Origin of the sequence: [Muricauda] lutisoli (nom. illeg.) (assembly GCF_017313105.1) — a bacterium.
In the GTDB taxonomy this organism is placed as follows: Bacteria; Bacteroidota; Bacteroidia; order Flavobacteriales; family Flavobacteriaceae; genus Flagellimonas; species Flagellimonas lutisoli.
On sequence record NZ_JAFLND010000001.1, the window covers coordinates 1566614 to 1618507 of the forward strand.

Sequence of the window (51894 nt, forward strand, 5' to 3'; positions counted from 1 at the left end):
TAAGGCGGTCGTAAAAAATACAGTGCGGTTAACGCCACCCGACACCGATGAAGTGCGTGAGATCGTACTTGAAGTAAAAGATTCGCAATTTGAATGCGAAGTGGACCAAAGCTTTGGCGTATTGACCGAATCCACGGGAGAATTTGGAAACGAGCTTCACCATAGGTTATATAGTATAGCTGATTTGCCCAAGCATGCCAACGGAAACCCACAACTAACTATGTTAGTAAAACGCTGCTCCTATGTGGATGAATTCAGCGGTGAAAAATACGAGGGTATTTCTTCCAACTATTTATGTGATAGAAAAAAAGGTGATGAAATTACCGTTACAGGTCCATTTCAAATACCCTTTAGGGTACCCGAGGACAAGACAGCCAATCTTATACTCATTGGTATGGGTACTGGAATTGCACCATTCAGGGCTTTTATTAAGCATATATATAAAAATGTAAAGGATTGGAAAGGAAAAATCCGGTTGTTCTACGGTGCGCGTAGTGGCTTGGAGCTGCTTTACCTCAACGATAAGGATGGTGACCTTACCAATTATTACGATGAGGAAACATTCGAAGCTTTTCATGCATTGAGTCCAAGGCCATATTGGGCCGATCCCATTGAATTGGAGAAGGCCCTCGAAGGACAGACCAAAGAACTGAAAGAATTGCTTTCCATGTCCAATACATACATCTACGTTGCCGGATATGAAAAAATCCTTGACAAACTCAACAAGGCATTTTCCAAAATCTTAGGTTCGGAAGAGGCATGGCGACTCCGAAAAGCTGAATTGATTGCCGGTAGAAAGTGGGCCGAAATTATTTTTTGACCTGCACCGGGAAAAAGAAGAACCGTAATTGTAAACAAATTCGTGAATCATTATGTCTATCGTTATCGCAGTGGCCGCACTTGGAGGGTTAACCTTACTTCTTGCAATTATGCTGATCGTTGCAAACAAAAAGCTATTTGTATATGAGGACCCACGTATAGATAAAGTGGAGGACATGTTGCCCCATGCCAATTGCGGAGCTTGTGGCTTTCCTGGCTGTAGGCCCTTTGCAGAGGCATTGGTTCACGGGCGTGCCTTACCCGGAAAATGTACGGTAAGCACAGATGAAGGCCGACAAGCCATTGCTGATTTTCTTGGGGTCGATATGGGTGCGGAAGAAAAAAAAGTCGCTCGTCTTGCTTGTGCCGGTGGGACCAATGTGGCCATAAACCGGGCCCAATATGTGGGTATTGAAAGTTGCCAAGCCGCAGCTTTGGTATCCGGTGGTGGCAAAGGTTGTTTTTGGGGGTGTCTTGGCCATGGCGATTGTGAGGTTGTCTGCGATTTTGATGCCATTACCATGAACGAACATGGATTACCCATTGTGGACCAGGATAAATGTACGGCCTGTGGCGACTGCGTGGAAGCTTGCCCCAAAGATTTATTTTCCCTTCAACCTATAAGCCATCATCTTTGGGTAGCTTGTAAAAATCTTGAACACGGCGAAGCTGTTCTCGAAGATTGTCAAGTAGGATGTACCGCCTGTGGAAAGTGTGCCATGGATGCCCCGGGCGATCTAATAACAATCAAGAATAATTTACCAGTGGTGAATTACACTAAAAATCATAATACCCAAGTACCGATTCAGCGATGTCCTACCGGAGCCATTGTTTGGTTCAATGATGATGGGGAGCCCATCAAAGGGAAAGAAAGCAAGAAAATTATCCGTAAGGGCAGTAGATCTTTGGGAAATACTTAGTCTGCTTGAAAAGGAAAAAACAACGCCTGATCTGAAGTTGCTAAAGTTTAAAAACCTAAGTATATTATAGGTAATGATCATCATTGATCTAATTTCAAAATAAAAGACATATGAGCTATTATTTTAGTACAACATTAAAGGAGAAAAATTTCGAAAAAGCTATCGAAAAGGTAACTGTCGAATTGAAAAATGAGGGATTTGGAATACTTACTGAAATAAACATTAACCAAACCCTAAAGGACAAACTAGGTGTAGATTTTAAAAAATACAGAATCCTTGGGGCCTGTAACCCACCTTATGCTCATGAAGCATTGACCCAAGAAGAAAAAATCGGGCTCTTTTTGCCCTGTAATGTGGTTGTCCTGGAAAATGACAATGGCGAAATTGAGGTGGCCGCGGTGGACCCTGTTGCTTCGATGATGGCGGTAAAAAATGAGAAGTTGGCCCCCGTTGCCCAAGAAATACAACAAAAGCTTAAAAATGTGATCGAAAAACTTTCTTGAAAACCAGAAAGAAATTCTGTTCAAACAAAACGGCCAAGCGGCAAACCAAAGTTGAACATGCTTTATTGTAAAAGCCTTTGGTCAACAAAAATTACGGTAGGTAAAGTCTGTTGTTAAACTTCATATTTCAACAGTCTCAAAGCATTTAATACCACCAACACAGTGGACCCTTCATGGCCGACCACTGCAGGACCTATGGCAACCGTTCCGGTGATGGTCAATGGAACCAAAACAGCCACCATCCCCAAACTGATCACCAAATTTTGTTTGATTATTCGTTTTGCTTTTCGACTTAGCCCGATGGCAAATGGAAGAACGTTCAATTTATCCGACATCAAAGCGATGTCCGCTGTTTCCAATGCAACATCCGAACCTGCTGCTCCCATAGCTATCCCCACAGTGCTTTTTGCCATAGCAGGGGCATCGTTGACACCATCTCCGACCATTGCCACACTGCCTTCTTCTTTGGTCATTTTCTCAATGGCCTTCACTTTATCTTCTGGAAGTAGACTTCCCATTGGGTCCGTAATACCCAGATTTTTGGCAATTGCATCCGCAACCCTTTGATTATCCCCCGTTAGCATGATTATTCGTTTGATGCCTGTTTTCCTCAAGGAAGAAAGCACGGTGATAGCATCCGGACGGGCAACATCCATTACCGAGATGATGCCTAGATATTCCTTTCCCTTATGAACGATCATCGCAGTATGCCCCCCGGATTCCAATTCGAACATTTTTTGGTCTATCTCTTTGGGTACCGAGTTCCCCGTCAACTCCTCGAAAAGTCTTCGATTACCCACATGAACCACATCTCCATCCCAATCGGCCTTGATACCCCTTGCAACCAAGGCCTGTAAGTTCTCGGCCATAGGGATATCCTCACCTCCCAATTCCTTTTTTCCACCTTCAACAATGGCAATGGCCAAGGGATGGTCACTTAGTGCTTCTACCGCAATTGCAGCCGACAAGAGGTGTGTTTTGTCGGTTCTTCCAAATGGTATGGCATGGGTAAGTACAGGCCTACCTTCGGTAAGAGTCCCTGTTTTGTCAAAAGCAATGGCGCTCAGTCCACCCAAATCTTCAAGGGGACGGCCACCTTTAATGAGCACTCCCTGGCGTGCAGCCCTAGCTATCCCAGCCAATACTGCACTTGGAGTGGAAATGGCCAAGGCACACGGTGATGCGGCAATCAATACGGACATGGCCCTATAAAAACTCTCCTTAAACGTTTCCTCAACAATTAAAAATGCAAACAATAAGAATAGCACCAGAGCTAAAACAGAGGGCACATAATATTTCTCAAATTTATCGGCCAAGTGTTGGGTCGGGGACTTTTGCGTTTCAGCTTCTTTTACCAATGTGATCAAACGGGAAAGGGTACTGTCCTTAGCTTCTTTCAACACTTTAACTTCGAGTACGCCGTTTCCGTTGATCGTACCTGAGAAGACCCTGTGTTCGGGCAAAAGTTTATTAATGTCCGTGGTACTTTGCCAATTGGGGCTTGCCCGCTTGTCCACAGGCACACTTTCGCCTGTTATGGATGCTTGGTTCACAGGGCTTGTTCCTTTTGAAACCACACCATCGGCAGCAATTTTTGAATTTGGCCTGACCACTATTATATCACCGACCCTTAATTTCTCGATAGGAACTTCTATCAGTTTGCCATTCCTTTTTACCATGGCCAACGGGGGTGCCAGATCGGAAAGTGCGGCAATGGACTTTTGAGCCCGACTCATGGCGTATTGTTCCAAGGCATTCCCCAGGCTGAACAAAAAGAGTAATAAGGCGGCTTCGCCCCATTTGCCCAAAAAAGCGGCGCCAACGGCTGCAAAAATCATAAGGAAGTCTATTTCAAACTTGCCCCTGAGCAGGTCTTTAACAGCATTGGACGTGGTAAAAATACTTCCGAAGACTGCCCCAACAACAAAAAGATACGTGGAATAATCTTCCGGTATGGACGCTATAAATGAAAAAATAAGTCCCACTCCCCAAAATAAACCGCTTACAATGGCGAAATAGAGGTCTGCGTTGTTCTGTCTAAAATGAAAAGGATAAGGACCATCGTCATTCTTATGAGGCGCATCATTCTGTATGTGAACAATCTTTAAGCCCATCCTTCTGATTTTTTTAATGATCAAAGATGGGTCCGTCTGATTTTCATCCCATTCCAATCGTATTTTGCCGGAAGCAGATACGGCCACTTGATGAACACCCTGCTGTTTTTCAAGTATCTGTTCAATCCTTCTGGCATTCCTGGAGTGATGGATTTTTTCAAGTTCAATGATTATTTTATTCATGACAGACCAATAAACATGCATCCATTGCAATTAAACAAAATTGACAAGTTATGCTATGATTAACTATGATTTTCAGCATAATTTCACACCTTTTTATCTAAAAATGGATGTTTGGTGGTTACATCCAGATTCAATTGAAGGATATTCCTCCGAAAAACATTTTCTTCAGCCCAATTTAAGGTTGTTGGACGTTCCCGATCATCCTCAACGTATTGAAGGTGAAAGGGCAGCCAAGTTATTTATGCCTTTATGGCTTGGGTATTACGATTCTTTTAAAAACTCCAACGAAGCCTGAAAAACAAATTATGGCCTAAAGACCTGTATGCTTGGAACTCAAAAAAGGATTGGGCAATTACATCCATTTCCCAATTGGTGGCAAGGGAATAGGTAAAGGTAGGTATGGCTATTATCGATTGGTTGGTGGGGGAATACACCGTACTGAACGCCCCAGAAAAGATCGGGGAGAATTCCTTTACCAATTGCAGATAACCAGAGAACTCAAATGGCATTAAATTTTTCGCCGTAATTCCACTTAAGGCCAAGTTTTCAATACCTCCGCCCAAATTGGAAGCACTGCCACTGTAGAGTACCGACCCATACAGATAAAGTCCATTTTTTAATCCATAATCAAGGGATATAGAGGCGCTCCAAACATTTTCGGCATCCAAATAATTTGTTCGGGGAACAAAATAGGATACTTCGCCCTTAAACCCCATGTTTCCAATGTTTCCGGACCACCCTGTTCCCAGTACCCAATCGTTTTTATAGATTCCGGCAATCCATTGAAAATCATAAGACCATTTATTGAAACCATATAATAGAGCAATAATATGATCCTCCTCAAACCTACCCTTTTTGGCGGCCAATTCCACTTTACTAAAATCACCCGTATAGTATTGGATGCGTACGGCATCACTACCAGGCCGTTCTTCATAATCAAAATCGAGAAAATTATAGGTGTTGAAAATATCGTTTGGGTTCCATATCAGGTTTCGTCCCCAATTTATACGCTGCCTACCTAAGGTAATATCCCAATTGCCCTTGCTGTACCTTAGGGAGGCCCTATCGATAGATGTAACAAACAGCATATGCCCACTTTCCCCATAATTCCAGGTCATATCGCCCCATCCGTTGTCCATTCCCATCAATTCGGAAAACCCGGGGAAATTTGACACCGCATCTCCATAAAATATCCGATTTCTGAATTCCAGTCGCATAGAGATGCTTTCTGAAGCCGTATACCCAAAATTCAGCCTGTTATGGATCAAAGTTGTCCATTGTAATTGGTCTAAATTATCCACAAATTGCAATTGATGCAGGTTTTTGACATAACCGTTGAGAACCAGTTTATGCTCCTTCTCCTGCCCTGCCCCAAAAAAAGGAAAGAGCAAAACAAAAATGGACCATATGACCTTTGAAGGTTTCATAATGATCACGCAGGCGTTTGATCGACATCGGAATCTACCTTACCATCGACCAATGTAATCACTCTTCTGGCCTTCTCTATCACTCTTTGGTCGTGGGTTGAAAACAAGAAGGTGATTTTTTCTTCTTTGTTCAATTTTGCCATGATGTCCAATAAATTACTTGCTGATTTTGAATCCAGATTGGCCGTTGGTTCGTCTGCCAATATTATTTTGGGTTTGGAGGCCAAAGCACGTGCCACGGCGACCCTTTGTTGTTGCCCACCCGAAAGCTCACCGGGCCTACTGTCGATCTTTTCTTCCAAGTCAACTTCACGAAGCAGTTCCAGTACTCTTTTTTCCCTATCTTTTTTTGAGACCTTTTGTAATTGGAGTACAAAACCGATGTTTTCCCGAGAAGTGAGTACGGGTATAAGGTTAAAGGACTGAAATACAAAACCAATATTTTGAAGCCTGAAATCTATTAACTTGTTCTCTGGAAGCTTGGTAATTTCCACACCATCCACAAAAACAGTTCCCGAAGTGGGTTCGTCAAGGCCGCCGATCATGTTCAACAATGTGGATTTCCCCGAACCAGAGGGCCCCACCAGGGCAACAAATTCCCCTTCTTCAATGTGAAGGTGCACATCTTGTAATGCCCTTACAGGAACCGCCGTCTCTTTATATATCTTACTGACGTTATGCGCGTCTATGATTGTTTTTCCCATGGTGCTAAATTTTTCGAATTGATTCTGCAGGATTTAATTGCAAAGCTCTATAGGCAGGATATATAGCCGACAACAGTGCGGTTATCAAACACATGATAGCCACGATCCAATAGTTCTGGCTGTCCAACGCTGGGTAGATAATGGAACTGAAACCATAGCTGGCCAATCCTTCTGAGAATATGGCAATGTTGATGCCGTACGTTCCCAGCACAAGAACGCTCAACCAACCGACCAGAAGTCCGACAGGACATCCTATCAATGTCAGGAAAAGAGTTTCCAACATGATCATCAAAAAGATCTTTCTCTTATTGAGCCCAATGGCCATAAGCATGCCCAATTCCCTTATCCGTTCCAGTACGGACATGAGCATGGTGTTCACAATACCGAAGGTTAGCGCTAAAAGAATAATACCAGAGATGATGTAGGTATATAGGTTGAAGGATTCTATCACCAGTTCCAAATCGGGGGCGAGATCTTTCCAATCTTCTACCTTTTGGTTGGGCATTAGCTGGCGAACATAGGTGATGTAACTGTCCAGTGCAGACTCATCCTTCAACAAAATGGCCAATTCGTTACTTTGCGAATGCTGAAGACCTAAGAGGTTGTCCAAGGATTGTTTTTGGACATAAACATTCACTTCATCGAGGGAAAGGTTCCTGGATCTATATATCCCTCCCACCCGAAAGGCACCCGAAACTATACTGGCATGAATATCCGTAAAGGTCACTACTACCTTGCTCCGTAATTTGATCTTGAGTTTTTTGGCCAACTTCTCACCGATAAAGATTTCATTGTCCTTTCCAGAAGCAAAATAGTCTCCCTCTATCAAATTTTGGTTCAGGCCAATCTGTTTTATTTCCGTCTTTGGGGAGATCCCATAAATGGTTACTCCGGAAACGGTAGTAGGCGATGTGATCATCCCTTTGACAATGGTGCGCATGCTTGCGGATTGAACCATGTCATCTTTTTTCAACATTGAAAGAATGGAATCGGAATTTTTTATGACATATTTGGATTCCTGTTGATCGGCAAATCCAGGATGGTGTACCTGAATGTGGGACAACTGCCTGTTCACGGATTCATCAATATTGTTTTTGTAAAGTCCCCAAGCAAAGGCCAGAATAAAAATACTGGCCCACAAACCGACCACAATAGAGCCGATCACTACAAAACTCCTGGTTTTGTTGCGCCAAATGTTCCGCCATGCTATTTGAACCAACATAATCAACTATTTATCGCGTCTACAGGTCTAAGCCTTAATACTTTAAATCCTGGATAAAGGGACAACAGGGTGGCCAATACCAGAACAATCAGGGTCTGGTAAATGAAGATTCGGATGTTGCCCGAAAAATAAATGATGGGCTCAAAACCATAATCTTCATAAACCTCCCTTAAGGATCCACTGAATTGAACTGGGTATTCGGTGAGCAAATGAACAATCAAAATACCCCCTAACACCCCCATCAAACAGCCCATCAATGAAATCATGATCGATTCCAACTGTATCACATAGGCCAAAAGGTGTTTCTTCATACCGATGGCAATCAGAATCCCGAATTCCCTATTCCTTTCAAAGGTCATCATCAATAAAGTGCCGAACAATCCAAAGGATATGATGATATAGAGAATTCCGATTACGATATAATGCCCCGAACTGTCCGCCTCAATGAACTGATCCATCTCAGGCATCATTTGTTTCCAGGTCATCACTTCATAAGCCTCCGTGTCAATAACATTTTCAATTGCTTCTTTGGAACTTTCCAAATCGGAGGTTTTACCGAGCATAATGGACAGAGAGGTCAACCTATTTTCGGCGCCGTGCAGATATTGTGATGTTTTTAAGGGCATATAGATAACATTGCTGTTCAGCTCGGGAGACCCCAGTTTTAAAATGCCAACAATATTGAATTTACCAGCTGCACTGCTTGCATGGTATCCTTGTCCGATCAATACAAGGGTGTCGTTCACTTTGGCATTGAGCTGCTCTGCCAACCCACTCCCAATTAGTATTTGGTCCGCACTGTTACTTTCAAAGTATATACCTTCAACAACCTTTTCATTCAGTTGGTTTACTTTTTCTTCACTCGTCGGATCTATCCCCAACACCATAACTCCTTTGGTTTTATCAGCAAAAGATGATAGAGCAAATGTTTCTAATCGAGGCATTAGTCCAGTAACTCTGGGGTTGTCCAGCAATCTTTTGGAAAACTCTTCATCGGCCTCAAAAGAATTTTCTATCGATTGTTCATCCCAGTAGCCTTTCTTATGTATTTGGAGATAACCCGATGAGTAGCTGACCACATTGTGGATCATGTTCTCATAAACCCCATCGGTAACCGAGCGAAAGGTTATGGCCAATAGCACGGCAAAAAAAACGGAGGCAACGGTGATCATCGTTCTCCGACCGTTGCGCCATATATTCAACCATGCCAATTTTAAGAACATCATTTTAGTTGCATCATGTTTCGTGTAGTAAAAAAACTATCGGGAATCTCCTCATCGTAAAGGAGATGGTTGTACTTGATCACGGTTTTATAACCTTCCTTGTCCGTCGGAATCATTTCAATCCGTGTAGTCACTTTTCTTGAACCAAAGACTTTGATGTCACTTGAATTCATGATGTTGACCAATTGTCCATCTTCATCATAAAATTCAGCTTTGAGCTGAAGAAAATCTTGCGTATCGATCCATACGATCACCTTTTCCCAAACAATGGCCGCTGAGGGCTTAGGTATCAATTCAATCTTGTAGCATTCCTTACCTTGGATAAGTTCCCTGCCCAAATGTCTGTGGTCATAATCTTTTACCGATGAGGCTTCCTTCACCAAATCGTCATTGGTAAAGTCCGTACCCATCCAACTCTGCGACATCATCGAGGGCGGTAATTTAATGGTGCGTTCAATGGCAGGTATCCAGTTCCATACCTCCTTGTCCCTTTTTAGAAAAATCATGCCTTTTTCCTTGGCCGGTGCCTGCACAAGGATCAAGGTATAAACATCCCCTTTGGTCCATGCCTTCAGTTCCATTTCCCTTTGCCAAGAAGGACGTATGATCTGGATGGTAATATCCGCTTGGGAAGTATTTCCCCTTATGTTATCATCGGCCTTTTTAACAATTTCCCTCGCGGTTAATTCCTGTGTGGGCATTGTAGCGGCAAGAAGCAACATACTTAGTCCAAAGGCCAAATAGCCAACCAATATTGATGCTTTTTTCATAGTTTGAAACTAGCTCAATAAATGGCTTTGGACAATGATATAAGTCAAGTGTTGCCTTGGGTGAAAAGTTTTGGATTAGCTATACTCTACAACTGAGAATATGGAAGAGGTTTTAAAAATACCCGGATTATGTTGTTCATGGCATTTGCATATTCTTCCATGTTGGAGATTCGCTTCCATTCCGGATGTGGACCAAACTTGCCCCATGCTTCCGTGTGGGCCTGCTTGTCTTTGAAGGCCAGCATATACGTTAGGCACGGCATATGGTTCCCGGCAATGTTCGACCCAAAAAACACCGTAGGAAGGCCAACATCCTCAAAAATACCAAATTCACTGTCATTAAACATTTTCACCTTTCTGCGCAGGGCGTCCTCATTGTAACTTTCGTAAGTTCTAAGCTCAAAGAAGTTTGCACTATCCGCCGGTTTCTGTAGGTTTGGAAAACCTGTGGTGGATTGAATAAGATCCGTTGTAATTCTACTATACGGAATCAAGTTTTCGGATATTTTAAGATAAGGACTTGCATCCTCGATATATTTTTCATCCTCATTCAATAATTCGCCGCTTTTTTGAAACGCTACAATGTCATTATAAGGGATCAGTACATAAAGTTTTTTTGGCAAAGTTTCCCCCACTTCTTCAAATACCCCGATATTCTTTACACCTTGACGGTTCATGGCTGGAATAAATGCCTCTTTAAAATAATCATGAAGTACTTGTTCCGGTCTGCCAAACTCCAATTCGTAGGTTCTCAATTCATATACTTGTTCCTGTCCTGCCAATTGAAAGTTCAGAATCAAAATAAAAAGTATGGAAAAAACTCGTTTTATAATTTTCATTGTTCAGTTATCTTGTTGAATAGTAAATAATTATACTGATATGCTATTCTAGTTATGCTTTTCCAGAAAGGATGTTTTCGATAGTGCTCAATTCCTCTTTATCAAATCCAGGTTTTTGTAGAGCTTGTAACGAGTCCTCCAATTGTTCGGGCCTACTTACACCCAAAAGTACGGATGTAACCCGTGGATCTCGCTTTACCCAGGAAAGGGCCATTTGGGCCAAGGACTGGCCTCTTTCTTTGGCCACTTTATTCAATTTTGATACCATCTCCAGTTTTTGGGGGGTGATCTGGTCGGCTTCCAAAGCACCGTTCCCACGTCCAGAGGCAGCTCTTGATGATTCTGGAATTCCGTGAAGATATTTGTCGGTCAACAAACCTTGCTCCAAGGGCGAAAAAACAATGCTTCCAACGCCTTCTTGCCCCAGTACATCCAACAACCCATCTTCAATCCATCTATCGAACATGGAGTAACGGGGTTGATGAATCAAACATGGAGTTCCCATTTCCTTCAGCATTTTTATGGCCGCCTTGGTCTCTTTGGCGTCATAGCTGGATATGCCAACATAAAGTGCTTTCCCTTGGCGAACTATCAAATCCAGCGCTCCCATGGTTTCTTCTAGAGGTGTGGACGGGTCCGGACGGTGGTGGTAGTATATATCAACATAATCCAGCCCCATTCGTTTTAAACTTTGGTCCAAACTGGAAACCAAATACTTTTTGGAGCCAAAATCACCATAAGGACCCTCCCACATCTTCCATCCTGCTTTGGTGCTCACAATTATTTCATCCCGGTATTGGGCCAAATCCGATTTTAGTATTTTACCAAAAGTGGTTTCGGCCGACCCGGGCGGGGGACCATAATTGTTCGCGAGGTCAAAATGGGTGATACCTGCATCGAATGCCTTGTGCACAATGGTACGAGCAGTATCAAAATCATCCATTTCACCAAAATTGTGCCATAGCCCAAGTGAAAAAGCAGGTAGCAACAAACCGCTATCGCCACAGCGATTGTAGGTCATTTCATTATATCTATTCTTGTTCGGTTGGTAATCCATAAACGATTAAATTAAGATTCGACTTCATGTATCGTCCATAAACACGACAATTTTATGTCTTGGAGACTTAGAGTGTCATACACCGATATGTTGGGGTAGGTCCAATTACATATAGTATATTACTGCAAAATCTTTGATACATTGCCAAAACAAATCTATCGGGTTTTTACATCCTTTTCATTGAACTAGGACAAGAAATCACCGGTACAGCCTCGACACCCATTTATGAAGAATGAATTGAAAAACTATTTGGAACGTTTCATTAGCTTATCAGATAAAGAATCTGAGATGGCACTAGAGTTTTTTGAATATCGGAAGTATCCAAAAAATTCGCTGATTCTGCGTTCTGGGGACATCTGTAATTTTGAAGCATACATAAAACGAGGATGTGCCCGGGAATTTTTTACAGACCATAAGGGAAACGAACATACGGTTGAATTTGCCATTGAAGATTGGTGGATAAGTGAAATCCATAGTTTTGAAAATAAGCTGCCCAGCCAAGTAAGTATCGAGACGTTGGAGGAAACCGAAATGCTAGTGCTATCCTTGGAGTCCAAAAAACAACTTTTGGAAGCAATTCCCTCCTTGGAGCATATGTTCCGAATTATGATGCAACGCCACGTGCACGCCCTAAAAAAACGATTGCTTCAAAACATGTCAAGAAATGCCATGGACCGATATCAAATGTTCCTGGAGCTATATCCTACCGTTGTTCAACGTGTTCCGCAATATCATATCGCATCCTATTTGGGGATTTCCCAAGAATTTTTGAGCAAATTGAGAAAGCGGAACATGGATTTGTAAATAAAATGGCAACTACTGGCGATACGGGGTTATAAAGTTCCGAAAGTGATATTTCAGGAATTGGAATAATGGAAATAGTTTTTTAATAATCAGGGGACGTTTGAAACAAACCCATATCACTGCAAATCCTGGCCTAAAGATTTTTATAAACCTCTTCAAAAGGTACTCTGCAACGTTCACCCCAAATGCCCGAACCTTCTTTTCTTATGCCTACGGATATCACCATATTGATCTCCGCTCCCCTCGGTAATTTCAAAAGCCTCTTGACCAATTTGCTGTCAAAGCCCTCCAATGGACATGTATCATATCCCTCATTCGCCATTGCAATCATAAATGTCTGTGCGGCCAATGCACATGATTTGTGAACTACGACCCGCATATCATTTTCAGACACTTGTCTGGTAATAGGACGAAAAATACCTATGACTTTGGTCAACAAAACCCGGAACAAACCAACAATCCCAAAAAACCTAGTGTACAATAGCGGCATTATTTTGCCATAATACAGTTCTCTATCCTTGATTCGTTTTTCCTGCCGTTCGATAGGACTGTTCCGTTGGATGTTTCCCTTTTCAAATTCCAGAACAAATTTTGAACGTTTTTTATATAGATCCTGCCTTGTTACAAAAACAACGGCCTCAGCTGCAGTTGAAACTGCAGTTTGTCCCAAACAGGCTTTGGCAAGGTTTGCCAAAGTTTCAGGTTCAGTGATATGGTAAAATTCCCATAACTGCATATTGGAACTATTGGGTGCCAATGTTGCGAGTTCAAGACCATGTTTTACTTTTAGGGTATCAATCTTTTTTGTTTTATCGTATACACGTACGGAACGTCTATGATTTAAAACAGCTTCCAAATCCATATCTATCTTATTTTAAGTAAGTCCTTTATCCGACCACGTCTAATTTAGCGACTTATTTAGGTATGTCGGTTTTTACTTAAATACAATTTTTAAAGGAAATGGATTTTCCTAGGTATAGAATTTCATAATTTGTATTAAGCTTTAAATGTCAATAATCAAATCCCGACCCGATTGGCACACAATAATGGAATCATTGACAAGGCAGTATAAAGTATTGAATAAAAAACGATGGCCAACAAAGCCGTTGGGTGCATTGTAACAAAAACATTGATTCTTCGTCTTCCTCAAACAAACAAACGAACCAATCAAAAAACAAAATGCTTACAAATTCATCAGAACGTAAAGAAGCTTGGAAAACCATTTTTCTATTTCTTGCACTCGTCGTTGCGCTTACTTCACCGTTCCATTATGCCATAGTAAATCTGTATCCTTCAAGGATATATGTCGGGGCTATTATGTGGTGTCCTGCAATAGCTGCTTTTATCACACTAAAAATTAAAGGACGCAAAATCTCATCGCTAAATTGGAATTGGGGAGATTGGAAATACATCCGATGGTCTTACTTTATTCCTGCCCTATATGGTATAATCACCTACTTACTAATCTGGGTTTTCGGGTTTGGAGGTTTAGCAAATAGAGAAATAATAACAGAATGGGGAAAAGAACTTGGGTTGTTTGGGATAGGTACTTTAAATCCAACCTCAATAACAATCATAGCCATCATCTTGTTGGGGACTGTAGAAGTGATAAGAGCTTCTGCAACCACATTAGGAGAGGAAATTGGATGGAGGGGCTTTTTTATCCATGAATTAAGAAAGGTTCTTTCTTTTACCGGTGTATCTGTATTTAGTGGACTTGTATGGGCCGCTTGGCATTGGCCGCTACTCGTTTACTATAGCAACAATGTGCTATTGGAATTTATCACATTCTTTATAGTGATTATTTCGATGTCATTTATTATGGCCTACTACACTTTTAAATCTAAAAGTCTATGGCCAGCAGTAATTTTCCATGCAGTAAGCAATGTGTACATTCAAAAGATCATGCCTTCTTTAACCATGAAAATTGAGGGAACCGAACATTGGCTTGGCGAAAACGGAATTATGTTTGCCATTGTTACCAGTATTTTCGGGATTTATTTTTGGAGAAAAGCTATTAAAGAAAAAATATAGACCAAACGGCCAGAGCGCCCAATATCCTTTGTAAATGCAAAGGTAAGTGCTACCCCCAACCACTTATAACCGAACCCATCACCAAGGTTCAACTAAACGATATAAAAATGTTCAAAATAAAAACTTACACAATAGTCATCCTTGGCATTTTCATTTCAACTCTTATTGGATCCTCTAAGGCTTTCTCCCAATCGAAAAAAAACAGTATTCAAAATCCGATTGAATACTTCAATAAAAGAACGGAAGCTTTAAGTTTAGTTAAAAACAAAAAATGGCAAGAGGCGATTCCTGTTTTGGAAAGTCTTACGCTACAATATTCAAATGACGCTGATCTATTTTATGTATTGGGACTGTCCTATTATGAGACCGGACAGTTTAAAAATGCAATTATCGAATTAAAAAAAACGCTTGAATCCGGAGGTACCATATTAACGGATATTCCGACGGGGTCGGCACCTTCAAATGATATCATGATCAAAATTGCGAAAGCCTATGCTGAAGATGGAGATAAAGAGAATGCCTTATTATGGTTGCAAAAAGGATTTGCATCCCGTTATGACGAAAAACCATTCTTAAAGGGAGATCCTGCTTTCAAGTCCTTCAACGAGAATCAAGAATTTCAACAAATCTTTGGCTATCGAAGTCAATTAGGTTTGAGAAGAGGAGAATCGTGGGTTAGTGATATAGATTATTTAGAGGAGCGAATACTGGAATTGCACTACACCCCATTTCACTCCATGTCCAAAACTGATTTTGACAAAAAAATATTGGGATTAAAATCAGAAATAGACTCATTATCAGATGAGCAAATCGTTGTGGAGCTAATGAAAATATTTGGGGGGCTTGGCAATGGCCACAATTTAATTATACCAACATCCCCCAACAAAGGCGCCTTAAGGAAACTTCCTGTTCAGTTCTATCAGTTTAATGATGGACTATTTATCGTTGGTGCGGAGAAAGGCTTTGAAAAATGGATTGGTTATGAAGTGGAATCGATTGGAAACACTACTGCTGAAGATGCCCTGCAAAAAACAAATGCCGTAAATGCCAGGGATAACGATATGCAAACACTTTGGTTGGGTCCATATTATTTAGGGCTACCGTATGTGTTACAAGGGTTGGGGATTATTGGGAACACCAATCAAGTCACCATTGCTTTGAAAGATAGCAACGATAAGTCACAAAAGGTAATAATGAATCCAGTTTCTTGGAATTTTTCCGGCTTCCCAAAAATGCCAAAACTAAGAGACAGGGAACAACCATTATTCTTGTCGAAAATAGAAGACCCATATTGGTTTAAATTGATTCCAGAAAACAAAAGCATCTATGTTCAGTTTAATGCCGTTACACAGAAAGAAACACAGTCTTTAGAAGCTTTTACTATCGAATTGCGTAGTCAGGCATCTAAAAACGACATACAACATTTAATTTTGGATTTGAGACATAATCACGGAGGAAATGGTTCTATATTACCACCTATGCTAAAAACCATTATCAATTTTGAACTTATGAATCCAGGTGGAAATGTCTTTGTGTTAATGGGACGTGAAACTTTTTCCGCTGCGCAAAACTTACTAACCGATATTACAAAATACACCAATGCAATTCTTGTTGGTGAACCCAGCGGTTCAAAACCAAATCACATAGGGGAAGCAGGATGGTTTAAGTTGCCATACTCAGGGTTAATGGGACTTATTTCCACTCAATTCCATCAAACATCAAAAGCAGAGGACAATCGTAAATGGATTGCGCCCCATATTCCGGTAAACCTATCATCAACCGATTATTTTAATGGAAACGACACGGCTTTGCATATAGTAATGGAAGTGATACAAACTACGGAAAACAGAAAATAAAGTTGGGCATAACAGTTTCCATAAAACCATAGCACCCTTGAGGATGCTGCACTTCATATACTAATTACAACCAAAGTTCAAATAAACGATTGTAAACCAATACACTAAATCTTTTTCTCCGGTTTAATGGGACATCCTAATTGCTCAAAAACCCTATCTTTAAGGAAACCAGCCTCTAATGATACAATTCTTTAGAAAAATCCGTCAAAATCTACTTTCAGAGCGCAAAACTGGAAAATATCTTAAGTATGCCATCGGTGAGATTGTTCTGGTTGTTATTGGCATTTTAATTGCACTTCAAATCAACAATTGGAATGAAGATAAAAAAGATTTGCAACGTGCACACCGTGTATTAACCAATCTAAGTGAAGAGATCAGACAGGATTCAACTTATTTTGAGAACGTATACAATGCTGAGAAGGACATTTTTCTACATGGGGCTGAGCAATTGTTCAAATTACACTCGAACGAACTAAATTCTACAGAAATCGATTCTATTGGTACCTCTTTTAGGTTAGCATGCTTTACGCCCGCTATTAAGTCCTTGAACAATGCATATAATGAGCTAATGGCCTCAAACCTATTATCTCATTTGAATTCAGAAAGTTTAAAATATAATTTAAAGGAGTATTACAGTCAAATTGACTTTTTGATAAGTTATTCTGAACAATCGCACCAATTAAGCAATGACTTAATTTATGAATTAGCTCAATATTATGAGGTGGTTCCGGTTAAGCTTGGAAGCGCTAGAGAAATATCGAAATTCTCAGGTGCTGCAGAAAGTGATTTTACTACAAAGTATGATCTGGAACCTTTTAGGAACAACAGAAGTTTAAACCCTAAGTTATATGATATGATTGATATTCATAAAGATAGATTGGGTGGGTTGGAAATCTTACGGGAATTATCGATAAAAATTCAAGAAGGTATTCTACTTGAATTGAAAAAGAGACAAAAAACACAATAGCATTACTGCATGTTTAAATGATATGATAACTGGGAATGACCAAAATCCGAAACAATCCAGTTAATTGAAGATGAGGAAACTGAACGTTTTACAAATCACTTATAGCCCATTTTAAAGTGGAGTCATCCTTCCACTGGTGAGATACAGAATCGATAGATTTTGTGTAGCCTTCCATAAAAAGGAATAAATCTTGCATTTTAAATCAGCCTTGCACCATCATAATAATTTATCGCAATGATGACGAAGATCATTTGATTTTGATTAGTTGTGACCTAGATTAGGTAAACGATAAATTATGCGGAAAAATGGAAACTATAGTATATGCCACCGATTATTCAAAGCGTTCCGTTGCTGCCCTAAAGTTCGCCCTGGAAATTTCCAAAGCTTTGGCAATGCGCTTGGTATTGACCCACGTTTATGAATTACCGGCCGTGTTGGGCACCGAATTAATTGAGGTCTTCCCCAATTTATCCAAAGACTCCCTAAACCATGAACATAAAAAACTGAAAGAGTTTTATGAACTACATATTGGTGGTTCCGTTAATGAAAACATGATTCGATTTGAGCCTATCGAACACACTTCGATTACCAACGGAATCATAACAAAAATACATGAACACCGAGCCTTTATGGTTTTTGTGGGAACAAGAGGCGAAAGCAAGCTTCGAGACGTTGTTATGGGAGGCACTGCAATAGGCCTTTTGGAAAATTCGCCCTGCCCTGTTTGGACAGTTCCCGAAGACTCCATATTCACTTCACTGGATTCAATTGTTTACGCCACCGATTTTGAGAAAGAAGACATCAATGCCATTCATGCCTTAGCAGAATTGGCCAAGATTTTTAAGGCAAAAATAAAAGTTGTGCACATTTCAAACGATAAGGACAAAGGCGATGATTCCAGAATAGAATGGTTCAAAGGGCTCCTTAGCGAAAAAGTACTATATGAGCATATAGATTATGACCGGATTCTCTCCAATAACATTTGTGATCGGTTGACTACCTATATCAAAGAAACAAATGCAGATGTGCTGGTCATGCTGAAACGAAACAACAAAAAGGGATTAAGAGGATGGTTGCATACCGATTTGGTAAAAAAAATGCAATCTTATGAATGTGTTCCACTGTTGATGCTGAACCAAAAAATGGAACCAATGCGAAGCATGAAAAAGTCCATGATGTCCGGCTTATGATTAAAAACATCATTAAGGGTTATACAATCCGTGGGACATCAATCCTGAATTTCCAAAAAAGTACATTGCCAAATTTGCTGGACCATATGTAAATTGGTTCAGTTCAAGTAGACCTGATTTAATTATTAGAGCGATCACTTCATCATAACTTTTCGAATTGTTCAAAAGGCTATCCTAATTCCATAAAAATCATATCTTTAGAGAAACCAGCTTCTGATGATCAAGTTCCTTCAGAAAATCCCCTAAGACTATCAGTTTGGTAAGTACTTGTAAAACTTTATTGAGAAGTAAAAATCGGGGAAGCCGAAAACCGATCAGAGTAGGCAGCATATAACAATCAAAATCATGACAACCGAAAAAAACATTCAAGTAATTGACGCTTTGTACAATGCCTTTTCAACGGGCGATATGCCAACTGTACTGGGTTTAATGCATCCTGAAATCGAATGGAACGAAGCCGAAAGTAATTCCCTTGCCAGCGGCAATCCCTATATCGGTCCAGATGCGGTTTTAGAAGGCGTATTTTCAGTTCTCGGAGCTAATCATGAATACTTTGGGTTACAAGATGTAAAAATCCACGGCATGGATGATAATATGGTTTTGGCTACTTTACGATATGATGCCAAAGTCAAAGCAACAGGAAAAACTTACAATGCACAAGCCGCACATCTCTGGACGCTTGATCATGAAGGGAAAATTACTGCTTTTCAACAATTTGTGGATACTAAGAAGTTGGCAGACTCTGAAAAGTAATCCCAATGAAAAACGATCGGATATATCGATGTTATTCCAAACGGGCTGTGTTCAGTCACATTTTACATACATAGTAACGATTGGCAGTAGGCTGAAAAATAACGAAGCGCAACAATGCTTTTTAAGTAACTGCTTCTTCTCTCCCACTTTGGAAATCCCACAGGAACTTCCAACTTGATACCTAGTTATATAAAACCAAGCAACTGTTCACATGGCCAAGACCCTCACAAAACTCAAACAAACCAGGTCCTGTACCATTGAAATGTCATAAATATTATTCCTTGGGATATCATGTTGGTGAGGGTAATGATCAATATAATTTTTAAAATGCTCCAGAACGACTTCGTCTGATAAAATTGAAGGATCGCCAGCATATACCATATACTGATCAACAAACCAATTATTGTACCTAGAGTTGTGAGTAATGAGGGAAGAATCATAAACAAGGCCAAGGCCAAAATATAGTAGAGCATGGTTTGTCCACTCAAATAAGCAGTAAAAGTCAGGTTTTCGACATAATTGGTTTCACGATCTTTAAAAAATAACCAGATAAGGAAACCATGAATAGGCCACATTAGAAGTATGAATACATTAAAATACCTAAAAGCAAATTGTAAAAGTTCCTTGTCATCCGATTCTATTTTAGAATAATCCAGGGCTATAATCTCAAACTGTGCAATGAAATATAGTGCAATAGCCACCGTGATCAGCAAATAGTTGAACGGATTAAAATAACTCTTGCACCGACCTGAAATATATTCCCGAGCCACCTTACCCGGTCTGTAAGCCAGATGCTTTATCAAGTGAAGTATTCCTTGGTCTGTATTGGTGAAAGAAATCCACAGGTCCTTAAACAATTGTTTGAAGTTTAAACGGCCCAAGCCCATTTTCTGGCCACAATACGGACAATATGAATACGTTTCCTCAACACTATTATTGCAATTTTTACATTTCATCCTGTCATATCATGAGGTTATTTCAGAGGTCGTTTTTGTGTCATAACCCTAAGATATGAAATGTCTCACTTCCAAGCTTTTAGGTAAAGCAAAGAATTATATGGAAAAGCCTGTGGATTATCCTACTATTCATTTACTTTTAGCTAAATTAGTTACTATAGCAATGCAGGAAAGCATACAAACACCGTCACAAAAGTTCAAATAAACAACCTTGGAACCGAAGCACTCACATCAACTGATCATTGACAATGTAAGCCGATTCATTGACTTGACCGAGCTTGAAAAACGGAAATATATTTCTTTGCTCACCGAAGTGAAAGTAAAAAAGAAGGAATTTTTAATGCAAGCCGGTGAAATAGCCAAGTATGAATATTTTATCACGGAAGGTTGTTTGAAAGTCTACACATTGGATGAGGATGGGGCACCCCATATCTCGATGTTTGCCGTGGAGGATTATTGGACAGGGGACATGGCCAGTTTTATGAGAAAAGAACCATCGCATTATTTTATCAAGGCTACGGAGGATTCAGAGCTGTTGGGCATTTCGAGGGCCAACTACAACCTACTTTTTCAGGAGATACCCAAATTCGAACGTTTTTATCGTATCCTGTATCAAAAATCGCTCATAAGCTACATCAGGCGTTCCAATCATGGTATATCCCTTACGGCAGAAGAACGTTACATCGAATTCAAAAGGAAATATCCTAACATTGTCAATAGAATTACCCAGAAAGATTTGGCAGCCTACATTGGCATTACCCCGGAATTCATGAGTAAAATCATCTCCAAAGTCAATAGAATGTAAAAGTCTTAAACTACTTCATTTTTTTTCGTGTCTCCCCATTGGAATTTTGGGGCATGGAAAAAATAGTAATCATCATTTCGGTATTTATTCTTAGGGTTGCGAACAACTTAAATGCGCAATTTACACAACTTGAACTCTTTTCTGGTTTTGATAAAAGAGACTTCAGTAACTTTAAATGTACAATTACAGTACTATTTTTAGTCTGCTCAATAAACAGTGGAGCACAAGAAAAGGAAACAGATAATTTTCCACCTCCTGAAAATCCAAAGGAAATTGTGGCCATTAAAACTACGGGGGTTATAACCATTGATGGCAAGTTGAATGAAGCAGATTGGGAAAATGCGCCAATTACATCCGAATTTTTTAAAATTGAACCTGTACAATCCAAAAGTTTCAAGTACAGGACAGAAGTAAGGATCCTGTATGACGATAAAAACCTATATATCGGTGCGTTTTGTAAAGATTCTTTGGGAGTTAAAGGGATTCGGGTTCAAGATTTAAGGCGTGATTTTTCTTATACGGAGAACGACATTTTCGGTATCCAAATTGATGCCCAAAATACCAAACAATATGCAGTATCATTTCAAACTACCCCTTACGGCAATCAACGAGATCTGCAAAGTTTCAACGATGCCTATGTGGATGCTGATTGGAACGCTCTTTGGACGGTGAGAACAAAACGTACTGAACAAGGGTATTATGCCGAATTTGCTATACCTTTTAAGTCTTTAAGGTATGATGAACCAGAAAAAGGAGAGCCCGTAAATTGGGGGGTTACATTTTCTCGATTAGCGCGGAGGGATTACGAGTTGACGGTCTTCCCCAACATCCCTCAAGCGTTCTCTCAATTTAGAATGACCTATGCAGCTAAACTTACAGGATTGGAAGTACCCCCTCCTTCAGCAAACTTACGTATTGAACCTTATACGTTATATGAATTTGACGAATCCACGAATGGCACGCATGTGGTCGATTCACAAAATAATGTAAAAGTTGGTGGCGATGTAAAATGGGTAGTTTCACCAAATACAGTGGTCGATTTAACCATCAATACTGATTTTGCCCAAGCTGATGTGGACAGAGCCGTAAATAATTTAGAACGGTTCAATATTTTTTTCCCGGAACGCAGACAGTTTTTTCTTGAAAATTCAGGGATTTGGGCAGGTGTCTCAGATTATGATGTCATTCCTTTTTTCAGTAGGCGAATAGGTCTGGACGGAGGCTTTGATGCCACACCAGCTCCTATTGATGTTGGAGCACGTTTTACCAATAGGGATGAAAACAAAACTTTAGCAGGATTATATGTCCATCAAGGGGATACTGAGGAATCGGCTGCTGCCAACTTTGGAGTGTTTCGTTATCTTCAAAACTATGGCAATGAAAATAATATAGGTTTGATGGTGACACACCGTTTAGATGAAAAAAAACCCTCACTATCTTTAAATGAAAGTAACAACACGACAGTTACCATAGATGGTCTTATACGACCAAAAAATGAGTGGACGGTATCATATCTTGCATCCGCATCCAAAGACGAAGCTACCGACACATGGGGTTATGCCGGCACATTTTCTGCAGTATATAACACCAATAAAATGTTTTGGCGCTGGAAATCCAATTTTGTAAGTAGTGATTACAACCCAGCGATGGGCTTTGTTTACCAAAACAATGTCATAAAACACAATCTAAGCAATTATGTTATATTACGCCCCAAGGCCATGCCATGGGTGCGTCGTTGGGAGTCAGGCTTTTTTGCAAATTATTATCATGACTTCAAAGACCCAAAGAAATTTCAACAGGCCAGCGTTTACCTATTTCCCTTTTACGTCTTTTTCAAGGACAATAGCTTTTTGGAATATGCCATAACCCCGACCTGGCAGAATATCAACTTTGATTTTGCACCATTAGGGCTTTCCATTGCTCAAGATCGATACTTTTACACGAGACAATTTATCAACTATAATTCCGATAGATCTAAAAAATTGTCCCTATCTGGAAAGTTTGAATGGGGCAAGTTCTACAATGGGAAAAGGCAATCCATAACAGTGGGAACTCGATTCGCCCCAATTCCACATTTTTCCCTTTCGTTGGATTATGAACATAATAATCTACAAAATATAGGGATTGAGGATAAAATGTTAAAAACCGATTTATATACAGGTAGTCTAAGATTAGCACTAAATCCCAGAGTTCAATTATCGACTTTTTATCAATACAATTCCTTTACGGATCAAGGAAGATGGAACGCTCGATTCAGTTGGGAATACAGACCAAACTCCTTCATTTATTTGGTCTATAACAACACGCGGGACACCACCTTTGATCCAGTACAGGGCAATAGGCAATTTATCGGAAAGATAACCCTTCTAAAGCAGTTTTAGGATTTCCTTTTTAGCAGAAGTAAACCCGTTTACAGCCTTCAATAAAAGTACCCTAATAATATCTAGAATCACTCAAAAGATTTGGCTGGCTACATTGGCATTACCCCCGGAATTCATGAATAAGATCATCTCCAAAGTCAATCGAAGGTAAAAGTCTTAAACTACTTCATTTTTTTTCATGTGTCCCTATCGGAATTTTGGAGCATGGAAAAAGTAGTAATCATTTCAGTATTTATTCTTGGGGTTGCGAACAACTTGAATGCGCAATTCACGCAAGTTGAACTCTTTACAGGGTTGGATAAGACGGACTTCACACTCTATTCAAACTATCCGATCAATGAAAAAAACACGCTGAGCATTGCTACCCTTGCTTTCTTTCAAAAATTCAATAAAGAAGCGAACACGGGTTTTGATGAGGCAGGGGTGCAACCAACATTGTTCTGGAACATTAACAAGAGTGTTGCTGTTGGTCCATCTATTTATTACAACAGTTTTGCCGGTTATGCGGAACGCCTTTCCGCAAGGCTCATATTAAAAAATTCACGGGCGTTATTTGTAATTATTCCCACGGTTGGACATTCTGAGCAAAAGAAAGCCGGCTATGCCGAAGCTTTTGTACAGTTTCAGTTCAACTCACCTGTAAATGACAAAGTTTCCCTTTGGTTGAACGGACAGTTTTTAACTATCTGGGACAAATTTAAAACGCACTCCAGAAGCTTTCAGCAGTTGCGTGCAGGAGTGTCGTTCAATGGGCACCAACTCGGTATCGGTGTTGACCTTGACCAGTATGGGCCCGATCCAATTGAAAAATCATCTCTCGGTATGTATTACCGAAAAACTTTATAAACAATTTTTAAATCTTAAACATTATGAAAAATTTAGTAAGAGTTTCACATTGGGCAGCATATGCATATTTAATCTATGCCTTTGGATATGCAAGTCTTTTTAAAGTTTTCCAAAAACAAAGTATGATGGAAAACATGAGCAATTTTGGTTTCGGAAAAATATGGACCTTATTCATTGGTTATGGTGAATTGTTGGGAGTAATTGGTTTGCTTGTTGGGTTTTGGATGCATAAAGTTAAAAACCTATCGACTTTATGGTTATTGCCATTCGCAATTGGTGCATTGATAACGCATTTCGCACATAATGACTATGAATACTTTTATACAGCTCTATATTGTTGTATTGCTTGTATGGTTCTACTGGTTACAGATAAAAATTTCAAAGTAATATTATAGTGGTTACATCTCCGAAGTTTTAATGTCCCCAGGGTTTTAAGTGAATTGGCTCGGTGATCAAGCTAGTGAATGTAACGAATATTCCCTTCTGATCACCGGTCTTTCCTTAACCATGGAAATATATGACATGGAAAAATGGTCGACCGATAGTTTAATCTCAAAAAAAACAATAATCATGAAAAAAATAATCACAATTGCAGGAAGCAACAGCCAAAAATCCATCAATAAAAGTTTATTGACCTATACCACTGGTTTATTGGAGAATGTAGAAATTATTTCCATTGACCTCAACAATTATTTATTGCCCATTTATGGCGTTGATTTTGAAGCCGAAAACAGTATACCGACTGCCATTAAGAGGCTCGATGAATTATTTGATACTGCCGATGGTTTTATGGTATCACTGGCAGAACATAATGGGTCCTATGCAGCGGTATTCAAAAATACTTTGGATTGGTTATCCCGTGTAAATATGAAGGTCTGGAGGGAAAAACCCATGCTGTTGATGGCAACCTCACCTGGCGGCAGAGGTGGAGCATCTGTATTACAGGCCGCAAGTGGCTACTTCCCGTTTATGGGGGCCAGGATTACGGATACTTTTTCGTTGCCTTCTTTCTATGATAATTTCAATAATGGGGAAATTAATGATCATAATTTGAAAGAAGACATTCATTCCAAGGTCTATAGATTTCAAACCTCAATTGAATCATAAAAAAATCGCCTGCGATCTGTCTTTGAATGGAAAACTTTTGATGTAACAAAAAAGTCCTCCATTCGTGTTCTTTATTCAATTCAAAACAATCAAAAAATGAAAAAACTTATTTTAAGTATCGCATTTATTTTACCTGTCATGCTTTTTTCTCAAACCAACGACGTTAAGAAAAAAGTCTTGATGGTAGTCAGCAGCTATGGAAAAGATATGGGGGCCGCAAGACCAGGCTACGAGTTTGACGAGTTCTCCCAAGCCTATTTAATTTTTAAAAACAATGATTTGGCCATAGATGTAGCAAGCCCAAAAGGCGGTAAGGTAGAAGCGGACAAATACAACAAGGACAAACCTTACAACAAAATACTTTTAGAGGACAAATACGCCCTCAATTTATTGGAACATACCAAAGCTACGGCCGATATAAATGCAGTGGACTATGATGCCATCTATATTGTGGGTGGAAAAGGTGCCATGTTCGATTTGCCTTACGATCCTTCACTTCAAGATATCGTATTGAATTTGTACCATAGGGACAATACCGTTATTTCCTCGGTTTGTCATGGACCTGCAGCCTTCGTTAATGTCAAAAACGGTGATGAATACATTATAAATGACGTAGAATTAACAAGTTTTTGCAATATAGAAGAGGAGCTTTTTGGAAAAAAATGGGTTAAAGAGTTTCCTTTCAGTCTGGAAACTAAATTGGAATCAAGGGGAGCCATTTTCAAGCAAACGGACTTCATGCTGTCCAAAGTTGTTGTATCGGGAAAGTTTGTTACCGGTCAAAATCCATTTTCAACAACAAGATCTGCTGAAGCTGTCGTATCATCTTTGGGACTTACACCAGTCAAAAGAGAATTGTACAACGATGAAAGAAGTGCCTATTTGATGCAGGAGTTATTGGATAAAACAAAGACCATTGCATGGGCCGAAGAGGAACTGGCCAAAAACAAAGCCAAATATGACATGCCATTGATAGCAGCCTACGGATATTATAAAATTTTAGCTTCCACCGAAAACAAAGATGAGTTATTGAAAGGAGTTGCTTTGGTTGAGTTGACCTCGCCACACTTTTTCAATGAAAACCTACAGCTGTTATTGGCCAAAACCTATATATCCTTGGATAGAAACGAGAAGGCCAGAAGTATTTTGAATGATTTGACCGCTAAAAATTTACTAAAGGAACAAGCTGAAAAACTGCTTGAAACTATAAGCTGAAAACCAATATTTTCTTCAGCTTTGTATTGATAGACAGGATTTTAAACTGAAAGCGAATTCTGAAATACAAGTGTGGGATTATTGTTTTAAACTGTAAGTTTAGGAATGAAACCATGATCCCATTCCTTTTATCCTTTAAGGCATTTTTAAAAACATATTAAAGTTCTTATTGACGAAAGCGTTGGGAAAATAAAAAGAGGAAATTACACCCCATTTTGTAATAGTAGGTTCCTGTTGTTTCCATAAACATAAGGAGTTTTTGAGAAAGCCACGTATCGTAAAAATGAAATGGTTTAAACCCTAATTCAGTAAAAATGAAAAAAGAATTCTTAGCATTATTGATAGTATTATTTTTCATTTCTTGTACCAATACCAGAAATGAAAAGGGAAGCATATTGATTGTAGTTTCAAATACAGAGGACATGGGAGACCCTGAAAAACACTTTGCAGGGAACAACCTTTGGGAAGTAGCTCCTCCTTATCACATTTTCGTTTCCCATGGATACCAAGTGGATTTTGTTTCGCCTACAGGTGGAAAAGTACCTTTTTCCATGGATCCTATTGGAATAAGTAGTTATGCCATTAAGTATGAAAACTTCAATGGTAATGTTGAAAATTCGTTAACACCCGATTTGGTAGATTACAAAAACTACAAAGCCGTTTTTATTGGCGGTGGCTATGGACCCTTATTTGATGTTGCCAACAATGAAAATGTATTAGCAATAATCGCTGATATTTATGAAAATGGAGGAATAGTCGGGGGTTGCGGACATGGTCCTGGTGCCTTTGCAAATGTCAAACTTGCCAATGGTGATTATATGGTTAAGGATAAAAAAGTGACCGGGTTTCCAAATTCTACTGAAGTGACCAAAAGTTGGGCCAAGGAAGGAAGTTTATTGCCTGTGATGCTGGAGGATCAATTAAGAGCGAATGGAGCCCTATTTCAAACCAAAAGTGATTTGAACGATAAACATGACGTAGTAATTGACAAAAGAATTGTAACGACCATGTTTCTTCCCTCTTCAGCTATTGTGGCAAAAGAAATGATAAATGAAATTGAAAAAAACCAATAGCCAACAAAGAGCTGAATCAAAAGAAAGCTCAAATAAACGATTCCAATTACCTTAAATGAATTTGATAGAAAAATTAAAAATTCCCCTGACCTTTCTGTAGCGACTGGTAATGAAAGATTGATTTTAAGTGACCCAATAATTGAATCATTTTTGGTTATGCACAGCCTAGTAAATGCATTCTGAATTATCCGATTTCACATAATAAGATTTATAATTCTTTGCCTTTTTATCTGTACAGCCACATAGATCCAATAACTCAATGGATTTAAAATCGATGGGAGCGGTCTCCGCCTGAATTGAAATATAACCTTCCCCTACAGGTTTGCCCTCCTCATACGCACTTTCCAGATAACCTTCAACCATGCCACCACCAATAGTTGGCTTAGCATATTCCAACACAACTTTGTTGTCCAAGATATGTTGCATTATCGAATCACCTAGAACCAGTGCTTCAATGGTCACCCACCCATCACCGGGATAGGTCTTTGAAGTAGAGGAAATGCAATGGTCCACAATCAACGAATCATTGATGACCACATTGGTCCCAGGTGTACATAAATTACCATTGGTTCGATCATGTACACCATCACCGCCAAGGAGTTGTAATTCCAAGGAAATGGGGAAATCTTGATCAACTCCCATAGTTTTAGGATCTTGGCAATGCAGCATTAAACCATTGTTGCGAATGGCCCATTCGGGTCCTCCCGACATTTGCTCTCCAACAAAACGATAGGTCGCTTTTAGCTTGTAATATGAAAACTTCTTTTTGTAGAACAAATGACCAAAGGTGCCATTAAAGGTATCTTTTTCCTGATACCTGACGCTTAAAAGGCTGTCTTTGAAAACAAAGGAGCCATTGTAATTTTCTCCAAGGGGGTAGCCTGTGAATTTAGGTGTCCAATCTTGATAATTGGTTCCATCAAATAATGCGACCCATTCTTCCTTATCGGAATTACTTTTTTCAGGGGTACAGTTTGAGAAGAAAACAAGAGCTAAAACTGAAGCAATTAATGTTAGCTGTTTTAAGCTAGATAAGGTATCGATTGGTTTAGGTTTCATCATTATCAAGGTTTTGGAATATAAAGAATCTCTTTACATATTAAAGGTCTCCTAAAATTTATCCATGAGAGCCAATTTACCCCAATTTTTTTTCCACGAGTAATGATTCCAGTCTTTTTGGGTCCTACAAATGAAATTTGGGACCAAATATTGATATTATGGTGGTAAACAGTCAAAGACTATATTCTATTTATTAAAAAAACCAATCGGCCCTATTATAAATCAGAATTTTTATATCTTATTTTCCAATAGGAAAATAAGTATTTTGTAAATTTGAATTAATTTTCAGGAACATCCTGAAATCTTGTCACAGTATAGGTCCAGTATATCTACAGGAAAGGTTCAACCCCACTTTAGTTGAATTCTTTTTGTTGGTTAACCAAAAGCGTAAAGATGTTCAAAGTGACTTTTTTATATATCCAATTTTGATAGAAAAACATATCTTTTCAAATCGCCTCAAAACCGACTTAACGGTCACATCCCCTGGAAGAATTAATATCATAGGCGAACACACGGATTACAACAACGGTTATGTATTACCTGCTGCAATCGATAAAACCATTACTTTTAAATTAGGAAAGAACGGCACCGAAAAAACCTGTAGGGTCTATAGTGAGGGGTATGGAGATATGCTTGAATTTGAATTGGATTCCATCACCAAGAAACAAGATGGATGGGAAAACTATATATTAGGGGTCCTTCATGAAATATCACTGCGCACCGACAAATTAAAAGGCTTTGATTGCATTATTGAAAGCCATCTTCCTACAGGATCGGGGGTGAGTTCCTCCGCAGCCCTGGAATGTGGTCTTGCTTATGGATTGAATGCGTTATTTGAACTTGGGCTGGAAAAATGGGATATCATTAAATTATCCCAAACTGCAGAACACGATTTCGTCGGTACCAAATGTGGTATCATGGATCAATTTGCATCGGTGATGGGAAAAAAAGACAATGTAATGTTATTGGATTGCATGACCTTGGATTTTAAATATATCCCAATAGATATTGCGCCTTACCGTTTACTGTTATTGAACACCAATATTGCACACAATCTAGTTTCGAGTGAGTATAATATTCGAAGAAGGCAATGTGAAAAAGGGTTGGGCATACTTCAAAAAAAATTTGGTTATGGAATTACGTTTAGGAGCATGACCAAATCATTGATTGATCAATGTAAAAAAGAACTGGGAAAAACCATTTACAACAGATGCAGTTATGTCATAGAAGAAAATGCCAGGGTTTTAAAAGCTGTTGAGGCATTGCAAAAAAAAGACCTTGAAAAGTTTGGGCAATTATTGTACGAAACACATGAGGGGTTACGATATAAATATCAGGTAAGCTGTCCTGAACTTGATTTCTTAGTTGATTTTTCAAAAGACTGGAATGAAATACTTGGAGCTCGCATGGTAGGTGGTGGTTTTGGTGGATGCACCCTAAACATAGTACATGAGAATGCCCTTGAAAGTTTTATTGACAAAATCAGTAAGGCTTATAAAAAGCAATTTTCGTTGGAACTGACATATTTCACAACTGTTCCCAGCAATGGCACAGCAATCTTGTAAAAGCAATCCAATAGCGATTCTTCCAAGAACTTTTTATTGGCAGGTTATTAAATCTATCCACCGCATATTTTAAACCCTTTTGCGTTTTTTGAAATAAATCAGGAGCAATGTCAACAGCGCTACAAGTCCGATACTTATAAAATATACAAAGTAATCGGGATCATCCGGACGCTCCACTAGAGTTACCAAAGTGTTAATGGGCGCATTTACTATCAATTGTTCCTTTCCGCCCGTCCATGTCACAATTATGGAATCCACCTCTGTGTTTGCACCCAATCCAAAATGTGCTATCGTCGAGTTTTGAGATATATGGCTGGAGCCGCCCCCGTCAATTTCACGTATCATCCGATTTCCTCCACTTACAACAGCTACCCTTGAACCGATACCATTTTTTTCTGCGGAGATACCGTTTAATGCCACCTTAAGATAATTACCTTTGGGAGTATCGTTCCGCAATAGTTTTGTGGTGGATTCCACAGGATACTCATAAATGGGCTTTTGGTTCACGACAAGTATGTCCAAATCCCCGTCGTTATCGTAATCAAAAACAACAGATCCCCTTCCCACTCCATAGTCATTTGATTTGGTCATACGCCCTTTATCCGTAAAAACCCCTTGATTATTTTCAAAATAAAAATTGCCCATAGGGACACAATTGGGGTTCAAATCTCCGTTGGACACATATAGGTCCAAATCCCCGTCCAGATCAAAATCTGCAAAATTGGCTCCCCAACTTATAGCCAACGAGTATGTACCCAATTCCTTGGAACGATCAACAAACACACCATCTGGACCTTGATTGACCATAAATTGGTTGAATTTGATGTTCGTGACATAATAGTCCATATCACCATCATTGTCATAATCACCCACAGCCGACCCCATTGCATTGATCTTAAGGTCCATTTCCTTTTCCTTACCCACATCTTCAAACCGGTTTTTGGGATATTGATTTTCATATAGTAGGTTAGGTACGGCTTTATATCCAAAATCTTGATTGACGAGAAGGTCTTGATCCCCATCATTGTCAAAGTCTGTAAAAACACCCCCAAAACCAAAACCCTTGTGGTCAAGATTATATTCCTCGTAAACATTTTCAAATCTTTTTCCTTCTCTATTGATCAGAAGATATCCTTTCGCAGTTTGGTTGGCACTTACAATGGTTGCATCCTTGATTATGCCGAGTTTCCCTTCAAAGTTTTGAAAGTAGTTGCCTATGTAAAGATCGGGATAACCATCCGCATTGAAATCCCCAAAACTAGGTCCGGTACTAAATGAATTTAGGTCTTGTAGACCGAACGCTTCAGTAGCATCCGTAAACGTTGAATCACCATTGTTCAGGAACAATAAGTTTTTTGCCCTCGGGATTTTTTGGCTTCCATCGGTAGTGTTGATCGTTGTAATAAAGAGGTCCCGATGGCCATCACGATTCACATCGGCACTAACAGCCCCTTGGGTCACGTAGTTTTTACTAATGTCCAGCCCCGACCTATCATAAATATCTAGAAATGTTCCATCACCATTATTAATGTAAAGAGCATCTTTGGACATACCACTGGTAATGAAAATATCTTCAAAACCATCGTTGTTCACATCGAACACTGTGGCCCCACCACCAAAAGTCCCCTCATACACTAGAAACACATGTTCTATCCCAGCATCCTTGGTAACATCCGTAAACCTTGTTTGCCCGGAGACTCCTACTACCATAAAAAAGAATACAATGGAAAATATATTACTGTTTATTTGATTCATTTCGCGGTCTTTTGCTTTTTCCATTCCAATGCAATAACATTGCTGGCAATAGTCTTGCCCATTTCTAGTCCAACCTCATTGTCTTGAGGAGTATGGATTCCACCGTAGAATCTCGAATCTGCAGTCTCTTGTGCAAACGCCCAGAATGTATCGAATGTCCGCACCACAAAATCCGTATCCCTCACCTCATCACGTTCTCGCCCCTCATGGGCCCTGTCCGTAAACACAAACTGTTCACCAAATGTATTTTCAAGTACTGTTGCCGCGGATGCCGCTTGGATGGCATGACCCGAAGGGAAAGCTGGAAAGGGAGGGTCTGGCCAAAAAGACTCCCATTCAGCATCTATAAATTTTGGTATATAAGTGTTTGCTCGCTCTGAAAAGAAATGGTATTTCCACTCCCAACATTTTATGAAAGCATCCGCCACGGCCATGGCCGTTTTGGCAAAAACTTCTGAAGCCATGATCAAATCTGGGTTTTTCTCTCCCACAACGAGGGTCGCTATATAGTAGGAATGCCCCGGGGGCGTAAAAGTAACATCCGGGTCATCTCCCCACCAAATAGCAGCTTCCTTTTCCTTTCGGGTCAAGGTCTGTTCTTTTGTGTACACCTCCATAAATTGATTATAATATGGAGAACCGGGAACGGTATCGTATGGGATCATATAAGGCTCCGGAATTTCCCGATTGGCTTTAACAAAAGTCCTGTTTTCCCCCCAATGTGGATGTAATGGATAATGACTAAAGGATTGGGCATACAGGGGGGGCTTCCATGAGCCTGGGAAATCGGGATGCACCATGTTCTTATCAAAATTTTTCAGATAACCACGGTGACCCCCATCTGTTTTTGACCATTCAAAAATAGCATTGGCAACGCGTTCACCATATTTTATGGAACGATCCACAAGATCTTGGGACAATGTATCTGAGAAATGTTCAAAAATTACCTGTTCAAGAGAATCAATCTTTAGTTTATTTTCATCGGATGTTTGCTGATAAATACTCTTGATAATTCGTGATTGGGCCGCATTCATGGACAAGACCCAATTGTAGTCTTGTTTTAGATCGGGCTTTGGTAAAGAATCCAGTCCGTTTAATTGACCTACCATGGAATTGTGATCAGGGAAACCATGAACAACCGACTCATACATGGTCAATGCAATATATGCATAGGCCCTAGACGCAAATGTTGGTGAGTTTGAGGGGGTGTATCGGGTAATATGATTGGTCATATCCGCCCATTTCAAAACCACTTCTGTTTCTGAAACCCTACTATTATCCGTTGAACATCCCGATATCAAAATAAATATGGCAACGATATCTATAAACCAAGAAACATGTCGGCTACCCATGGCAACATTATTATTTTTTGAACTCATATGCTTTTAAATCCTTTCCTGAAATACCGAGCAATAGTGTATGACCTATAAGAACCGAACTTCTAACATCGCCCGTGATATGTAAACCGGATTCTGTCTGTGGAACATAACTGAAAGACCCTTGGCCATCACCCAAAAGAAGTGTTCCATAATTGGCATCAAATTTTCCAAGTCTTAGCTTGAAATACCCATTGTTGCCCAACAACAATATATCAAGGTTTCCATCATGGTCAAAGTCTTCGATAACTGACCTGTACACACATGAGTACTGTGCTTGTTCAGGCAGCTCAGCCATTGAAAACATACCACTCGGGGAACTCAATAACAAAGAAGTGCGCAAATGGTCTACGGTCAATTTCGTAGAGTTTACCAACTCTTCGGGCGTAAAAATATCCTTCATAGTGGCATCTGCAAAACTCTCATAGGTGGTAAACCGTGAGCGAAGATTTGCGAGTTGACCCAATAGTTCATTTCGGGTAACGTAGGGATAAGCCTTTCCTTGAATGTAAAAATTGAGTATGGGGTCAATTGATCCGTTTTTATCATAATCTGCATAATATAATTGCGCAGGTTCCTCTTCCGATGCCTTGAATTGTGAGTTGGTCCCAAGGTTGCCCAGCATAAGGTCGGGCAAGCCGTCCCCATTAAAATCACCAACATCTATTGAGTTCCACAGACCATAGTATTTTTTGTCAATATACTTATCCGATTCTTCCGTAAGTACCCCAGATCTGTTCATGTAAATACTAATGGGCATCCATTCGCCGACAACCACTAGGTCTTTGTCGCCATTCTTATCAATATCCAACCAAACGGCATCGGATATCATACCGGAGTTTTTCAACTCGGGACACACCTTTTGCGTAACATCCGTAAAATGGGCGTTACCGTCATTTTCCAAAATATAGCTTCTTGGACTTTCCGGATACCTTCCAGGAACTACCCTACCTCCCACAAAAATATCCAGGTCACCATCCCCATCAATATCACCAACACTCACGGTCCCGCTTTGAGTTGGCATTTTGGGTAGGTTTCCTTGTGCATCGGTAAACTCCCCTTTTCCATTTCCTAGATACAAACGATCTTGTAACATTGGATCGGAACCACTGAAATTATGGTATCCTCCACTGGCCACATAAATATCGAGAAATCCGTCCCCGTTGGCATCAAAAATGGCCGCATCACTATCGTGGAACCCGATTTGCTTCGAAAAAACATCCACTGGATTTTTCTGGAAGCCTCCATCGGTCCTTTGCATGAAAACTTGTGCAGGTTCTCCTTTGGATCCCCCGATAAATATATCGTCCAGGCCATCATTGTTAATATCTCCTTTGGCCATTACCGGTGTCTTATGGGAAAATTGTGAAATAAGTAGGGCCTGACGTTTAAAATCATTCACATCGTTTGATGTATCGGTAAACTTTAAAGGAGGTTTCATCTCGGTCAACAAGGTTTGTTTATCGGTGAAATCCTTAGTTCGCCGAATGGCATTTCCCTCTTTAAGAACCATTAATCCATCAGCTTCCACTTCAAGGATCGTTTCCTCGCCCCCACTATTCCAGCGTACTTTAACGGAATCGACTTTCTTGTTATGTCCCAAACCAAAATGAAGAATTGGGGATATGGTAGATAGGTAACCCCTTGTAGGCATTTGAACCAAGGTCTGTTGTAAAGAATCCTGATAGAGAGTGACCTTTGTGCCTATCCCTTGGGTATTCCCCTTATTACCCTCCAACTTTATTTGTATAAAGTGCGTGTCTTTGGACTCTGTGTTATTTACATATAGGGAAGCGGGTTTATTTATGTTGTTGACCACCAAATCCAAATCCCCATCATTGTCCAGATCGGCATAGGCAGCTCCATTGCTATTGGCAGGCTCATCAAGTCCAAATTGGCGGGTCGCATTGGTAAAATCATTGGTCCCATTATGGCTAAAAAGGTAATTACTAAGTTTGGAAGAAGGCATTTTTTCAATAAGTTCCAGAACATCCTTCCTTTTGAGCCTACCTTTGGATTGTACAAAATTGTCCATGTAGTCAATAAAGTCCAAATTGGTGTAATCACGAAGGTACCCATTGGTCACAAAAAGATCCTTCCAACCATTATTGTCATAGTCCGCCCAAAGGGCTGCCCAACTCCAATCGGTATTTGAAATCCCGGCCAATTGTCCAATTTCACTGAAACTTCCATTCCCATTATTGACCTGGAGCATATTGCGCATGTATTGATAATGAAAACCACTTCGGACATTCAGATAGAACTTATCATAATTGTCCGGTGACAGCAGTAGCTTTTGCCGCCGATTGTCCTCTGGCAACATATCAAGGGTGAATATATCCTCTAAGCCATCATTATTTATATCCGCAATATCATTTCCCATGGAGAAATGACTCGTATGGCCCAATTGTTCCTTTAACCTGTTTACAAAGGTTCCGTCCTTTTGGTTGATATAAAGGTAATCCGGTACAGCATAATCATTGGACACATAAAAGTCGGACCAACCATCATCGTTAAAATCCCCTATGCCGATGCCCAATCCGTAAGTAAGAGCAGAACCACTTATGCCCGCCTCCACCGTTACATCCGAGAAATGACCCTTATTTTGCTGAAACAGCCTTATTCCCTGTAAAGGATCGTCCATTTCCAAAAACCTTTTGGTATTGGAAACGTTTAGAACAGGCAATGATTTTGGGTTATGGTTCAAAAGAATCATATCAAGATCACCATCGCGGTCGTAATCAAAAAAATACCCTTGGTTACTAAATGCATTGCTGTCCAGACCATATTGTTTCGCCCGTTCTTCAAAAATGGGCACTCCGTTGGGGTCATTTCCCATATTGATGAACAATTGGTTCGTTCTCTTTTCAGGGGGCAATGCTCCCGAATAACAAAGGTAAAGGTCCATTCTTCCATCACCATTGACATCAGCAGCTGTAATTCCTGTTTTCCATGGCCCGTTCCTTCCCGCTACATGCGCCTGGTCGGTAATATCGCTGAATTTCATCCCACCCATGTTCAGATAGCATTTATTTGGCCCTGCATTGGATGTAAAATAAAGGTCTACCAAACCATCGCTATTGAGGTCCGTTGCTGCCACACCTGCCCCATTGTACAGATACTCGTACATCAAAACATTCAGGTTTGGGCCTTCCTGTAAAGTGTTCTGAAAAGTGATACCTGAAGACTCAGGAGGAACGGATTGGAATATCGTAGGGCTATTTACGGTGGGCCCATCTCCACTATTATTGCATCCTACAATACAGGTCAACAACAGTACGCATAACAAACAATACTTCATGGTATCAATTTTGTTTCTAAGTCCTTAAAGCAAGAGTCCTACCTTTAAAGGTAGGACTCTATCGTAATTAAAACTAACAAACTCTAACCGTTTGGACTAATTCTTTACCCATACAATTAATAACCAGGGTTTTGAACCAACAATTCGTTACGGTTAATTTCGTCTCTACTAATGGGCATAAAATACATTTTATCTTCCCATGTCCTTGTTTCGTTCTCCGTATTGTCCACTACATTGTAAGTATAATCATAAACCTCTGGGTCATATCTATAAGGTACGTGTGGCGTAGCGCCTGTTTTCAGTGTGGCGGTCACCTTGATTACTTTGATTCCCCTACCCAAAGTTTCCGGAGCTATCAACCATCTACGGGCATCAAAATACCGTTGTTCCTCATACGCCAACTCAATTCTTCGCTCATTTCGGTAGAGTTCCACAAGTTCGCTTCCGGTAGCCGAAACCGCGGGCATACCTGCTCTATATCTAATTCTGTTCAACCATAGTGTGGCCTCGGCCTCATCACCGGTTTCCAAACACGCTTCTATATAATTCAAAGCAATCTCAGTGTAACGGATAAATGGCCATGGAACCAATTGTGCACTGGACATATTGTCTGGTACAGATGGATCGGGGTCGATAAATTTACGCACATAATATCCAGTTCTGGAACCATTCCAGTTCTCTATAACCGAATTTCTTGTGTCAACACCAGCTATAGTGCCACCGGCACCATCATCATAGGTTCCGGTCTGTATTTGGTCATAAGGATCAATGGATACAACATCACTTGGACGAGGTTTCCAATCGGCACCATCGTATAGGATGGTCGCATAGAATCTTGGGTCTCTGTCCGTGTAAGGTGCAGCTGCGTGCTCCGGGTTTTCCCAGTCAAACTTGGAACCGTCCATCATTTCATAATCATCGACCAATTGTTGAATCGGGGTGTTTCCCGCCCAGTTATGATAACCGTTGGGGCCATTATTGATACCTTGGTGAATACCCCCAAGAGGCCAGTTGCTTTCTACAGTATAAAGAGCACTATGCGTCCTTTCAAAAAGTATATCGGTATGTGCCGCCGCATCTGCAGCTCCACTGCCGCCTCCCATGGAAAGGGCTACATAATTTGCTTCTCCTTCTTCAGGACTCACCGGGCCGGATAAATCCAATTTATAGCCCGTGGTAGCATCCAACAAGGCTTTCGAAGCGACCTTAGCCGCATTCCACCGGGATGCTCGGTCCCCGGAGGTATAGGCTACCAGTTCCAAGTTCCCGTAGCTTCCATGAGCCGAGGATTGCGCAGAAACAGTGGGACCGTGCCTTAAGTCACTGGCCGCGTACAACAGCACTCTGGATTTCAAGCCCATAGCACTAAGGTCTGAAGCCCTTCCTGGTGTAGCACCTTTATCTTTGAGCAAGGCAATGGCCTGATCGAGATCACTCAAAATAAAGTTGATATTTTCCTCATAGGTGCCTCGGGCAATAGCATAGTCTTCGTCCAGTCCATAGGGCTTGTCAATAATCGGCGAACTTCCATAATATCTTACAACTTGGTGGTAATAATAGGCTCTAAGAAAATAGGATTCCCCCAACAATCGATCCCTAAGACCATCATCTCCAAAAGTGGCATTGGGAAGTTCTGCAATAGCAATGTTGGCTTGTCTTATCGCCGAAAAAAGCTCGTCCCATTGCGGAATAATATTGACATTCCCCGTACCTGTTGGGGAGAGCGTACCCTCGTTGATGACATTAATACCCCTTCCTGAGTGGGTAAACATGGCCTCATCGGTCAATGAAGCCAACCCTTCTTCTTCAAATCCACCATAGTTCAAATGGGAATATACACCGAAGACAAAGGCTTCTGAGAGTGCTCCATCTCCCCAGGTCGCATCCGAGGAAACTTTGTCCAAAGGTTTGGTTTCAAGATAATCTTCTGAACAAGATATGGGTACGATCGCCATTGCCGCAATCAATATTGTATAGAGTTTTATATTCTTCATAACAATCAAATTAAAATTTTACTGTAAATCCAGTGTTTACAACTCTAGCCTGTGGATAAAACTGTCCACTGTTCACTGTGGATTCCGGGTCATAAATATCATTTTTTGCCCATGTTATTAAGTTGTTGGCGCTTACATATAAACTAAAACCGGATAGCCCAAAGGGTTCCAGAAGTTTTTTCGGAAAATTATAGGCCAATTGTATATTTTTTAGTCTTATATAATCCTTGCTAAATAGGTAGTAAGTGTTATTTCCATAGCTGCCCCCAGTATAATAGGTATCCCCCCTGGTTGCCAATCTTGGGTGCACACTACTAGGGTTGGTTATGCTCCATCGGTTGTCATAGGAATATTGCAGGTAATTACCAATATCCCCTGATTCTGTTTGAATGGGCAAGGATGCCCCAGTAGCACCTTGAAAGAGCACTGCTAAGTTAAAATTCTTGTAGGATGCATTGAAAGTGGCCCCAAAATTGAATTTGGGAACTATGTTTTCCTCAAGGCGAACTTGGTCATCCCCATTGATTACACCATCACCGTTCACATCCTTGAATTTCATATCACCTGGTCTTAAGTTAGGGGTTACTTCACTATAATCCAAAGTATTGGCTGAAATATCAGCTTCATCCCTGAATACACCATCATATTTATATACAAAATAGGCCCCTATTGGCTTACCCTCTTGACGCTGATATTCGGGAGCACCGGGAATCTCATCCATAAAGACCACCTCATTCTTGGCGTAACCTCCATTGATTCCCACATCCCAGGAAATCCCTTCTTCACTACCTCCGTAATAGTTAACTGCGAACTCAAATCCCTTGTTGGCCACTTCCCCAGCATTTACAGGAGGAAGTTTATCTGAGATACCAGAGGAGCCAGGGGTTGAGCCGGTTTCACGAATCAAAATTTGATCCCTTTTATTATAAAAATATTCAAAACTCATGCTCAATGAATTGTCAAAAAGATATGTATCAAGACCAAGGTTGAAATTATTGGCGCGTTCCCATGTAAAATTAGGGTTAGACAAAAGGGCCTCTTCCAAAGTGTTCACTACGGCACCGTTTATTGGATATTGGTTGGGCGAATAGGTGGACAAATAGGCATATTCCTGTAATGAACCATCAAAAAACACTTGATCGTTACCCATTTGACCATATGACCCTCTTAATTTAAGGTAGTTGATGGCATCAATATTGAACCAATCCTCATTGGAAACGTTCCAACCCACCAAGAAACCGGGGAAAAATCCAAATCTGTCATCTGCCGGGAATATATAGGAACCATCATATCTCCAGATGAACTCGGCCAAATATTTTTGTTTATAATCGTATTGAACCCGTCCATAATAACCTAGACGAGCTCTATCAAAAGCTCTACCGTCCACTTCCTGTCCATCGGAACCACCAAAGAACAGTTGATCGATGGAAGAAGATATAAAGTTTCTACTGTAGGCAGAAAAGAATTCATTTTGAAAACGTTCTCGCGTCACACCGGCCATGATATTAATGGAGTGTACATCGTTGAACACACGATCATAGTTAAGCAATGCGGTAAGGTTGGTATTCAAATTGTTCGCAGAGGACTGTGTCAATCTTGGATCCGTAAAACTGGAACGAATGTTGGCGGTTAAGACGGGCTCCCCTGTATTGATATAAGTTTCCCGGTCCAGGGAATACAGTTCCCATGGCACCTGCCATAGCTTTCTCCTTACCTGGCTTTGGTCGATACCGGCCAACAAGGTCAATTTCAGACCTTCGATCCAAGGTTGTGTAATATCCACCGATCCCGTAAACTGAAGGTAATCCGTGGGCTGACTATCATAGCCTGTGGCATTGGTCGTAATGACCACTGGCTGTTGACCGTTTTCAATATCAGGTCCCGGTTCACCGGTAGGCCAAATTGCAGGGTCGGTCGGCCTCCCCCTCATTAACATCCTAAAAATGGCCCCAGAACCTTCTGTAGGGTAACGTCTATCTTCCTTTCTATAGGCAAAACCCAGTTTGGTCTGGATATAATCATTGACCTTGATATCCGTATTGATTCTAAAATTGTATTGTTGGTAACGAGTGGATGAATTTTTGTAATATGCATCTTGATCGAAATACCCTATGGATGAAAAGTACTTGATGTTTTCACCACCTCCTCGAATGGAAAGATTGTGCCTACTCTGCATGGACCAATCCTTAAAGGTGGCATCGAACCAATCAGTATTCGGATAAAGCCATGGATCCGAGTTTTGGGCATATCCTTGAACGGACTCGGGTGAAAATGCAGCATTCACCGTTTCGTCCGTTGATGGAATCGTATAACTGCCTGAATTACCAAATGCGTTCCAGGCAGCACCCCATTCCCCAACTGGGATATTACTGTTAAAAACAGTAATCTCGTTCATGATGTTTGCATATTCAACAGCTCCTGCCATATTGGGCACTTTGGTGGGCTGTGACATACCAAAATCGGCAGTATAGGTAACTTCGGGCTTCCCCGTCCTACCTTGCTTTGTTGTCACAATAATCGCCCCGTTAGCAGCCCTTGCACCATAAATGGCCGCGGAGGCATCCTTAAGTACTGAAATATTTTCAATATCATTTCCATTGAGTCGCCCGATACCTCCATCACGGTCGGGAATACCATCAATAACGATCAATGGACTACTGTTTCCAAGTGTATTGGTACCCCTAATGCTAATACTGGCCGCATCACTTCCTGGTTCCCCACTGGTCTGAATCACAACAAGACCAGGCAATCGCCCCGATAAGGCGTTGGAAACACTTATGGTTGGAGCGGTTTCCAAAACCTCTCCTTTTACTGCTGCCACTGCTCCAGTGACCGTTGCTTTCTTCTGGGTTCCATACCCCACAACGACTACCTCGTCCAAGGAGGCTAAATCCTCCTGCATGGCCAAGTCAATAGTTGTTCGATTGTTAACGGCAACCACCACAGGTTTAAATCCAATGGAGCTGAACCTTAAAGAGGTCGACCCCTGAATTCCAGAAATGGTATAATTTCCATCAAAGTCTGTAATGGTTCCTTTGGAAGAGTCGTTCATGTCGACAATAGTGACACCTGGTAGCGGCTGGCCATCCGAGGAGGCCGTTACCGTTCCAGAGACAGTGATACCTTGGGCCTGAGCAGCGGAGAAAAATACACCTCCCAAAAACAGGACAAAGGCCAAGAAAATACATGGCTTAACTCCTATGCATTTTCTGTGCAATGACGATTGGTTGTTCATAAATCGAATGTTTGTTGTTTAGTTATTAGTTCGTGCTAGCAGCGCAATTTTGATCAAAACCACGAAAAATTTCAAAAAATCTATGATACTCTGTGCTACTGTTGCTAAATTAGTGTTAAATTTGGAATATCAAAAAATTTGTAAGTGTTTTTTTGACAATTCAGTAATTATAACCCTTAGTCGTTGAATATTTGGTACAACACCAAAAAGAACATAATGACGTAATTACTTTAAAATAACTTAGGTTCAGGGTATTTACGATGATGAAAAACCTGATAAACAGTGTTGAAAGCATGGTTTTGTTAAATAGAATTTTGGAATTACAGGACAGCCATTTGTTGTCCAAGCACGAAATATTGGTGCAAAGTGTCATAGATAGTATTGCCGAGGGGGATCTTCTTGTTGGAGATAAGCTGCCGTCAATCAATAAAATGGTCCGTAACGTTGGATACGCCCGAAAAACCATTGTAAGAGCCTATGAAGAGCTAAAGGACAGAGGACTCGTGGAATCCAAAAATAAACAGGGCTATTTTGTAATAAGTCAAGAGACCGGAGTCATGCTTCGGGTAGCGCTTTTGCTTTTTGCTTTTCAAAGTTTTCAGGAAGATTTTTACAATACCCTGCGGAACGAACTGGGGAAAAAATATCAAGTCGATGTATTTTTTCACCATAACAACCTCTCCATATTTGAGACAATAATAAGCAATATTAAAGGAAAGTACGGTATGTATGTAATCGCCCCAATCCAGGATAATGCCGTTATACCCATGCTACAATCCATCCCTCCCAACAAATTGATTTTGGTAGATAGGTACCTAGACCTGGGTCCAGAATATTCGTTCATTGCACAGGAATTTGAAAATTCCACCTATAACAAGCTTGTCAAGTTGTTGCCAGAAATACGAAAGTACGAGCACATCGTCCTTTTTTTCAATACCAAAACTGATTATTCCCCGCTGGGAATCCGAAATGCTTTCGAGCGATTTATACAAGATTATGACATTCGGGGCAGCATCGAAGAAGCTTATATGCCCGAAACCCTCAAAAAAAACACGCTTTATTTTATCAAAAATGATTCGATACTCTGGAAATTTTTAAAGGACTGTTCTCGGGGGCAATGCATCTTGGGCAAAGATTTAGGGATTCTTTCTTACGATGACAATGTGCTCAAAGAAATTATTATGGGAGGTATAACCACTATGTCCACTGATTTTAAGGAAATGGGTAAAATGGCGGCAAAATTCGTTAAAGAAGGAACCCCGATCCGAACGATCATACCCACTGACCTTCTCAGACGCCATTCACTCTAAAACCAATGGAAAGCAACCTCAAACATGCCAAACCAATGATAAGAAACCAACAAATTATAGCACTACTGGCCATACTGTCAAATTTTATGATGACAGGGCAACAAAGTAGACCCGATTGGGAAAACCCCGATATCATTACACTCCATTCGGAGGAACCTCGTGCCTCTTTCTATCATTTCAATGATAATGATTTGCAAACGTCCACTATGGCACTTCCTAATTACCGTTCTTTGAACGGCTCCTGGAAGTTTCACTGGTCGCCAAAACCCTCCGATCGTCCAAAAGAGTTTTATACGGAAACCTTCGATGTCTCAAATTGGGACGATATCGTTGTACCTTCAGACTGGCAAATGAAAGGGTATGGCTATCCCATTTATAGCAATATCGAATATCCCTTTCCCAAAAACGCCCCTTTCATACCACATGACAACAATCCCGTGGGGAGTTACAAACGGAGATTCAACCTTTCCGAAGATTGGACCACAAAGGAAGTATACATTCATTTTGGAGGGGTCAATTCCGCTTTTTACTTATGGGTGAACGGACAAAAGGTCGGTTATAGCGAGGGTTCGAAAACACCCGCCGAGTTCAATATAACATCTTATGTCAAAACTGGTGAAAATGACATTGCTGTAGAGGTATATCGCTGGTGCGATGGATCTTATTTAGAGGATCAGGATTTTTGGCGCTTAAGCGGTATTGAGCGCGATGTTACACTGTATGCAACAAACTCTGTCAAAATTCAAAATATTATAGCTCGGGCATCCTTGGATAGAGCAGCTTACGAGGAAGGAGAACTGGAGATCGAAGTCTTGGCAGACACTGGCGCAAAAGCGAAAAAAGTATTTGTAGAGACGAAAGTCCTTGATGGGGACAATGAAATTATTTCCTTGAAAGGATCCGTCGACCCTAAAAAAAACAGTATGGGCAAACTGTTGTTAAACAAGAAGGGACTCAACATTTCTCCTTGGTCCGCAGAAAGTCCAAAATTATACGATCTCTTGATTACACTCAAGGATTCCAAAGGACTTCAGCTCGATGGAACCCGTTTAAAGATAGGTTTTAGAACCAGTGAAATAAAAAATGGTCAATTGTTGGTTAACGGAAAGCCCATTCTCCTCAAAGGGGTAAACCGGCACGAACACGATCCGGTACATGGGCACGTAGTGAGCAAAGAGTCCATGTTGGCCGATATTGAAAACTTCAAAAAATACAATATCAATGCAGTTCGAACCTCACATTACCCCAATCATCCATTATGGTACCAACTGTGCGATCAATACGGCATTTATGTCATCGATGAAGCCAATATCGAATCCCATGGGTATGGATACCAAAAAGACGAAACCCTGGCCCAAGATCCCCAATTTCAAAAAATGCACCTCAACCGTATTCAACGGATGGTAAAAAGGGATATCAACCATCCCTCCATTATTATCTGGTCCATGGGCAACGAAGCAGGTAGCGGCAACAACTTTGTAATTCCCTACAATTGGATCCACGATTATGACCCCGGTCGACCAGTTCATTATGAACGAGCGGGCAGAGCCAACGACAGTATCCATTACCAAGGCAGAATAACCGACATCATTAGCTGGATGTATGAAAATCCCCATAATGTTGACAAAAACCATTTCGAAGTTGACGATAAAAGACCATTGCAGGAGCAACGCCCATTTATCTGGTGTGAGTATGCACATGCGATGGGAAACAGTAGTGGGAACTTCAAAGATTATTGGGATTGGGTTCGTAGCAGACCTAGGGCCCAGGGTGGATTCATTTGGGATTGGATGGACCAAGGTTTGGAACAGACGACATCATCTGGTGAAATCTATTATGCCTACGGAGGGGATTTTGAACCGGACAGTGTTCATTCCGATGAGAATTTTTGTGCCAATGGATTAATGGGGGCTGATCTTACCCCCCACCCAGGACTTTTTGAGGTGAAAAAAGTATATCAAAATGTGCTGTTCTCCAAATTGGACGATACCACCTACGAAGTTTACAATGAACACTTTTTTACCAGTACGGAATCGTACGACTTTAAAGCCATATTAATGGAAAATGGGATTGAGGTAGCATTTAAACCTTTACCTGTTCCAACGATTGGGCCCCAACAAAAAGCCGAGGTCACCATTGATTTTGATTATAACCTTGATTCCTCAAAAGAATACTACATCAACATTTTTGGATTCCTAAATCGGGATACCCCCCTACTGCCAAAAGGTGAAATTTTGGTAACCGATCAATTTAAATTACAGGATGGGAATATAACTTATCAAATTCTCAACAAGCCTCAAAAGATTAAGACCAAAGCCTCCAAGGACCATGCTTCTTATACGGTATCAGTTGGGGAATATACCTATGTGTTCGGTTCTAAAGGCTTTGGACTGGACGCCATAAAAAAAGGAGATACGGATTTCTTATTAGAGCCCGTAAAAATGACCTTTTGGAGAGCCCCGACTGATAATGATTTCGGTGCTTGGGGTGCATGGGATGCTCCCAAGAATGTGGATTATTTCAGTTATAGAGATGCAGCTGATAAAAAGGAATTGATAACCTTTGATCATACAAAAAACAAGGATGGATCCTATACGTTTAGGTATGAATTCAACTACAGGGATCTTCAGGCAACCAATATCATTACCTACACGGTAGACAAAAATGGTGGCTTGAAGGTATCCTGTACATTTTCCCCAGAACACCCTGAAAAGCTAAAATACATGCCCCGTTATGGAATGGAGTTCGTTTTGGACAACCAATATCAAAATACGGAATACTACGGAAGAGGTCCACAAGAAAATTACGTGGATCGAAAATCGGCTTCATATGTGGGGTTGTACAAATCCAAAGTAGAGGACTTTTATGTGCCTTACATCCGTCCACAGGAAAATGGTAATAGAACCGATGTGCGTTTTGCATCCTTCACCAATGAATTGGGCAGTGGGTTGGATTTTGTTTCTGAAAATGCACCTTTTTCATTTTCGGCACACCATAATCCCATGTCCGATTTTGATTCTAGATCCAACAAAAAGGCACAACGGCATACCACAGATATAAAACCGAAACATGCAGTGTACCTCCATATTGATTATGGACAGACCGGAGTGGGTGGCGATAATAGCTGGAGCATGAACGGATTGGCCAACGATGAATACAAACTCGATGTATCCAACGCATCTTTTACGTTCGACATTTATCCCAGTAGTGTATTGGATGTTGGACCAGTAAGTCGGGATTGAATTTTGTACAACCAAGCATCAAAGTCTCAAATCCAAAAATATCGACAACCATGATATATAAACTAGATAAATGAAAAACCAATATTATGAACCGTAGAAATTTTGTAAGGGACAATTTGATCCTTTCTGGAGCTTTAAGCCTTGGCACAGCCGGACTGTTTGCTCAAAATACAAGGGCTAACAATAAGGTACCCGAAGTATCGGAAACATTCAAATTGAAGTATGCCCCACATTTGGGCATGTTCAAAGCCTCGGCGGGTGACGACCCCATCAATCAATTGAATTTTATGGCCGACATGGGCTTTACCGCATTTGAGGACAATGGCATGAAAGGACGTTCCATTCAGTTACAGGAACAAATGGCCAATACCATGGAAAAACGTGACATAACAATGGGGGTGTTCGTAGCACATGAAATTTCCTGGAACAAGCCCAACCTAACCAATGGAGATGCATCACTCCGAGAAAAGTTCCTGAAGGAAATCAAGGAATCCATTGAGGTGGCCAAGCGGGTCAATGCCCGATGGATGACCGTGGTTCCTGGCCACGTGGACCTGCGACTAAGAAAAGGGTACCAAACGGCCAATGTGGTGGAATCGCTCAAACGGGCCTGTGCCCTTTTGGAACCCCATGGGTTGACCATGGTGCTGGAGCCACTCAATTTTAGGGATCATCCCGGACTTTTTCTAACCGATAGCCCCCAAGCCTATGAAATATGCAAGGCGGTGGACAGCCCATCCTGTAAAATCCTTTTTGATATCTACCATCAACAGATCCAAGAAGGGAACCTTATTCCCAACATAGATGCATCATGGGAAGAGATTGCCTACTTCCAAGTGGGTGACAACCCCGGAAGAAAAGAACCCACAACCGGTGAAATCAATTACAAGAATGTATTTGAACACATCCATTCCAAAGGCTATCAGGGAATTGTGGGCATGGAGCATGGGAATTCAAGGCCCGGCAAAGATGGTGAACAGGCGGTTATCAACGCCTATAAGGCAAGTGACACCTTTTAATGATTACAGTAAAGCTACATATCAAATATATTAAAGCCATTTGCCTGGCATTCGGCGGTGTTGCAATCACTTTTGGACAGCAAACTTCCGACTACACGGAACATTTGCCGGGAACCGATGCCAGTATTGAAATGATCTCGATTCCCTCCGGCACATTTCATATGGGCAGTGAAGAAGGGGAACCATGGAGAAATATAGACGAGGGCCCTGTACGTGAAATTGAAGTTGAAGAATTCTGGATGTCCAAAGTTGAAATCACATGGGAGCTATACAATCTCTTTATCGAGAGGGCGATAGACGACCTTAAAAACGAAACAAAGGGAAGTGAGGTCCAACTGGACACCGACGCCATCTCGGGCGCTACGACACCTTATGTGGACATGAGCCTGGGCATGGGCCGGGATGCCAATTATCCCGCGGTCAATATAACGCAAAGGGCGGCCTCTACTTTCTGTGAATGGCTCTCTTCCATCACCGGACATTATTACCGTTTGCCGACAGAAGCAGAATGGGAATATGCGGCGCGCGCAGGAACAGAACAATCCTATTATTTTGGTGACGACCCGTCGAACCTGGAAGACTATGCGTGGTTTAAAGATAACAGTGAAGGAACATACCATCAAGTCGGAACCAAAAAGCCAAATCCATGGGGTCTGTATGATATTTACGGCAATGTGGCAGAATGGACTTTGGATCAATATCATGAAAATGGCTATGAAAACGCCCAACTTCCTTTCGAGCCAGTGATCACAGAATATCCCGTGGTCATTCGAGGAGGTTCTTTCAGAGACGACGCGAAACAACTACGCAGTGCCTCCAGATTGGCTTCCGACCCCATTTGGAAACAACGAGATCCACAATTTCCGAGGAGTAAATGGTGGTTTACGGATGCTGCATTCGTTGGATTTAGGATAGTCAGGCCGTTTACTCCCCCAAAAAAGAACCAATATTACAAATACTGGGTAAAAGAATAATACAGCTATTAAAATCACATAAAAATGAAACATAAAAACCAATCCAATACCAAATCAAGAAGAGAATTCATAAAAAACACTTCTATGGCATCAGGTGCCATAATATTACCATCTCTTGGCTCCAACGCAATGATGAACGTTTTTAATGAAAAAAAATTGAAGATTGCACTCGTGGGTTGTGGTGGTCGAGGAACAGGTGCTGCCAACCAAGCATTGGAAGCGGACGACCATGTGGAACTGGTCGCAATGGCCGATCTCTTTGAAGACCAGTTGAATTCCAGCTACGGACATTTATACGAAAAATACAAGGACACTGGAAAGATCAACGTGAAGGATAAACATAAATTTGTTGGCTTTGATGGTTTTAAAAAGGCAATTGACCTTGCCGATGTTGTAATTCTTACCACTCCGCCCGGATTTAGACCCTATCACTTTGCTTATGCCATAGAAAACGACAAGCACGTCTTTATGGAAAAACCGGTGGCCACCGACGCGCCCGGAATACGCAAGGTATTGGAGACGGCCAAGTTGGCCAGGCAAAAGAAACTAAATGTCGTTGTCGGGCTACAGCGCCATTATCAGGAAAATTACATCAAGGTCAATTCGATAATCAAGAACGGTGATCTCGGAAAGATTGTCTCAGGCCAGGTATATTGGAATAGCGCAGGTGTTTGGGTACGTCCACGAAAACCAGAACAGTCCGAACTAGAATATCAGATGAGGAATTGGTACTATTTCAATTGGATCTGCGGTGACCACATTTTGGAACAGCACATCCATAACATCGATGTGGCCAACTGGTTCATCGGGGAGTATCCTATTTCCGCACAGGGCATGGGGGGAAGAATGGTCAGAAAAGGTCCCGATCACGGGGAGATATTCGACCACCACTTTGTCGAGTTCACCTATCCAAGTGGAGCAGTCATTGCCAGTCAGTGCCGTCACCAGCCTAATACAATGTCCAAGGTGGGTGAAGTATTTCAACTGACCAATGGACGGGTGGACACCAACGACGCAGGAGCAGCCAAAATATATGATCTCTCCGGTAACGAAGTACAATCCATAGGCAATTCGATGGGACATAATCCCTATCAAGTGGAACATGATCAACTTTTCGCCTCCATTCGCAACAAAGGCGTCATAAATGATGCTTTCAACGGAGCTAAGAGTACCATGACGGCCATTATGGGCAGAATGGCCACCTATAGTGGAAAAGTCATCGAATGGGACGAGGCCCTAGCCTCCGATCTTCAGCTCATGCCAGAAGAGGTCGACTGGGATTCCCCGACACCGACGAGACCAGATGAAAACGGCAACTACCCTGTCCCGGTGCCAGGCCAGACCAAAGTTCTTTAGTGGGCAAGACCGATAGGATATGATAAAATAGGGGTACATAAAAGGTTTAGTGATGAAACATGTCAATGAACCAGTCACCAATACATTATACTCACTAAGCCGTCTGAACTAAAAGGGCACGATCAAAAAAGACCATGCCCTTTCCATCGAAAGAGTTCTTCCGGTGGAAAATAATCCGAATGTACCACCTAAAGTATGCAATAAAAGCCACTATGGAATAAAAAATATATAACGTGAACGCAAAAGAAAGCACCCTTCGATATTTAAAATGAAATAACAATCGAAGAGCAAGAAATTTTGATATCTTACAATTATAATTATTAACTAATGAGCAAATTTTATTACAACGAAGAACAAGAGTCCTATGATGCCATCGTGGTAGGTACGGGTATCAGCGGTGGTTGGGCTGCCAAAGAGTTGTGCGAAAACGGTCTCAAGACTTTGATCTTGGAACGTGGTCCCATGGTAAAACACCGTGAAGATTATCCAACCGCCAATATGGATCCATGGGATTTTCCTCATGGAGGGCAACAGACAAGAGAAGACAAAAAAAAGCAGGAGAAACAATCCAGAACAGGTTACACGGTGCAAGCCGCTTCCAAACATTGGTTCGTAAACGATCTGGAACACCCTTACAATGAAACCAAAAGGTTTGATTGGATGAGAGGCTATCACGTAGGTGGTCGTTCCATCATGTGGGGACGTCAAAGCTACCGTTGGAGCGACATCGATTTTGAAGCGAATAAAAATGATGGTATTGCCGTAGATTGGCCAGTACGTTACAAGGATATAGCTCCATGGTATGATAAGGTTGAAAGCTTTATCGGGGTTTCTGGGGAAAATCTCGGATTGCCCCAACTACCTGATGGTCAGTTTGAACCCATGATGGAACTTAACTGTGTGGAGCAACATGTCCGTGAAAAGGTAGCCGAACATTTTAATGGTCGCGTGATTACCGCAGGAAGAACAGCTCACATTAACAGTGACAAAAAATTTGAAGGAGATGGCCGTGTACGTTGTCAATTTCGTAACCGTTGTATCAGAGGATGTCCTTTCGGAGGATATTTCAGCAGTGTCTCCTCTACCCTTCCGACAGCTGAAAGAACAGGTAACCTTACCCTAAGGCCGGACTCCATAGTTCACGAGGTAATTTATGACCCGGACACCCAAAAAGCTACAGGTGTCAAGGTCATCGATAGGGAAACCAAAGAAGAGTTTGAGTTCAAAGCCAAGGTAATTTTCCTTTGCGCATCTTCGATTGCCTCTACTTCCATTTTGATGCAATCCAAATCTGATAGGTTCCCCAATGGCTTGGGAAATGATTCGGACCAATTAGGAAGGAACATCATGGACCACCACTTGGGTGTGGGAGCCTCTGGTAAGTTTGATGGTTTCGAAGACAAGTATTATAAAGGTAGAAAACCCAATGGCATCTATATTCCAAGATTTAGAAATCTGGGAGGTAGTTCCAACATGAAAGACTTTATTAGAGGTTATGGTTACCAAGGTGGTGCTGGTAGAGGCAATTGGGAAAATAATGTAGCAGAACTGTCCTTTGGCAAAGAATATAAGGATGCCATGCTCAAACCGGGGGGATGGACCTTTGGAATGGGTGGATTTGGAGAGGTACTGCCATATCAAGACAACAGAATGACCTTGGATTATGACAAGAAGGACCAATGGGGCCTACCTACCGTAACTTTTGATGCGGAATTCAAAGAAAATGAATGGAAGATGCGGGAAGATATGAAAGAACAGGCCGTCGAAATGCTTACCAAAGCAGGATTAAGGGATGTCCAACCCTATGATAATCCGGGTGCACTTGGACTTGGTATCCACGAAATGGGTACTGCACGTATGGGGCGTGACCCTAAAACCTCCGTGGTCAATGGATTTAACCAAGTTCATGCCTGTAAAAATGTTTACGTTACCGATGGCGC

Annotated in this window: 40 protein-coding genes (1 of these 40 running past the window's edge); 24 read left to right on the plus strand and 16 right to left on the minus strand. The window is 41.0% G+C overall.

Annotated features, from left to right (window positions below):
- The 3 genes from J0X13_RS07240 to J0X13_RS07250 all read left to right on the plus strand — a co-directional run.
- On the plus strand, positions 1–820 hold the 3' portion of the coding sequence (locus tag J0X13_RS07240; protein ID WP_207070741.1) for a ferredoxin reductase domain-containing protein. Its footprint begins 38 nt before the window's first position; only the last 820 of its 858 coding nucleotides appear in the window; its start codon lies off the left edge, out of view; its stop codon occupies positions 818–820.
- A 52-nt stretch (positions 821–872) separates the two neighbouring features.
- On the plus strand, positions 873–1739 hold the full coding sequence (locus J0X13_RS07245; RefSeq protein ID WP_207070742.1) for an RnfABCDGE type electron transport complex subunit B: 867 nt from the start codon (positions 873–875) through the stop codon (positions 1737–1739).
- Positions 1740–1849: 110 nt separating this feature from the next.
- Positions 1850–2242, plus strand: coding sequence for a DUF302 domain-containing protein (locus tag J0X13_RS07250; RefSeq protein ID WP_207070743.1), 393 nt, complete (start codon positions 1850–1852; stop codon positions 2240–2242).
- A gap of 113 nt (positions 2243–2355) precedes the next feature.
- On the opposite strand, the gene J0X13_RS07255 is transcribed toward J0X13_RS07250, so the two are convergent.
- Positions 2356–4539 carry a heavy metal translocating P-type ATPase gene (locus J0X13_RS07255; protein ID WP_207070744.1) on the minus strand — a complete coding sequence of 728 codons (2184 nt, stop codon included), beginning with the start codon at positions 4537–4539 and terminating at the stop codon, positions 2356–2358.
- Between the two features lie 55 nt (positions 4540–4594).
- Between J0X13_RS07255 and J0X13_RS07260 the strand changes: the two genes are divergently transcribed.
- Positions 4595–4834: a hypothetical protein gene (locus J0X13_RS07260; RefSeq protein ID WP_207070745.1), complete on the plus strand. Its 240-nt coding sequence runs from the start codon at positions 4595–4597 to the stop codon at positions 4832–4834.
- Here the strand turns inward: J0X13_RS07260 and J0X13_RS07265 are convergent.
- The 7 genes from J0X13_RS07265 to J0X13_RS07295 all read right to left on the minus strand — a co-directional run bounded on the left by J0X13_RS07265 (position 4812) and on the right by J0X13_RS07295 (position 11781).
- On the minus strand, positions 4812–5966 hold the full coding sequence (locus J0X13_RS07265) for a hypothetical protein (protein ID WP_207070746.1): 1155 nt from the start codon (positions 5964–5966) through the stop codon (positions 4812–4814). The genes J0X13_RS07260 and J0X13_RS07265 overlap by 23 nt on opposite strands.
- 5 nt (positions 5967–5971) lie before the next feature.
- Positions 5972–6670, minus strand: a complete 699-nt coding sequence (locus tag J0X13_RS07270; RefSeq protein ID WP_207070747.1) for an ABC transporter ATP-binding protein — start codon at positions 6668–6670, stop codon at positions 5972–5974.
- Between the two features lie 4 nt (positions 6671–6674).
- Positions 6675–7892, minus strand: a complete 1218-nt coding sequence (locus J0X13_RS07275; protein WP_207070748.1) for an ABC transporter permease — start codon at positions 7890–7892, stop codon at positions 6675–6677.
- Between the two features lie 2 nt (positions 7893–7894).
- A complete protein-coding gene (locus J0X13_RS07280) occupies positions 7895–9118 on the minus strand; it encodes an ABC transporter permease (RefSeq protein WP_207070749.1) in 1224 nt (407 codons plus the stop codon).
- Entirely contained in the window at positions 9115–9885 is a 771-nt protein-coding gene (locus J0X13_RS07285) for an outer membrane lipoprotein-sorting protein (RefSeq protein WP_207070750.1), read from the minus strand. Before J0X13_RS07285 ends, J0X13_RS07280 begins: the two co-directional genes overlap by 4 nt.
- A gap of 86 nt (positions 9886–9971) precedes the next feature.
- Positions 9972–10724 (minus strand): NIPSNAP family protein, encoded by a 753-nt coding sequence (locus tag J0X13_RS07290; protein ID WP_242535634.1) that lies wholly within the window; start codon positions 10722–10724, stop codon positions 9972–9974.
- A gap of 52 nt (positions 10725–10776) precedes the next feature.
- Positions 10777–11781: an aldo/keto reductase gene (locus tag J0X13_RS07295; protein WP_207070751.1), complete on the minus strand. Its 1005-nt coding sequence runs from the start codon at positions 11779–11781 to the stop codon at positions 10777–10779.
- Between the two features lie 225 nt (positions 11782–12006).
- On the opposite strand from J0X13_RS07295, the gene J0X13_RS07300 reads away from it, so the two are divergent.
- On the plus strand, positions 12007–12585 hold the full coding sequence (locus tag J0X13_RS07300) for a Crp/Fnr family transcriptional regulator (RefSeq protein WP_207070752.1): 579 nt from the start codon (positions 12007–12009) through the stop codon (positions 12583–12585).
- Positions 12586–12718: 133 nt separating this feature from the next.
- Here the strand turns inward: J0X13_RS07300 and J0X13_RS07305 are convergent, their stop codons facing one another.
- Positions 12719–13447, minus strand: coding sequence for a nitroreductase family protein (locus J0X13_RS07305; protein WP_207070753.1), 729 nt, complete (start codon positions 13445–13447; stop codon positions 12719–12721).
- Positions 13448–13764: 317 nt separating this feature from the next.
- On the opposite strand from J0X13_RS07305, the gene J0X13_RS07310 reads away from it, so the two are divergent.
- The 5 genes from J0X13_RS07310 (at position 13765) to J0X13_RS07330 (ending at position 19385) form a co-directional block, all read left to right on the plus strand.
- Positions 13765–14619 carry a CPBP family intramembrane glutamic endopeptidase gene (locus J0X13_RS07310; RefSeq protein ID WP_242535635.1) on the plus strand — a complete coding sequence of 285 codons (855 nt, stop codon included), beginning with the start codon at positions 13765–13767 and terminating at the stop codon, positions 14617–14619.
- Between the two features lie 107 nt (positions 14620–14726).
- Positions 14727–16475, plus strand: coding sequence for a hypothetical protein (locus J0X13_RS07315; protein ID WP_207070754.1), 1749 nt, complete (start codon positions 14727–14729; stop codon positions 16473–16475).
- A gap of 178 nt (positions 16476–16653) precedes the next feature.
- Entirely contained in the window at positions 16654–17442 is a 789-nt protein-coding gene (locus J0X13_RS07320; protein ID WP_207070840.1) for a DUF6090 family protein, read from the plus strand.
- Positions 17443–17747: 305 nt separating this feature from the next.
- Complete coding sequence (locus J0X13_RS07325) at positions 17748–18632, plus strand: universal stress protein (RefSeq protein ID WP_207070755.1); 885 nt, start codon at positions 17748–17750, stop codon at positions 18630–18632.
- 345 nt (positions 18633–18977) lie between these two features.
- Positions 18978–19385, plus strand: a complete 408-nt coding sequence (locus tag J0X13_RS07330) for a nuclear transport factor 2 family protein (protein ID WP_207070756.1) — start codon at positions 18978–18980, stop codon at positions 19383–19385.
- 233 nt (positions 19386–19618) lie between these two features.
- Here J0X13_RS07330 and J0X13_RS07335 read toward each other — a convergent pair whose 3' ends face one another.
- Entirely contained in the window at positions 19619–20242 is a 624-nt protein-coding gene (locus tag J0X13_RS07335; protein WP_207070757.1) for a DUF3667 domain-containing protein, read from the minus strand.
- 310 nt (positions 20243–20552) lie between these two features.
- Between J0X13_RS07335 and J0X13_RS07340 the strand changes: the two genes are divergently transcribed.
- The 7 genes from J0X13_RS07340 (at position 20553) to J0X13_RS07370 (ending at position 27768) form a co-directional block, all read left to right on the plus strand.
- Complete coding sequence (locus tag J0X13_RS07340; RefSeq protein WP_207070758.1) at positions 20553–21146, plus strand: Crp/Fnr family transcriptional regulator; 594 nt, start codon at positions 20553–20555, stop codon at positions 21144–21146.
- A 53-nt stretch (positions 21147–21199) separates the two neighbouring features.
- A complete protein-coding gene (locus tag J0X13_RS07345) occupies positions 21200–23527 on the plus strand; it encodes a DUF5916 domain-containing protein (RefSeq protein ID WP_207070759.1) in 2328 nt (775 codons plus the stop codon).
- A gap of 204 nt (positions 23528–23731) precedes the next feature.
- Positions 23732–24373, plus strand: coding sequence for a hypothetical protein (locus J0X13_RS07350; RefSeq protein WP_207070760.1), 642 nt, complete (start codon positions 23732–23734; stop codon positions 24371–24373).
- Between the two features lie 23 nt (positions 24374–24396).
- Entirely contained in the window at positions 24397–24768 is a 372-nt protein-coding gene (locus tag J0X13_RS07355) for a DoxX family protein (RefSeq protein WP_207070761.1), read from the plus strand.
- A 175-nt stretch (positions 24769–24943) separates the two neighbouring features.
- Positions 24944–25480, plus strand: a complete 537-nt coding sequence (locus tag J0X13_RS07360) for an NADPH-dependent FMN reductase (RefSeq protein ID WP_207070762.1) — start codon at positions 24944–24946, stop codon at positions 25478–25480.
- Between the two features lie 96 nt (positions 25481–25576).
- Complete coding sequence (locus J0X13_RS07365; protein WP_207070763.1) at positions 25577–26695, plus strand: DJ-1/PfpI family protein; 1119 nt, start codon at positions 25577–25579, stop codon at positions 26693–26695.
- Between the two features lie 314 nt (positions 26696–27009).
- Entirely contained in the window at positions 27010–27768 is a 759-nt protein-coding gene (locus tag J0X13_RS07370) for a type 1 glutamine amidotransferase domain-containing protein (protein WP_207070764.1), read from the plus strand.
- 165 nt (positions 27769–27933) lie between these two features.
- On the opposite strand, the gene J0X13_RS07375 is transcribed toward J0X13_RS07370, so the two are convergent.
- Positions 27934–28830, minus strand: coding sequence for a 3-keto-disaccharide hydrolase (locus J0X13_RS07375; protein WP_242535636.1), 897 nt, complete (start codon positions 28828–28830; stop codon positions 27934–27936).
- A gap of 422 nt (positions 28831–29252) precedes the next feature.
- On the opposite strand from J0X13_RS07375, the gene galK reads away from it, so the two are divergent.
- Positions 29253–30392 carry a galactokinase gene (galK, locus tag J0X13_RS07380; protein ID WP_207070765.1) on the plus strand — a complete coding sequence of 380 codons (1140 nt, stop codon included), beginning with the start codon at positions 29253–29255 and terminating at the stop codon, positions 30390–30392.
- Between the two features lie 69 nt (positions 30393–30461).
- Here the strand turns inward: galK and J0X13_RS07385 are convergent, their stop codons facing one another.
- The 5 genes from J0X13_RS07385 to J0X13_RS07405 all read right to left on the minus strand — a co-directional run bounded on the left by J0X13_RS07385 (position 30462) and on the right by J0X13_RS07405 (position 42053).
- A complete protein-coding gene (locus tag J0X13_RS07385) occupies positions 30462–32171 on the minus strand; it encodes a CRTAC1 family protein (RefSeq protein ID WP_242535637.1) in 1710 nt (569 codons plus the stop codon).
- Complete coding sequence (locus J0X13_RS07390; RefSeq protein ID WP_242535638.1) at positions 32144–33526, minus strand: vanadium-dependent haloperoxidase; 1383 nt, start codon at positions 33524–33526, stop codon at positions 32144–32146. Before J0X13_RS07390 ends, J0X13_RS07385 begins: the two co-directional genes overlap by 28 nt.
- On the minus strand, positions 33510–36824 hold the full coding sequence (locus tag J0X13_RS07395; protein WP_207070766.1) for a VCBS repeat-containing protein: 3315 nt from the start codon (positions 36822–36824) through the stop codon (positions 33510–33512). The genes J0X13_RS07390 and J0X13_RS07395 overlap by 17 nt, the downstream gene beginning before the upstream one ends.
- Before the next feature lie 116 nt (positions 36825–36940).
- A complete protein-coding gene (locus J0X13_RS07400; RefSeq protein WP_207070767.1) occupies positions 36941–38818 on the minus strand; it encodes a RagB/SusD family nutrient uptake outer membrane protein in 1878 nt (625 codons plus the stop codon).
- Positions 38819–38828: 10 nt separating this feature from the next.
- Complete coding sequence (locus J0X13_RS07405) at positions 38829–42053, minus strand: SusC/RagA family TonB-linked outer membrane protein (protein ID WP_207070768.1); 3225 nt, start codon at positions 42051–42053, stop codon at positions 38829–38831.
- A 293-nt stretch (positions 42054–42346) separates the two neighbouring features.
- Between J0X13_RS07405 and J0X13_RS07410 the strand changes: the two genes are divergently transcribed.
- The 6 genes from J0X13_RS07410 to J0X13_RS07435 form a co-directional block, all read left to right on the plus strand.
- Entirely contained in the window at positions 42347–43363 is a 1017-nt protein-coding gene (locus J0X13_RS07410; protein WP_207070769.1) for a GntR family transcriptional regulator, read from the plus strand.
- Positions 43364–43398: 35 nt separating this feature from the next.
- The gene (gene lacZ / locus J0X13_RS07415; RefSeq protein ID WP_207070770.1) at positions 43399–46605 is read left to right on the plus strand and encodes a beta-galactosidase, LacZ type; all 3207 of its coding nucleotides are present in this window, start codon (positions 43399–43401) and stop codon (positions 46603–46605) included.
- 86 nt (positions 46606–46691) lie between these two features.
- Positions 46692–47624, plus strand: coding sequence for a hydroxypyruvate isomerase family protein (locus J0X13_RS07420; protein ID WP_207070771.1), 933 nt, complete (start codon positions 46692–46694; stop codon positions 47622–47624).
- A complete protein-coding gene (locus J0X13_RS07425; RefSeq protein ID WP_207070772.1) occupies positions 47624–48598 on the plus strand; it encodes a formylglycine-generating enzyme family protein in 975 nt (324 codons plus the stop codon). Before J0X13_RS07420 ends, J0X13_RS07425 begins: the two co-directional genes overlap by 1 nt.
- Positions 48599–48622: 24 nt before the next feature.
- Positions 48623–49954 (plus strand): Gfo/Idh/MocA family protein, encoded by a 1332-nt coding sequence (locus J0X13_RS07430; RefSeq protein WP_207070773.1) that lies wholly within the window; start codon positions 48623–48625, stop codon positions 49952–49954.
- 327 nt (positions 49955–50281) lie between these two features.
- On the plus strand, positions 50282–51894 hold a 1613-nt coding region (locus J0X13_RS07435; protein ID WP_207070774.1), incomplete at its 3' end, for a GMC oxidoreductase.

Excerpts from the sequence above, each read along its gene's own strand:
- J0X13_RS07370 (WP_207070764.1), top strand. The coding sequence starts at position 27,010 with ATGAAAAAAGAATTCTTAGCATTATTGATAGTATTATTTTTCATTTCT.
- J0X13_RS07325 (WP_207070755.1), top strand. The coding sequence starts at position 17,748 with ATGGAAACTATAGTATATGCCACCGATTATTCAAAGCGTTCCGTTGCT.
- J0X13_RS07365 (WP_207070763.1), top strand. The coding sequence starts at position 25,577 with ATGAAAAAACTTATTTTAAGTATCGCATTTATTTTACCTGTCATGCTT.
- J0X13_RS07345 (WP_207070759.1), top strand. The coding sequence starts at position 21,200 with ATGGAAAAAATAGTAATCATCATTTCGGTATTTATTCTTAGGGTTGCG.
- J0X13_RS07300 (WP_207070752.1), top strand. The coding sequence starts at position 12,007 with ATGAAGAATGAATTGAAAAACTATTTGGAACGTTTCATTAGCTTATCA.
- J0X13_RS07320 (WP_207070840.1), top strand. The coding sequence starts at position 16,654 with ATGATACAATTCTTTAGAAAAATCCGTCAAAATCTACTTTCAGAGCGC.
- J0X13_RS07405 (WP_207070768.1), bottom strand. The coding sequence starts at position 42,053 with ATGAACAACCAATCGTCATTGCACAGAAAATGCATAGGAGTTAAGCCA.
- J0X13_RS07255 (WP_207070744.1), bottom strand. The coding sequence starts at position 4,539 with ATGAATAAAATAATCATTGAACTTGAAAAAATCCATCACTCCAGGAAT.
- J0X13_RS07260 (WP_207070745.1), top strand. The coding sequence starts at position 4,595 with ATGATTAACTATGATTTTCAGCATAATTTCACACCTTTTTATCTAAAA.
- J0X13_RS07250 (WP_207070743.1), top strand. The coding sequence starts at position 1,850 with ATGAGCTATTATTTTAGTACAACATTAAAGGAGAAAAATTTCGAAAAA.
- J0X13_RS07375 (WP_242535636.1), bottom strand. The coding sequence starts at position 28,830 with ATGATGAAACCTAAACCAATCGATACCTTATCTAGCTTAAAACAGCTA.
- J0X13_RS07295 (WP_207070751.1), bottom strand. The coding sequence starts at position 11,781 with ATGGATTACCAACCGAACAAGAATAGATATAATGAAATGACCTACAAT.
- J0X13_RS07330 (WP_207070756.1), top strand. The coding sequence starts at position 18,978 with ATGACAACCGAAAAAAACATTCAAGTAATTGACGCTTTGTACAATGCC.
- lacZ (WP_207070770.1), top strand. The coding sequence starts at position 43,399 with ATGATAAGAAACCAACAAATTATAGCACTACTGGCCATACTGTCAAAT.
- J0X13_RS07275 (WP_207070748.1), bottom strand. The coding sequence starts at position 7,892 with ATGTTGGTTCAAATAGCATGGCGGAACATTTGGCGCAACAAAACCAGG.
- J0X13_RS07390 (WP_242535638.1), bottom strand. The coding sequence starts at position 33,526 with ATGAGTTCAAAAAATAATAATGTTGCCATGGGTAGCCGACATGTTTCT.
- J0X13_RS07245 (WP_207070742.1), top strand. The coding sequence starts at position 873 with ATGTCTATCGTTATCGCAGTGGCCGCACTTGGAGGGTTAACCTTACTT.
- J0X13_RS07310 (WP_242535635.1), top strand. The coding sequence starts at position 13,765 with ATGCTTACAAATTCATCAGAACGTAAAGAAGCTTGGAAAACCATTTTT.
- J0X13_RS07315 (WP_207070754.1), top strand. The coding sequence starts at position 14,727 with ATGTTCAAAATAAAAACTTACACAATAGTCATCCTTGGCATTTTCATT.
- J0X13_RS07425 (WP_207070772.1), top strand. The coding sequence starts at position 47,624 with ATGATTACAGTAAAGCTACATATCAAATATATTAAAGCCATTTGCCTG.
- J0X13_RS07360 (WP_207070762.1), top strand. The coding sequence starts at position 24,944 with ATGAAAAAAATAATCACAATTGCAGGAAGCAACAGCCAAAAATCCATC.
- J0X13_RS07285 (WP_207070750.1), bottom strand. The coding sequence starts at position 9,885 with ATGAAAAAAGCATCAATATTGGTTGGCTATTTGGCCTTTGGACTAAGT.
- J0X13_RS07420 (WP_207070771.1), top strand. The coding sequence starts at position 46,692 with ATGAACCGTAGAAATTTTGTAAGGGACAATTTGATCCTTTCTGGAGCT.
- J0X13_RS07430 (WP_207070773.1), top strand. The coding sequence starts at position 48,623 with ATGAAACATAAAAACCAATCCAATACCAAATCAAGAAGAGAATTCATA.
- J0X13_RS07305 (WP_207070753.1), bottom strand. The coding sequence starts at position 13,447 with ATGGATTTGGAAGCTGTTTTAAATCATAGACGTTCCGTACGTGTATAC.
- J0X13_RS07410 (WP_207070769.1), top strand. The coding sequence starts at position 42,347 with ATGGTTTTGTTAAATAGAATTTTGGAATTACAGGACAGCCATTTGTTG.
- J0X13_RS07395 (WP_207070766.1), bottom strand. The coding sequence starts at position 36,824 with ATGAAGTATTGTTTGTTATGCGTACTGTTGTTGACCTGTATTGTAGGA.
- J0X13_RS07290 (WP_242535634.1), bottom strand. The coding sequence starts at position 10,724 with ATGAAAATTATAAAACGAGTTTTTTCCATACTTTTTATTTTGATTCTG.
- J0X13_RS07270 (WP_207070747.1), bottom strand. The coding sequence starts at position 6,670 with ATGGGAAAAACAATCATAGACGCGCATAACGTCAGTAAGATATATAAA.
- J0X13_RS07385 (WP_242535637.1), bottom strand. The coding sequence starts at position 32,171 with ATGGAAAAAGCAAAAGACCGCGAAATGAATCAAATAAACAGTAATATA.
- J0X13_RS07400 (WP_207070767.1), bottom strand. The coding sequence starts at position 38,818 with ATGAAGAATATAAAACTCTATACAATATTGATTGCGGCAATGGCGATC.
- J0X13_RS07350 (WP_207070760.1), top strand. The coding sequence starts at position 23,732 with ATGGAAAAAGTAGTAATCATTTCAGTATTTATTCTTGGGGTTGCGAAC.
- J0X13_RS07265 (WP_207070746.1), bottom strand. The coding sequence starts at position 5,966 with ATGAAACCTTCAAAGGTCATATGGTCCATTTTTGTTTTGCTCTTTCCT.
- J0X13_RS07355 (WP_207070761.1), top strand. The coding sequence starts at position 24,397 with ATGAAAAATTTAGTAAGAGTTTCACATTGGGCAGCATATGCATATTTA.
- J0X13_RS07280 (WP_207070749.1), bottom strand. The coding sequence starts at position 9,118 with ATGATGTTCTTAAAATTGGCATGGTTGAATATATGGCGCAACGGTCGG.